The sequence below is a fragment of the Bradyrhizobium sp. AC87j1 genome (assembly GCF_002936975.1).
Taxonomy (GTDB): domain Bacteria; phylum Pseudomonadota; class Alphaproteobacteria; order Rhizobiales; family Xanthobacteraceae; genus Bradyrhizobium; species Bradyrhizobium shewense.
Genome location: NZ_PTFE01000006.1, coordinates 1 through 56,614, shown reverse-complemented (window position 1 = coordinate 56,614; position 56,614 = coordinate 1). Strand labels below are relative to the sequence as shown.

General features: G+C 64.3%; 53 protein-coding genes and 1 pseudogene. 42 read left to right on the top strand and 12 right to left on the bottom strand.

Translation table 11 applies throughout. The annotated features are described in order from the left end of the window. Positions 1–196 precede the first annotated feature (196 nt). Positions 197–1,165, top strand: a complete 969-nt coding sequence (locus tag CV770_RS05830) for a catechol 2,3-dioxygenase (protein ID WP_104461630.1) — start codon at positions 197–199, stop codon at positions 1,163–1,165. Here the strand turns inward: CV770_RS05830 and CV770_RS05825 are convergent. Beyond that, positions 1,162–4,686 (bottom strand): molybdopterin cofactor-binding domain-containing protein, encoded by a 3,525-nt coding sequence (locus CV770_RS05825; RefSeq protein WP_104461629.1) that lies wholly within the window; start codon positions 4,684–4,686, stop codon positions 1,162–1,164. The genes CV770_RS05830 and CV770_RS05825 overlap by 4 nt on opposite strands. Then, complete coding sequence (locus CV770_RS05820; protein WP_091954113.1) at positions 4,686–5,168, bottom strand: (2Fe-2S)-binding protein; 483 nt, start codon at positions 5,166–5,168, stop codon at positions 4,686–4,688. The genes CV770_RS05825 and CV770_RS05820 overlap by 1 nt, the downstream gene beginning before the upstream one ends. A 250-nt stretch (positions 5,169–5,418) precedes the next feature. On the opposite strand from CV770_RS05820, the gene CV770_RS05815 reads away from it, so the two are divergent. The 9 genes from CV770_RS05815 (at position 5,419) to CV770_RS05775 (ending at position 14,248) form a co-directional block, all read left to right on the top strand. Continuing rightward, on the top strand, positions 5,419–6,876 hold the full coding sequence (locus CV770_RS05815; RefSeq protein ID WP_091954116.1) for a 6-hydroxynicotinate reductase: 1,458 nt from the start codon (positions 5,419–5,421) through the stop codon (positions 6,874–6,876). Continuing rightward, positions 6,873–7,769: a UPF0280 family protein gene (locus tag CV770_RS05810; RefSeq protein ID WP_091954119.1), complete on the top strand. Its 897-nt coding sequence runs from the start codon at positions 6,873–6,875 to the stop codon at positions 7,767–7,769. The genes CV770_RS05815 and CV770_RS05810 overlap by 4 nt, the downstream gene beginning before the upstream one ends. Before the next feature lie 15 nt (positions 7,770–7,784). Then, entirely contained in the window at positions 7,785–8,369 is a 585-nt protein-coding gene (locus tag CV770_RS05805; RefSeq protein ID WP_018320970.1) for an amino acid synthesis family protein, read from the top strand. A gap of 79 nt (positions 8,370–8,448) precedes the next feature. Then, positions 8,449–9,651 (top strand): ABC transporter substrate-binding protein, encoded by a 1,203-nt coding sequence (locus CV770_RS05800; protein WP_091954121.1) that lies wholly within the window; start codon positions 8,449–8,451, stop codon positions 9,649–9,651. A gap of 187 nt (positions 9,652–9,838) precedes the next feature. Continuing rightward, positions 9,839–11,728 (top strand): ABC transporter permease, encoded by a 1,890-nt coding sequence (locus CV770_RS05795; protein ID WP_091954124.1) that lies wholly within the window; start codon positions 9,839–9,841, stop codon positions 11,726–11,728. Next, entirely contained in the window at positions 11,725–12,516 is a 792-nt protein-coding gene (locus CV770_RS05790) for an ABC transporter ATP-binding protein (protein ID WP_104461628.1), read from the top strand. The genes CV770_RS05795 and CV770_RS05790 overlap by 4 nt, the downstream gene beginning before the upstream one ends. Beyond that, a complete protein-coding gene (locus CV770_RS05785; RefSeq protein WP_063195464.1) occupies positions 12,513–13,217 on the top strand; it encodes an ABC transporter ATP-binding protein in 705 nt (234 codons plus the stop codon). Before CV770_RS05790 ends, CV770_RS05785 begins: the two co-directional genes overlap by 4 nt. Positions 13,218–13,231: 14 nt before the next feature. After that, entirely contained in the window at positions 13,232–13,687 is a 456-nt protein-coding gene (locus CV770_RS05780; protein WP_104461627.1) for a MarR family winged helix-turn-helix transcriptional regulator, read from the top strand. A gap of 174 nt (positions 13,688–13,861) precedes the next feature. Continuing rightward, complete coding sequence (locus tag CV770_RS05775; protein ID WP_104461626.1) at positions 13,862–14,248, top strand: hypothetical protein; 387 nt, start codon at positions 13,862–13,864, stop codon at positions 14,246–14,248. A gap of 10 nt (positions 14,249–14,258) precedes the next feature. Here CV770_RS05775 and CV770_RS05770 read toward each other — a convergent pair whose 3' ends face one another. After that, complete coding sequence (locus CV770_RS05770) at positions 14,259–14,948, bottom strand: hypothetical protein (protein WP_104461625.1); 690 nt, start codon at positions 14,946–14,948, stop codon at positions 14,259–14,261. Between the two features lie 124 nt (positions 14,949–15,072). Continuing rightward, positions 15,073–16,269, bottom strand: a complete 1,197-nt coding sequence (locus tag CV770_RS05765; protein WP_104461624.1) for an amidohydrolase family protein — start codon at positions 16,267–16,269, stop codon at positions 15,073–15,075. A 157-nt stretch (positions 16,270–16,426) separates the two neighbouring features. Here CV770_RS05765 and CV770_RS05760 point away from each other — a divergent pair, with 157 nt between their 5' ends. From CV770_RS05760 to CV770_RS05735, 6 genes are all read left to right on the top strand, one after another. After that, positions 16,427–17,200 (top strand): ferredoxin--NADP reductase, encoded by a 774-nt coding sequence (locus CV770_RS05760; RefSeq protein WP_018320979.1) that lies wholly within the window; start codon positions 16,427–16,429, stop codon positions 17,198–17,200. Positions 17,201–17,305: 105 nt separating this feature from the next. Further along, positions 17,306–17,632, top strand: a complete 327-nt coding sequence (locus CV770_RS05755; RefSeq protein ID WP_018320980.1) for a hypothetical protein — start codon at positions 17,306–17,308, stop codon at positions 17,630–17,632. Between the two features lie 90 nt (positions 17,633–17,722). Beyond that, positions 17,723–18,991: a cytochrome P450 gene (locus CV770_RS05750; protein ID WP_104461623.1), complete on the top strand. Its 1,269-nt coding sequence runs from the start codon at positions 17,723–17,725 to the stop codon at positions 18,989–18,991. 141 nt (positions 18,992–19,132) lie between these two features. Further along, complete coding sequence (locus tag CV770_RS05745; protein WP_018320982.1) at positions 19,133–19,318, top strand: hypothetical protein; 186 nt, start codon at positions 19,133–19,135, stop codon at positions 19,316–19,318. A 13-nt stretch (positions 19,319–19,331) separates the two neighbouring features. After that, on the top strand, positions 19,332–19,532 hold the full coding sequence (locus CV770_RS05740; RefSeq protein ID WP_018320983.1) for a hypothetical protein: 201 nt from the start codon (positions 19,332–19,334) through the stop codon (positions 19,530–19,532). A gap of 63 nt (positions 19,533–19,595) precedes the next feature. Beyond that, complete coding sequence (locus tag CV770_RS05735; protein WP_091954157.1) at positions 19,596–19,838, top strand: hypothetical protein; 243 nt, start codon at positions 19,596–19,598, stop codon at positions 19,836–19,838. A 37-nt stretch (positions 19,839–19,875) separates the two neighbouring features. On the opposite strand, the gene CV770_RS05730 is transcribed toward CV770_RS05735, so the two are convergent. Then, positions 19,876–21,126, bottom strand: coding sequence for a DUF763 domain-containing protein (locus CV770_RS05730; protein ID WP_104461622.1), 1,251 nt, complete (start codon positions 21,124–21,126; stop codon positions 19,876–19,878). Between the two features lie 127 nt (positions 21,127–21,253). Here CV770_RS05730 and CV770_RS05725 point away from each other — a divergent pair, with 127 nt between their 5' ends. Continuing rightward, on the top strand, positions 21,254–22,396 hold the full coding sequence (locus tag CV770_RS05725; RefSeq protein WP_104461621.1) for a mechanosensitive ion channel family protein: 1,143 nt from the start codon (positions 21,254–21,256) through the stop codon (positions 22,394–22,396). Positions 22,397–22,525: 129 nt separating this feature from the next. On the opposite strand, the gene CV770_RS05720 is transcribed toward CV770_RS05725, so the two are convergent. Then, on the bottom strand, positions 22,526–23,506 hold the full coding sequence (locus CV770_RS05720; RefSeq protein WP_104461620.1) for a tripartite tricarboxylate transporter substrate binding protein: 981 nt from the start codon (positions 23,504–23,506) through the stop codon (positions 22,526–22,528). 115 nt (positions 23,507–23,621) lie between these two features. Between CV770_RS05720 and CV770_RS05715 the strand changes: the two genes are divergently transcribed. The 7 genes from CV770_RS05715 (at position 23,622) to CV770_RS05685 (ending at position 29,811) form a co-directional block, all read left to right on the top strand. Further along, positions 23,622–24,332 carry a TetR/AcrR family transcriptional regulator gene (locus CV770_RS05715; protein ID WP_104461619.1) on the top strand — a complete coding sequence of 237 codons (711 nt, stop codon included), beginning with the start codon at positions 23,622–23,624 and terminating at the stop codon, positions 24,330–24,332. A gap of 30 nt (positions 24,333–24,362) precedes the next feature. Beyond that, positions 24,363–25,247: an amidohydrolase family protein gene (locus CV770_RS05710; protein WP_104461618.1), complete on the top strand. Its 885-nt coding sequence runs from the start codon at positions 24,363–24,365 to the stop codon at positions 25,245–25,247. Continuing rightward, positions 25,244–26,545: a C4-dicarboxylate transporter DctA gene (dctA, locus tag CV770_RS05705; RefSeq protein ID WP_091954174.1), complete on the top strand. Its 1,302-nt coding sequence runs from the start codon at positions 25,244–25,246 to the stop codon at positions 26,543–26,545. The genes CV770_RS05710 and dctA overlap by 4 nt, the downstream gene beginning before the upstream one ends. A 67-nt stretch (positions 26,546–26,612) precedes the next feature. Further along, complete coding sequence (locus tag CV770_RS05700) at positions 26,613–27,326, top strand: PIG-L deacetylase family protein (RefSeq protein ID WP_011086622.1); 714 nt, start codon at positions 26,613–26,615, stop codon at positions 27,324–27,326. Then, a complete protein-coding gene (locus CV770_RS05695; RefSeq protein WP_091954177.1) occupies positions 27,323–28,006 on the top strand; it encodes a 4-carboxy-4-hydroxy-2-oxoadipate aldolase/oxaloacetate decarboxylase in 684 nt (227 codons plus the stop codon). The genes CV770_RS05700 and CV770_RS05695 overlap by 4 nt, the downstream gene beginning before the upstream one ends. A 21-nt stretch (positions 28,007–28,027) precedes the next feature. After that, complete coding sequence (locus tag CV770_RS05690) at positions 28,028–28,897, top strand: substrate-binding domain-containing protein (protein WP_104461617.1); 870 nt, start codon at positions 28,028–28,030, stop codon at positions 28,895–28,897. Further along, positions 28,897–29,811: a DUF1932 domain-containing protein gene (locus tag CV770_RS05685; RefSeq protein WP_104461616.1), complete on the top strand. Its 915-nt coding sequence runs from the start codon at positions 28,897–28,899 to the stop codon at positions 29,809–29,811. Before CV770_RS05690 ends, CV770_RS05685 begins: the two co-directional genes overlap by 1 nt. Here the strand turns inward: CV770_RS05685 and CV770_RS05680 are convergent. Together CV770_RS05680 and CV770_RS05675 are read right to left on the bottom strand one after the other, a co-directional pair. Next, positions 29,801–30,148 carry a hypothetical protein gene (locus CV770_RS05680; protein WP_201759710.1) on the bottom strand — a complete coding sequence of 116 codons (348 nt, stop codon included), beginning with the start codon at positions 30,146–30,148 and terminating at the stop codon, positions 29,801–29,803. The two genes, CV770_RS05685 and CV770_RS05680, sit on opposite strands and share 11 nt — an antisense overlap. Before the next feature lie 205 nt (positions 30,149–30,353). Then, a complete protein-coding gene (locus tag CV770_RS05675) occupies positions 30,354–31,595 on the bottom strand; it encodes an amidohydrolase family protein (protein WP_104461614.1) in 1,242 nt (413 codons plus the stop codon). A 143-nt stretch (positions 31,596–31,738) separates the two neighbouring features. Between CV770_RS05675 and CV770_RS05670 the strand changes: the two genes are divergently transcribed. Next, a complete protein-coding gene (locus CV770_RS05670; RefSeq protein WP_091954191.1) occupies positions 31,739–32,158 on the top strand; it encodes a nuclear transport factor 2 family protein in 420 nt (139 codons plus the stop codon). 160 nt (positions 32,159–32,318) lie between these two features. After that, the gene (locus CV770_RS05665) at positions 32,319–33,227 is read left to right on the top strand and encodes an amino acid ABC transporter substrate-binding protein (RefSeq protein WP_104461613.1); all 909 of its coding nucleotides are present in this window, start codon (positions 32,319–32,321) and stop codon (positions 33,225–33,227) included. A gap of 208 nt (positions 33,228–33,435) precedes the next feature. Here CV770_RS05665 and CV770_RS05655 read toward each other — a convergent pair whose 3' ends face one another. Further along, positions 33,436–34,647 carry an acyl-CoA dehydrogenase family protein gene (locus tag CV770_RS05655; protein WP_091954197.1) on the bottom strand — a complete coding sequence of 404 codons (1,212 nt, stop codon included), beginning with the start codon at positions 34,645–34,647 and terminating at the stop codon, positions 33,436–33,438. 57 nt (positions 34,648–34,704) lie between these two features. Further along, positions 34,705–36,327 (bottom strand): annotated as a pseudogene (locus CV770_RS05650) (long-chain fatty acid--CoA ligase); the annotation flags it as partial. A 176-nt stretch (positions 36,328–36,503) separates the two neighbouring features. Here CV770_RS05650 and CV770_RS05645 point away from each other — a divergent pair. The 16 genes from CV770_RS05645 (at position 36,504) to CV770_RS05570 (ending at position 51,993) form a co-directional block, all read left to right on the top strand. Continuing rightward, positions 36,504–38,363 (top strand): flavin-containing monooxygenase, encoded by a 1,860-nt coding sequence (locus CV770_RS05645; protein ID WP_104461611.1) that lies wholly within the window; start codon positions 36,504–36,506, stop codon positions 38,361–38,363. 5 nt (positions 38,364–38,368) lie between these two features. After that, positions 38,369–39,175, top strand: a complete 807-nt coding sequence (locus CV770_RS05640) for a shikimate dehydrogenase family protein (RefSeq protein WP_104461610.1) — start codon at positions 38,369–38,371, stop codon at positions 39,173–39,175. Between the two features lie 113 nt (positions 39,176–39,288). Next, complete coding sequence (locus CV770_RS05635; RefSeq protein ID WP_018319782.1) at positions 39,289–40,107, top strand: lytic murein transglycosylase; 819 nt, start codon at positions 39,289–39,291, stop codon at positions 40,105–40,107. A 141-nt stretch (positions 40,108–40,248) separates the two neighbouring features. Next, positions 40,249–40,470, top strand: coding sequence for a hypothetical protein (locus CV770_RS05630; RefSeq protein ID WP_018319783.1), 222 nt, complete (start codon positions 40,249–40,251; stop codon positions 40,468–40,470). A 12-nt stretch (positions 40,471–40,482) separates the two neighbouring features. Next, positions 40,483–40,905: a hypothetical protein gene (locus tag CV770_RS05625; RefSeq protein WP_018319784.1), complete on the top strand. Its 423-nt coding sequence runs from the start codon at positions 40,483–40,485 to the stop codon at positions 40,903–40,905. Positions 40,906–41,294: 389 nt separating this feature from the next. Beyond that, positions 41,295–41,741: a MaoC family dehydratase gene (locus CV770_RS05620; RefSeq protein ID WP_091954211.1), complete on the top strand. Its 447-nt coding sequence runs from the start codon at positions 41,295–41,297 to the stop codon at positions 41,739–41,741. Positions 41,742–41,831: 90 nt separating this feature from the next. Further along, complete coding sequence (locus tag CV770_RS05615) at positions 41,832–42,332, top strand: hypothetical protein (RefSeq protein WP_091954214.1); 501 nt, start codon at positions 41,832–41,834, stop codon at positions 42,330–42,332. A gap of 304 nt (positions 42,333–42,636) precedes the next feature. Next, complete coding sequence (locus CV770_RS05610; RefSeq protein ID WP_104461609.1) at positions 42,637–43,788, top strand: helix-turn-helix transcriptional regulator; 1,152 nt, start codon at positions 42,637–42,639, stop codon at positions 43,786–43,788. Positions 43,789–44,026: 238 nt separating this feature from the next. Continuing rightward, positions 44,027–44,992, top strand: coding sequence for a helix-turn-helix transcriptional regulator (locus CV770_RS05605; RefSeq protein ID WP_201759715.1), 966 nt, complete (start codon positions 44,027–44,029; stop codon positions 44,990–44,992). Positions 44,993–45,114: 122 nt separating this feature from the next. Next, a complete protein-coding gene (locus CV770_RS05600; RefSeq protein ID WP_104461607.1) occupies positions 45,115–45,363 on the top strand; it encodes a DUF6894 family protein in 249 nt (82 codons plus the stop codon). Positions 45,364–45,587: 224 nt separating this feature from the next. Beyond that, the gene (locus CV770_RS05595) at positions 45,588–48,101 is read left to right on the top strand and encodes an autotransporter family protein (RefSeq protein WP_104461606.1); all 2,514 of its coding nucleotides are present in this window, start codon (positions 45,588–45,590) and stop codon (positions 48,099–48,101) included. A gap of 144 nt (positions 48,102–48,245) precedes the next feature. Then, entirely contained in the window at positions 48,246–49,364 is a 1,119-nt protein-coding gene (locus tag CV770_RS05590; protein ID WP_104461605.1) for a helix-turn-helix transcriptional regulator, read from the top strand. A gap of 106 nt (positions 49,365–49,470) precedes the next feature. Further along, the gene (locus tag CV770_RS05585) at positions 49,471–50,589 is read left to right on the top strand and encodes a helix-turn-helix transcriptional regulator (RefSeq protein WP_104461604.1); all 1,119 of its coding nucleotides are present in this window, start codon (positions 49,471–49,473) and stop codon (positions 50,587–50,589) included. A 252-nt stretch (positions 50,590–50,841) separates the two neighbouring features. Next, the gene (locus CV770_RS05580) at positions 50,842–51,078 is read left to right on the top strand and encodes a hypothetical protein (protein ID WP_245453680.1); all 237 of its coding nucleotides are present in this window, start codon (positions 50,842–50,844) and stop codon (positions 51,076–51,078) included. Then, complete coding sequence (locus CV770_RS05575; protein ID WP_201759709.1) at positions 51,017–51,250, top strand: hypothetical protein; 234 nt, start codon at positions 51,017–51,019, stop codon at positions 51,248–51,250. Before CV770_RS05580 ends, CV770_RS05575 begins: the two co-directional genes overlap by 62 nt. A 14-nt stretch (positions 51,251–51,264) precedes the next feature. Then, positions 51,265–51,993: a sulfite exporter TauE/SafE family protein gene (locus tag CV770_RS05570; RefSeq protein ID WP_038970940.1), complete on the top strand. Its 729-nt coding sequence runs from the start codon at positions 51,265–51,267 to the stop codon at positions 51,991–51,993. Here CV770_RS05570 and CV770_RS05565 read toward each other — a convergent pair. Together CV770_RS05565 and CV770_RS05560 are read right to left on the bottom strand one after the other, a co-directional pair. Next, a complete protein-coding gene (locus tag CV770_RS05565) occupies positions 51,990–55,190 on the bottom strand; it encodes an efflux RND transporter permease subunit (protein ID WP_104461601.1) in 3,201 nt (1,066 codons plus the stop codon). The two genes, CV770_RS05570 and CV770_RS05565, sit on opposite strands and share 4 nt — an antisense overlap. A 166-nt stretch (positions 55,191–55,356) precedes the next feature. Then, on the bottom strand, positions 55,357–56,598 hold the full coding sequence (locus CV770_RS05560) for an efflux RND transporter periplasmic adaptor subunit (RefSeq protein WP_091954238.1): 1,242 nt from the start codon (positions 56,596–56,598) through the stop codon (positions 55,357–55,359). Positions 56,599–56,614: the final 16 nt, after the last annotated feature.

Sequence of the window (56,614 nt, the reverse complement as noted above, 5' to 3'; positions counted from 1 at the left end):
TCAGTTCCACCGTTCGGGGGACGTCTTCCTTCCACCCAGGGGGTGTTTGATTTGTTGACGGGACCTAATCATTTGTACATTAGTACAAATAGGCTGGCGGGCATCGTGACCGTCTCCGGGCGCTGAGCGCGTTGCAGCCTTGCGCCCGATGACGCGATCCGGTCGGCGGATCGCCAGCTGTGCCCTGGAGGAAAGCATGCAGCCCGAACCGATCCTCGATCTCGCTCATCTCGGCCATATGGAGCTGCTGACGCCCAAGCCGGATGAGAGCCTGAAATTCTTCGTCGACGTCATGGGCATGACTGTCAGCGGCCAGAAGGGCGAGTCGGTTTACTTACGCGGCTGGGACGATTACGAGCGCTATTCGCTCAAGCTCACGGCGTCCAAGACTTCGGGCATGGAGCACATGGCGCTGCGCGCGCGCAGCCAGCAGGCGCTCGACCGCCGCGTCGCCGCGCTAAAAGGCTCCGGCTTCGACATCGGCTGGATCGACGGCGACATGGGGCAGGGGCCGACCTTCCGCTGCCGCGACCCTGACGGCCACATCGTCGAGCTCTATTACGAGACCGAATGGTATCAGGCGCCGCCCGAGCTGAAGCCGGCGCTGAAGAACCAGGCGCAGCGGTTTCCCGCGCGCGGCGTCAATGTCCGCCGCCTCGATCATCTCAACTGCCTCGCCGTCGACATCAAGGCCAACCGTGAGTTCTTCGAGAATTACCTCGGCTGCCGCCTCACCGAGCAGATCGTGCTCAACGACGGCCGGGAAGCAGCGATGTGGCTGACGATGTCGAACAAGAGCTACGATTTCGCCTATTCGCTCGACCATTCAGGCGTGCCGGGTCGCTTCCACCACGTCACCTACGCGCTCGACAGCCGCGAGGAAATTCTGCGCGCTGCCGACATCTTCCTGGAGAACGGCATCCACATCGAGACCGGCCCGCACAAGCACGCGATCCAGCAGACCTTCTTCCTCTACGTCTACGAGCCCGGCGGCAACCGCGTCGAAGTCGCCAATGCCGGCGCCCGCCTGATCCTCGCGCCGGACTGGAAGCCGATCGTGTGGACCGAGGAGGAGCGCAAGAAGGGCCAGGCGTGGGGGCTGAAGACGATCGAGTCCTTCCACACCCACGGCACGCCGCCGGTGGACGTGAAGAAGCAAGCTTAGTGGATTGAATTGCGCACCCGCGCAATCGTCTCGCGCACGCCGGTCCACGCCGGCTTGTCCGGCGCGAACTGGCCGCGCAGGAAGCTGACGAGCTCCTCCACCTGCGCGTCGCTCATGCTGTTCCTGAATGCGGGCATGTAGCCGAAGTCGCTCGACACCGGCTCGGCGATACCGTGCAGGATCACCTGCACGAGATTGTCCGATGTCGCGCTGTGCAGATTGCTGTTGAGCGCGAGCGAGGGACGGCTGCCGAACAGCGGCAGGCCGCCGACCTCGTGGCAGACGGCGCAGGCGCCCTGATAGAGCCGCGCGCCGGTGGACGAGGCGACGGTGACTTGCGTTGCGCCCTCGAGTTTTACCGCGAGCGCAGGCGCATCGGCCGCAGTGTCGTTGAACGAGTTGAGATAGACCGCCATCGCGCGGATATCCTGATCGGGCAGGGCCTTGAGGTCCCTGACAACAGGCGCCATCGGGCCGGCGGCCACGCCGTGATAGCGTGAATGTCCCGTTCGCAAGTAAGCGTAAAGCTCGTCCTCGCTCCATGGGATCGGCGCGTGTGAGCGCGAAGTCAGCGGCGGCGCTTCCCAGCCTTCGGCGAAGCCACCGGCGAGATAGGCATTGCGCTGCTCGGCGCCGAGCGCGTTGCGCGGCGTGTGGCAGCCGCTGCAATGGCCGAGGCCCTCGACGAGATAGGCGCCGCGATTCCAGGCCTCGGACTTGGTGGGATCGGGCTTGAATTCCTTTGCCTGGTGGAAGAGCGCATTCCAACCCGCGAGCAGCGGGCGCAGGTTGAACGGGAAGGCGAGCGTGTTCGCCGGCGCCGTCGCGCGCACTGCAGGCTGCGCCATCAGATAGGCATAGAGCGCCTGAAGGTCGGCTTCGCTTGTCTTGGAGAAGTGTGTGTAGGGAAATGTAGGATAGAGCTGCCGGCCGTCGCGATGCAAGCCGTCGCGCATTGCGCGCTCGAAGGCGGGATAGGACCAGGCGCCGATGCCGGTCTCGACGTCGGAGGTGATGTTGGTTGAATAGATCGTGCCGAATGGCGTCTCCAATACGCGGCCGCCGGCATTGAGTACGCCGCCGATATTGGTGTGGCACTCCGCGCAATTGCCGAGCGCAGCAAGCTGCTCTCCCCGTGCGATCGTCGCGGCTGAATAGACCGATGCGTCGGGTCGCGCGATCGGCGCAATCGCGCGCCCCGGCAGCAGCGCCGCGCCGATGCCGATCGCGGCAGTGCAGACGGCGGCAATCGCCGCGAAGAGGCTGGCGCGTTTGGCGAAGGGATTCTGCCAGATGCGCGACGGCGGCGGCGGCGCGGCGGGCGCGGGCAGGGCCTGCGGCACGGGCGATGTTTCACCGTGCAATCCCCTCAGGATGCGTTCGGGCGTAAAGGGCGGCTCGCGAAAGCGCACGCCGGTGGCATCGAAGATCGCATTCGCTATCGCCGCCGCGCTCGGGACCGACGCGGATTCGCCGACGCCGAGCGGTGGCTGGTCCTGACGCGGCAGCATCAGCACGTCGATCTTGGGCACGTCGGGGAAAGGGATGATCGGATAGGCGCCCCATTCGCGCGCCGCCACCGCGCCGCGCTCGAACGAGACTTCCTCCATCAGCGCGCGGCTGGTGGACTGGATGACGTTGCCGTGGATCTGGTGGCGGACGCCGTCCGGATTGATCATCAATCCGGAATCCTGTCCCGCAACCACGCGCGTCACGCTGACATCGCCGGTCGATTTGTTCACCGCGACGTCGGCAATCCAGGCCGACCACGCCGCGCCGTAGCCGGGAAACTTGCTGTGGACGTAGAGCGCATAGGCAAAGCCGCGCCCGTGCACGATCTCGCCGTCCTTCTTTTCGCGCACCGGCCGCGGCGTCCAGCCCGCGCGCTCGGCCACGGCATTGACGAGATCGACGGCGCGCTGGTCCTTGAGGTAGCGCAGGCGGTATTCGATCGGATCGACGCCGGCCTCGGTCGCGGCTTCGTCGATGTAGGATTCGTGCGCAAAGGTGTTCGGCAGCGCGGAGACACCGCGGAACCAGGAGGCGCGGACGATCGGCGGCATGTCATGGGCGACGACGCGCATGTGGTCGTAATCGTAGGGCGGGATCGCCGTGCGGTCGCCCATCTGCAGCACGGCAGGCTCGGATGGAATGCGACCGGTGAGCAGCAGCGCCAGCGTCGGCGCAGCGTTCGAGGGATAACGCGTGGCGAGATCATACGCTGCGATACCGCCGTCCGCATCCAGACCGCCATTGACGTCGATGAGCTGCGCGGTGCCCTTGGGCTCCCAGGCGTGCTCCTGCTCGCGTGTCAGCTGCACGCGCACCGGCCGCCCGACGGCGCGCGACAGCAGCAAGGCATCGGCAGTGACATCGTCAGCGCAGTTGCGCCCGTAGCAGCCGGCGGCTTCCAGCCGGATCACCTCGACCTCGCTCTCGGGACGCTCGACCAACAATGCGAGGTCGCTGCGCAGCACGTGCGGATTTTGCGTGCCCGACCAGACCCGGATATTGCCGTCCTGAAAATCCGCGACGGCGCAGGACGGGCCGATCGAGGCGTGCATCTGATACGGCCACACGTAAGTGCGCTGCATCGGCTTGGCTGCGCCTGATATCGCCGCATCGACGTCGCCCTTGTCGATCAGCGTGCGCGGCGTCGATGGATTGGCGCGCAGCGCGGTCTCGACGTCGGAAAGATCGGTCAACGCCGGCGTCGGCTTCCAGCTGACTGCAAGCTGCTCGGCCGCACGGATCGCATTTTCCTCACGCTCGGCGACGATTCCGACGAAGTCGCCGATGCGCACCACGGCGACAAGCCCGTGAATGTCGCGCACCGAGGATTCATCGACCGCGATCAGGCTGGTGCCGACGAACGGACCGGCATCGACGCCGGCATAGGGCGGGCGCACCACGCGGCCGTGCAGCATGCCGGGGACACGGATATCGTGGACGAAGGTCAATTCGCCCGTGGCCTTGGCGGGCAGGTCGACGCGCGGCATCGACTGGCCGACGATGGCATAATCGCCGACCGCCTTGACGGTGACGTCGTCGGCCAGCTCCAGGCGGATCGTCTCGTCGCCGATCAATTCGCCGTAGCTGACGCTGCGATTGTCGTGCCCGCGCACGAGGCCGTCCTCGATCCTGAGATCGGCCGCCGACAGTTCCAGCCGCTCGGCCGCGCGCGCGATCAGGAAGTGGCGCGCTTGCGCCGCGGCCTTGCGCAGGGGAACAGCGGTGATCTGGATGGTCTCGCTCGCGATCGTCGCGCCCTGGTTCGGCACCACCGCAGTGTCGCCGAGCACCACGACGACGCGCGCAAAGGACACATCCAGCTCCTCGGCGACGATCTGGCCGAGCGCGGTACGGATGCCGGTGCCGAGATCGACATGGCCGTTATAGGCGCTGACCGAGCCATCCGCAGTGATGCGGATGAACGTCTCGGATGTGAGCTCGTCCACGGTGCGGGCAACGACGAGCGAGCCGGATTGGCGCTCAGCTCCATCAGGGGCAGGGGAGGCCATCAATCAACGGCCTCGGTGAGCTGGCCGGAAGCGCGCATCACGGCGCGCAGGATTTCGACATGTGTGCCGCAGCGGCAGAGATTGTAGCGCAGCGCCGCCAGCGCCTCCTGTTCGGTCGGCCGCGGGTTGATCGCGAGCAGCGCCTTGGTGGTCATGATCATGCCGTTGAGGCAATAGCCGCATTGCGCAGCCTGTTCATCGATGAAGGCCTGCTGCACCACGTCAGGCTTGTCGCGCGTGCCGAGCCCTTCGAGCGTCACGATGTCGCGGCCGGCGCAGCCGCTGATGGGAATCACGCAGGCGCGGGCCGCGGCCCCATCGATCAGGACAGCACAGGTGCCGCATTCGCCGAGGCCGCAACCATATTTCGGTCCGTTGAGCGCGAGGTCGTTGCGCAGCACGTAGAGCAGCGGCGTCTCCGGCGCTGCAGCGACCTCGTGGATCCTCCCGTTCACGGTGAGGCGGATCGGTGTCTGCGTCATCCTCGTTTCCAAGCGCTCGGCCAAGTCATGGCGAAAATCTCCATCGCGACGATACCGTTTGTACACAAACGTGCAAGCCATGCATGCCGCACTGCAGCGCGACTGCCTTCTTTGTGGACAGAGCGGATAGGCAAATGAGGTTTTATGCAGCAGCGGCATCTTTTGCGCTGCACCGCCGCTTGACAGCTATCCGGGGCGCGCGCACCATCGTTCGTATACGAATGATAACCGCGGTCTCGCTGGCTCTGACATGGTGATGGAAACGACGAGCACTGCTATCGACAAGATCCGCTGCGATGCCTGTCCGGTGATGTGCTACATCAAGCCGGGGGCGGCGGGCGCCTGCGATCGCTACGCCAACCACGACGGCAAGCTCGTCCGCGTCGATCCGCATGTGATCCTGGAGCGCACGGTCTCGCATGGCGGCAAGCTGGTCCCGTTCAGCCGCACCGAAGATTGGGACGGCAAGATCGTCCATGAACCTTCCACCTTTGTGACTGCGATCGGTGCGGGCACGACCTATCCCGACTACAAGCCGGCGCCGTTCATCGTCTCTGCGGAGGTCGACGGCGTCGACATGGTGACTGTGGTCACCGAGGGCATCTTCTCCTATTGCGGCATCAAGGTGAAGATCGACACCGATCGCTATCTCGGGCCGGAGACCGCGACCGTGCGCGCGCAGGGCGAGGCGGTCGGCCACGTCACCACCAGCGAATACGGCTCGCAGATGCTGTCGCTGGGCGGCGTGCATCATCTCACCGGCGGCTCCAAGAAGGAGGGCCGCATCACCTGCGACACGCTGATGGACCTCGCCAATTGCAAGGCGGTGGAGCTGACCATCGACGGCGGCGCGAGCGTCGTGGTGCAGGCCGGCCAACCGCCGATCGTCAACGGCATGAAAGAAGAGCGCATGCGCGTCGGCTGCGGCTCGGCGACGATCGGCATGTTCGCCAAGCAATGGCACGGCAAGGTCGACGAGGTCGTCGTGGTCGACGACCACATCACTGGCGTGCTCTCGGAGCATCAGGCCGGCAAGCTGCTCGACATCGCCGACACCGGCATCAAGATGAAGGGCCGCCGCTCGACGCCCGGCCGCTATTTCCAGGTCGCCGATCCCGGCACGGGGTGGGGCGGGACCAACATCTCTGATCCGCTCGCGATCCTCGGGCCGTTCGACGCCAAGGAAGCAAAACCGGGTCTCTCGATGCTGATGGTCTCCACGACCGGCGAGCATTCGTCTTACTATGTGCTCGACGAGGGCCTGAAGCCGGTTGAGACCGAGATGCCTGACGACCTGAAATTCTCGGTCGAGCGCATCCAGGAGAATTGCGAGCCGGCGCTGTGCACGGTGCTGTTCATGGCCGGTGCCGGCGGCTCGCTGCGCGCCGGTGTCACTGACAATCCGGTGCGGCTGACGCGCTCGGTGAAGGATGCGCTGACGCGCGTCACCAGTGGCGGCGCGCCGGTCTATGTCTGGCCTGGCGGCGGCATCACCTACATGGTCGACGTGACGCAGATGCCGGCGGGCGCGTTCGGCTACGTGCCGACGCCGGCGCTGGTTGCGCCGATCGAGTTCACGATGAAGCTGTCCGACTATGCCGCGCTCGGCGGGCACATGGATTACGTGAAGCCGCTCTCAGAGGTCCAGAACGGCGACGATGTCCGCCAGCTGCCCTGGCAGAACCCGATCCCAGGGCCTCGGGCATGACAAGGCTCCCGCAAATCGCATTGCTGTCTGATGGCCGGCGGCTGCATTTGCAGGATGGACCGATTGATCTGGTCATTGAGGCGAGGGGGCGCACGGACGATGTGCGTGCGGCCTATGAGGCGGCCGCGCGCCGCTTCACCGGACTGCTCGACGAACTCTGCGCGGAGCTGCCGGAGCTGCGGACGGCCGCCGGGAAGCGGACTGCGTTGACGGGCGTGGTGGCGCGCCGGATGCACGCCGCGGTCGCGCCTTACGCCGCCAACTGCTTCATCACGCAGATGGCGGCTGTTGCCGGTAGCGTGGCGGAGGAAATTTTGGGCGCCATGCTGGGCGCTGCGATGCTCGATCAGGCCTATGTCAATAACGGTGGCGACATCGCGCTCCATCTCGGCAAGGGCGAGCATTTTTCGATCGGCCTGATGGACCGACCCGATCGCGCTGGCGTGATGCGAACGATGAGGGTGGCTGCGGATGACCCCGTGCGCGGCATCGCGACCAGCGGACGCCACGGCCGCAGCTTTTCGCTCGGCATTGCCGACGCGGTGACGGTGCTGGCGGCAACGGCGTCGCAGGCCGATGCGGCTGCCACGGTCATAGCCAACGCCGTCGATCTGCCCGGGCATCCCGCCATCATCCGGACGCCCGCAAACGAGCTTCAGCCCGACAGCGATCTCGGCTCGCGCCTCGTCACCCGCGACGTCGGCGAGTTGTCGCAGGACGAGATCGCGACGGCGCTCGAATCTGGCGCGGAATGTGCACGCCAATTGTTCGATCGCGGATTGATCGAGGGTGCCGTGGTGCGGCTTTGTGGTGATATGCTTGTCATCGGACCTAAGGATATAGAAGAGCAACGAACGCGCCCGCTTGCGCTGGAGAACGCGGTCTGTGCCTGAACAGGGAAGCGAAACATGAGCGCGATCATCCGCAAGATCGTCACCGTCGTCGAAGAGACGCAGATGGAGATGGGCCGCCAGGTCTCGCCGCCGACCCGGCGCGCGGCTGCGATCGCCGTCATCGAAAATCCCTTTGCCGGACAATATGTCGAGGATCTCTCCCCGCTGATCGCGATCGGCGAGGAGCTCGGCGAGCTCTTGTCGAAGCGCGCCGTGGCGGCGCTCGGCATCGATGGCGCGAAGGCGCAGAGCTACGGCAAGGCTGCCGCTGTCGGCGAGAACGGCGAACTGGAGCATGCCGCCGCGATCCTCCACCCCAAGATGGGCGCGCCGGTGCGCAAGGTGCTGAGCAAGGGCGCGGCCCTGATCCCGTCGTCGAAGAAGCGCAGCGGTCCGGGCACGACGCTCGACATCCCACTTGGGCACAAGGACGCCGCCTTCGTGCGCAGCCATTTCGACGGCATGGAAGTGCAGATCAACGACGCGCCGCGTGCCAACGAGATCATGGTCGCGGTCGCCGTCACCGATAGCGGCCGTCCTTTGCCGCGCGTCGGCGGGCTCACGGTTGCGGAAGTAAAGGGCGAGGACGGTCTGAGATAGGGCATGATCCGGAGATGCGGGCACAGCCTCTCCGGCAAGATCGTGATCGAGACATAGAACTCAAAAACTGGAGGTTGGGATGCGAGCAAGAAATTACATCGTCGGCGCGGCCTTTGCGCTTCTGGCGGGCGGCATGGCTCATTCGGCCTTGGCGCAGGACATCAAGATCGGCGAGATCAACAGCTATTCGCTGCTGCCGGCTTTCACCGAGCCCTATCGCAAGGGCTGGCAGCTCGCGGTCGAAGAGATCAACGCGGCCGGCGGCATCAACGGCAAGAAGCTCGTTGTGATCTCGAAGGACGACGGCGGCAAGCCGGCGGACGCGCAGACCGCAGCCAACGAGCTGGTGTCGAGCGAGGGCGTCGCGATGCTGACGGGTACGTTCCTGTCGAACATCGGCCTTGCCGTCAGCGACTTCGCCAACCAGAAGAAGGTGTTTTTCCTCGCGGCCGAGCCGCTGACGGACGCCGTCACCTGGTCGAAGGGCAACAAGTACACCTTCCGCCTGCGTCCTTCCAACTACATGCAGGCGGCGATGCTGGTGGAAGCAGCCGCAAAGCTGCCCGCCAAGCGCTGGGCGACGATCGCGCCGAACTACGAATACGGTCAGTCCGCAGTTGCCGTGTTCAAGAAGCTGATGTCGGAGAAGCGTCCGGACATCCAGTGGGTCGACGAGCAGTGGCCGCCGCAGGGCAAGATCGACGCGGGCCCGGTGGTGCAGGCGGTTGCCGCCGCCAATCCGGAAGCGATCCTCAACGTCACCTTCGGTGCCGACCTCGTCAAGCTGGTGCGCGAAGGCAACACCCGCGGCCTGTTCAAGGGGCGCGAGGTCGTCTCGTTCCTGACCGGCGAGCCGGAATATCTCGATCCGCTCAAGGATGAGACGCCCGAGGGCTGGATCGTCACCGGTTACCCCTGGTACTCGATCAAGACGCCCGAGCATGACGCGTTCCTGAAGGCGTACCAGGCCAAGTACAACGACTATCCGCGCCTCGGCTCGATCGTCGGCTACCAGACCATCAAGGCGGCCGCCGCGATCCTGGCGAAGGCGGGCTCGACCGATCCGGAGAAGCTGATCACCGCGGCGGAGGGACTGTCGATGCCCTCGCCATTCGGCGAGATCACCTTCCGCAAGATCGACCATCAGTCGACGCTCGGTGCCTTTGTCGGCAAGACCGCGCTGAAGGACGGCAAGGGCGTGATGGTGGATTCGTCCTACAAGAAGGGCTCGGACTATCTGCCCAGCGATGCCGAAGTCGAGAAGCTGCGTCCGAAGGATTGATCCCCGCTGCCGCCGTAGGGTGGGTTAGCCGAAGGCGTAACCCACCACGGTCTGCATCTGCAGAACGAGAAGAGGTGGGTTACGCCGAGGCAACTGCGCTTCGCGCAGTCGCTGGGCTAACCCACCCTACGAAGCTCGCCCTTTCCGCGTGGGGAGGGATGAGACCCAACACCAACCCGGACCGCCGATGGCCTTTTACGTCGTACAGTTTCTGACCGGTCTCGCCAGCGCGGCGTCGCTGTTCCTGGTGGCCTCGGGCCTGTCGATCATCTTCGGCGTGACGCGGATCGTGAATTTCGCGCATGGCGCCTTCTACATGATCGGCGCCTACATTGCCTTCACGCTGACGGAGCGCCTGTCGGGCGCGTTCGGCTTCTGGGGCAGTATCGTGCTGGCCGCGATTGCCGTGGCGCTGATCGGCGTGCTGGTCGAGATGGTGCTGCTTCGCCGCATCTATCACGCGCCGGAGCTGTTCCAGCTGCTCGCGACTTTCGGCCTGACCTTGATGGTCGAGGATCTCGTGGTGCTGATCTGGGGACCCGACGATCTCGTCGGCCGCCGTGCGCCCGGCTTCAGGGGCGCCATCGATTTCTTTGGCCAGAACATCCCGAGCTACGATCTGTTCCTGATCGTGCTCAGTCCCGTCGTGCTCGGCATTCTCTGGCTGCTATTTCAGCGCACGCGCTGGGGCGTCCTGGTGCGCGCGGCGACGCAGGACCGTGACATGGTCGCAGCGCTCGGCGTCAATCAGAAATGGCTGTTTACGTCGGTGTTCGCGGTCGGCGTCTTCCTGGCCGCGCTGGGCGGCGCGCTTCAGATCCCGCGGGATGCCGTGCATCACGCGATGGATCTGCGCATCATCGTCGAGGTCTTCGTCGTGGTCGTGATCGGCGGCCTCGGCAGCATCGTCGGCGCGTTCGTCGCGGCGGTGCTGGTCTCCGAGCTCAATGCCTTCGGCATCCTGATCTTCCCCAAGATTTCCATCATCCTGGTCTTCCTGGTGATGGCGGTGGTGCTGATCGTCCGGCCGTGGGGTCTGTTCGGCAAACCGGAGGCGCCCGCACGCAAGACGCCGGGGCTCACCGTCAATCCCTGGCGGCCGCTGACGTCGAACGAACGGCTGATGGCGCTTGCAGCGCTCGTGGTCGCAGCGACGCTGCCGCTGTTCGCCGGCAATTACGCGCTGACCGTCGGCTCGGAGATCGCGATCTTCGTCATCTTCGCAGTCAGCCTGCACTTCCTGATGTCGGTCGGCGGGCTCGCGTCCTTCGGCCATGCTGCTTATTTCGGCCTCGGTGCCTACGGCGTCGCCTTCCTCGCCAAGATGGCGGGGCTGCCGATGATCGTGTGCCTGCTGCTCGGGCCGCTGCTCGGCTGCATGGGCGCCGCCGTGTTCGGCTTCTTTGCCGTGCAGCTCTCTGGCGTCTACTTCGCGATGCTGACGCTCGCTTTCGCACAGATCGTCTGGTCGATCGCGTTCCAATGGGTGAGCGTCACCGGCGGCGACAACGGCATATTGGGCGTCTGGCCGGAAAGATGGGCAGCGAGCCCGTCGCACTTCTACTGGTTGGCGCTCGGCGTTGCGGCGCTGGTGACCGTCGCACTGCGGGCGATGGTGTTCTCGCCATTCGGTTACGCGCTGAGGGCGACGCGCGACTCGCTCCTGCGCACCGAGGCGATCGGCATCAATGCCAAGCGCATCCAGTGGACCGCCTTCGTGATCGCAGGGACGACCGCCGGCATCGGCGGCGCGCTGTTCGCTTACCTCAAGGGCAGCGTCTTCCCGGACAATCTCGGCATCTCGCTCTCGGTCGATGCGCTGGTGATGGTGCTGCTCGGCGGTGTCGAGACGGTGTCCGGCGCGGTGATCGGCGCCATCGTCTACAAGGCCTTGAACATCTGGCTGGTCAGCCAGACCGATTTGTCGAAACTCGTGCTCGGCGGCTTCATCGTGCTGATTGTCGTCGTCTTCCCAAAGGGCATTGTCGGCATGCTGGAGATGCTGGCGCAGCGTCGCAGGAAGGCATCGCCGCCGGGATCACCTTTGCTCGCCAAGCCGATCGAGTCTGCCGAATGAGTGTTGCACCCCCACTTCTTGCGGTCGAAGGTCTGACCAAATCCTATGGCGGCATTCACGCCGTGCGTGGCGTGTCGTTCTCGCTGCGCGCCGGCGAGATTTTGGCGCTGATCGGGCCGAACGGCGCGGGAAAAAGCACCTGCTTCGACATGCTCAACGGCCAGAACAAGCCTGATACCGGCCATGTTCGCCTGCTCGGTGAAGAGATCACGGGCAGGAAGCCGCGCGAGATCTGGCGTCTCGGGGTCGGGCGCACCTTCCAGATCACCGCGACCTTCGCCACCATGACCGTGCGCGAGAACGTGCAGGTCGCGCTGATCTCGCACGGGAAGCAGCTGTTCAATCTGTTCGGCTCGGCGCCGAAGTTCGACCGCGGCGAGGCTGGCCGTCTGCTCGAACTGGTCGGCATGGGCGGCTATGCCGATCGGCCCTGCGGCGAGCTTGCCTATGGCGATCTCAAGCGGCTCGAGCTTGCGGTGGCGCTCGCCAACCAGCCCAAGCTGCTGTTGATGGACGAGCCCACCGCCGGCATGGCGCCGCGCGAGCGGGTCGATCTGATGCGGCTGACCGCGCAGATCGCGCGGGAGAAGTCGATCGGCGTGCTCTTCACCGAGCACGACATGGACGTGGTGTTCGAGCACGCCGACCGCATCATCGTGCTGAATCGAGGGACGCTGATCGCCGAGGGCACGCCGGCCGAGGTGCGCGGCAATCCGCAGGTGCAGGCGGTCTATCTCGGCGAGGGCCTGGTCTACGATGCCCGCCACCGCGAGGGAGCATCAATATGAAGCTCACCGTCGAGGGCCTCAACAGCCATTATGGCCCGGCGCATATCCTGTTCGACATCGGCTTCGAGGTCGGCGAGGGCGAGGTCGTTGCGCTGCTCGGACGCAACGGCGCCGGCAAGTCGACGACGTTCCGCTCGATCGTCGGCCTCGTCGCGCAGCGTTCCGGCCGCATCATGTTCGAGGGCAAGGATGTCTCGGCCAAGCCGACCCACGAGATCGTGCGCGAGGGGCTCGGCTATGTGCCGGAGGAGCGCCGGATATTCACCGACCTGACCGTGGAGGAAAATCTCGAAGTCGGCAAGCAGCCCAAGCGTCCGAACGCGCCATACTGGACGCGCGAAAAGCTGTTCGCGCTGTTTCCAAATCTCGGCGAGATGAAGAACCGCCCGGGCGGCCGCATGAGCGGCGGCGAGCAGCAGATGCTGACCATCGCTCGCACGCTGATGGGCAATCCGTCGCTGGTGCTGCTGGACGAGCCCTCGGAGGGCCTGTCGCCGAAGATCGTGGAGCAGATGGTCGACGCCATCCTGACCATGAAGAAGGAGGGCGTCAGCATCGTCGTCTCCGAGCAGAATCTGCATTTCGCGCGGTTGATCTCCGATCGCGCCTACATCATCGAGCGCGGCCGCATCTGCTTCGGCGGCACCATGGCCGAGCTCGATGCGCGTCCGGATATCCGCGACGCGCATCTGTCGTTGTGAGAGGCGGGGGACGGATGGCGAGAAGTGTCGCGGTGAAAAAGGGCGTCAAACCGGCAAAACCGCCTTACGTGCTCGACGAGCAGGTCGGTTTCATCCTGCGCCAGGTCTGGCAGCGCCACAGCTCCATCTTCTCCCGCGATATCGGCACCAATCTGACGCCGACGCAGTGGGCGGCATTGTCGAAACTCGCCGAGACCGGGCCGTGCTCGCAGAACCAGCTCGGCCGGCTGACGGCGATGGACGTCGCGACCATCAAGGGCGTGATCGATCGGCTCACGGCGCGCGGGTTGACCGAAACAAGTCAGGATCCCGAGGACGGTCGGCGGCTCCTGGTCAGCCTGACGCGCGCCGGTCAGCAGCTTTCGGAGAAGGTCGCGCCGAACGCGCTCGCCATCACCCGCGAGACGCTGGCGCCGCTCGAGCCCAAGGAGCGCGAGATGCTGATGGCGCTGTTGAACAAGCTGCGGTGAGAGTGCCATAGACGGTCTCGTAGGGTGGGCAAAGCGAAGCGTGCCCACCATCTTGCTCAATCAGGAAAAGATCGTGGGCACGGCGCTTCGCGCCTTTGCCCACCCTACGGCAGTTGAACAAGGTGCGAGGACTGGCGACTAATCTCGATGAAGGGTCTGTCGAGGTCTTTATTCATGAGAGTCGTCACGAAATTTGTGATGCTCCTCACTCTAGGTGCGGCGCTGGCGGGCAGCGCGCCTGCCTTTGCCGCGCAGCCCTACGAGGGCTTCTGGGCGTCCACCAAAAAAGACTGCCGCGATGACGACAGCCCCAACCGCATGAGCATCGAAGGCGGCAACCGCCTCTACTGGTACGAGACGCGGTGTCGCGCCAGCGAGATCACCGGCGACGGAAAGCTCGGCTGGAAAATGAAGCTCGCTTGCGAAGGCGAGGGCGAGAAGTTTCGCTCCAATCCCCGGGTCTCCATCGCAACGGACGGCAAGCTGGTGATGGACAACGGACCGGTCGGACAGGCCAAGCGCCAGACCTATGTGCGATGTGAGATCGCGAAGAAGCGCTGATGTTGAACGCTTACGTCTTGCCCGGCCATTTGGCGCGGTAGCGGATTTCGCTGCCGTCTGCGAGTCGCCGCCAGGTCCCGAACTCCGGCGTATGCGGCGCCCGGGCCGTCAAGTCGATCGGATAGATTCGGCTCGGCTGGCCCTCGATATTGACGGCGAGCTGCCGGTGCGAGGTTCGAAACGCGAGCTCGACTTCGCCTGCGATGACGGGCTGGTCGCCGTCACGATAGAAGGCGGCCGGCGTCACTTCGCCCGGCATCGTGTTGAGGTCGGTCTGCAATTCGATGGTGATGCCCTGGGCTGATGTCGGCACCGTGACCTCCGCCGGAAAACGGACCTCAAATACGAGCAGGGGATTGCCGCCGTTCCGGTTGAGCCAGGGCGTCGCCGTCGCATAGGCGTAGGCGGTGTAGATGCCGATCCCGGCGACGCAGAGCAGGACGACGATTCCGAGAGACTTCAGGCTGTTGCGCGCGACGCTGCCCTTGCCTGCGTCCTCGCCCGAACGCGTCACCAGCCAGTTGGCAAACACCGCGCCGGTGATCGCGCCGATGGGGGAGTAGACGAACAGTCCCAACAGACCCGAGGTAATCGGGTCCGCGCGGTTGCCGAAATCGAACAGGGAAAACAGCACAAAGATCGCGACATAGCCCGCCACCGCGCCAGCAACGCCGACGGCTATTCGCGATGAGTTCTTCATGTTTCCCTCGATGGTCCAGCAATGAAATGCCGCCACCGAGGGCTGCCTGCGTTAGACGCTGCAGGTCGCAGACTTGTTCAACGCCATCGAGGGAGGTGTGCAGCGGTGTGCCGCTCCGGCTGCGTCACTTCGCCACCACCTCCGGCACCCGGCCGGCCGGCGGCGTGTTGCGGCTGCGTTGCGTCCGCACGATGCCGTCGATGATGGTCATGCCGATGCCCGGGAGGTCGCCGAGCTGGACGCTCTCCAGGATGTTCTTGCCGGGCGAGTGCTGGGCCTTGTCCATGATGACGAAGTCAGCGGATCGCCCCACTTCAATGAGGCCGCAATCGAGTTCGCGCATCCGGGCGGTGTTGCCGGTGGCGAGACAAAACGCGATCTCGGCCGGCAGCTCGCCGAGCGAGGACAGCATCGAGACCATGCGCAGAATGCCGAGCGGCTGCACGCCGGAGCCGGCGGGCGCGTCGGTGCCGAGGATGACCCGGTGCAGATCGCCCATCTCGCGCGCGGTGCGCAGCGTGTACAGAGCGGAGCGCTCATTGCCGTTATGCACCAGCTCGAGACCGCGCTTGCAGCCCTCGCAGATACAGCGGATCTGGTCGTCGGGGAGGGCAGTGTGGCCGCCATTGATGTGGCCGACCACGTCGGTGTCGGCCTCCAGCACGACGTCCTTGTCGATCAGGCCGGAGCCGGGGATCGAGGGGCCGCCGGTGTGGATGGTGCTCTGGATGCCGTATTTGCGTGCCCAGCCGACCATCTTGCGCGCGGTCGGGCCGTCCTTGACGCCGCCGAGGCCGACCTCGCCGAGCAGCTTGACGCCGGCGGCGGCCAATTCCTTGAAATCCTCCTCGACCATCTCGCATTCGATCACGGGCGCACCGGCGTGAACCTTCACGCCGCCGGGGCGCAAATTCCAAAATGCGCGCTGCGCAAAGATCGCCATCGCCTTCAGCCCGACGACGTCGCGGGGGCGGCCGGGCATGTGCACCTCGCCGGCGGAGATCATGGTGGTAACGCCGCCGTGGAGGTTGCTGTCGATCCAACCGATCTGGTTCTGCCGCGGCGTCCAGTCGCCCGCAACGGGGTGGACGTGGCTGTCGATCAGGCCCGGCGCCACCGTGGTCCCGTTGGCCTCGACGATGGTGGTCGCGCCTTCGATGTCGACGTCCTTGAAGCGGCCGATCGCGGTGATCTTGCCGTTCTCGGCGACGATCGTGTCGCCATCCAGGATCGGCTTTTCCAGGGCGCCGGACAGGATCAGGCCGATATTCCGGATCACGAGCTTCGAGGGTCCGGTGGCCTGGGGTGCGTCATGCGCCATGGAAGGGGCTCCTTATTCCTAACTGCAACGCTTTCGATCTTGGGCAGCCTTGACCGCGGGATCAAGCAGGATTATTCATTAGTATACGAATGATCGTGTACAAACGACGCATAGCTGCCCGCCTCGGAACCGCATTGGAAGCGACAGGGAAGGTGAGATGAGCAATTTCAATCAGGAAAGCGTTTTGAGCGTCCACCACTGGACCGATACGCTGTTCTCCTTCAAGACCACCCGCAGCCCGACCTTCCGCTTCCGCAACGGCGAATTCACCATGATCGGGCTCAAGGTCGGCGAGAAGCCGCTGCTGCGAGCCTATAGCGTCGCCAGCGCCAATTACGAGGACACACTGGAGTTCTTCTCGATCAAGGTGCCGGACGGTCCGCTGACCTCGCGGCTCCAGCATTTGAGGGAAGGCGACGAGATCATCGTCAGCCGCAAGGCCACCGGCACGCTGGTGATCGACAATTTGGAGGAGGGGCGCAACCTCTACCTCATCGGCACCGGCACCGGCCTTGCGCCGTTCCTGAGCGTGATCAAGGACCCCGAAACCTACGAGCGGTTCGAGAAGGTCGTGCTGCTGCACGGCTGCCGGCACGTCAAGGAGCTCGCCTATGGCGAGATGATCACCGAGACGCTGCCGAAGGACGAGCTGATCGGCGAGTACATTCAGAATCAGCTGATCTACTATCCGACCGTGACGCGCGATCCCTTCCGCAACCGCGGCCGCATCACCGACCTCATCACCACAGGCAAGCTGTTCGCCGATATTGGCCTGCCGGCGCTGGAGGCCGCCCACGACCGCGTCATGATTTGCGGCAGCCCGGCACTGGTCGCTGATACCCGCGTGCTCCTGGGAGAGCGCGGCTTTGTCGAGGGCAATCACGGCGAGCCGGCCCAATTCGTGGTCGAAAAGGCCTTTGCCGAGCGCTAACGCGCAATTCTTGCTTGAGAAGACCGCATTTTCGCCGCGCGGGGCCCGTTGCGGCGCCGATTCGGCGCTTGATACACTGTGGGAACGAATCAGCGGAGTTCCCACATGGTTGCGGACAGCGACAGCAACATCGCCTGGCACCGGGTCCAGTTGAAGAAGAACCGCGCCGAGTTGAAGGCGCTGGAGACCGCGCGCTTTACGATGGGCGAGATCGCCTCGTCGAAGCGGAACGGCCAGACCCAGAAGGCGATCGCGGAACTCAAGCGCAAGATCGCCCAGTCCGAGCGCGTGATCGCCGATCACGACAAGCGCACGCGCCGTCCGCTCGGCACCGACATGCAGAGCCTCAGCAATGGCAGCTGGAGCCATTGGGACGCCTATACCAACCAGCAGCAGCGCAAGACCGGCCAGCGCTCGCCGGGGCGTGGATAGATCGTCGTCTCCTCGCGCCAGTTCCGACCCTTGCGCGTTGGCCCGCCCATACCATTTGGGTGAGACGCCAGCAATCACTCCGGTGATCCCATGACAGCGCGCCTCGATTTCACAAGCGAGGCCTTCTTTCGCGATCCGCCCAAGGCGATCGCGGCGTTGCGCATGTCCGGTCCGCTCGTCGCGACGCGATTTCCTCTGGTCGGCGATGTCTGGATCACCACGACCCATGACGCGACGGCACAGGTGCTGAAGGACGGCGCTACCTTCACGCTGCGCAAGGAGGATGGCGACGTCGCGGGTCTGCGCTGGTGGATGCCGAGCTTCGTCAGAACCATCGCCAACAACATGCTGACGATGGACGAGCCGGATCACACCAGGCTCCGCAGCATCGTGGACGAGGCCTTTCGCCGTCGTGCCATCGTCGCGATGGAGCCGCGCATCCGTGCCATTGCCGACGGCCTGGCCGACGAGCTGTTCGCGGAGGGACGGCCAGCCGATCTGGTCCAGCGCTACGCGCGCATCCTGCCGCTCGCAGTGATCTCCGAGCTTCTGGGATTGCCTCTGGCCGACCGGCCCAAATTCATCGCCTGGGGCAACGCGATGTCCTCGCTGACCAATGTCGTCAGCTTCTTCCGCTTGCTGTGGGCGTTCCGAAAGATGCGGGGCTACCTGGAGCAGCAATTGCAGGCCGCGCGCGTGCAGGGCGGTGAAGGCCTGATCGCCGAACTGGTCCAGGTCGAGCGCGAGGGTGCCCAGATCACGCCGGATGAAATGGTCTCGATGGTGTTTCTGCTGCTTGCAGCCGGCTCCGAGACGACCACGCATCTCATCAGCGGTTCGGCCTACGAGCTGCTCAGAAGTCCTGGGCTCCGCGACTGGCTGGAGCAGGATAGGAGCCGCGTCGGGCTTGCGGTGGAGGAGTTTCTTCGCTTCGTGTCACCGGTGCAGTTCTCCAAGCCGCGCTATGTGCGGCGGGACGTCGAGGTCGAAGGCGTGCGTTTGAAGAAGGGCGACCGTGTCATGGTGATGCTCGCTGCCGCAAACATGGATCCGGCGATGCATGATCGTCCCGAAAGCCTCGATCTCGAGCGCAAGCCGAACCGTCACCTCTCGTTCGGGACAGGAATCCATTTCTGCCTCGGCCATCAGCTTGCGCGGATCGAGGCGGCCTGCGCGCTGGAAGCGCTGTTCGTGCGCTGGCCGAAACTTGGTCTGGCCGTCGATCCCTCGCAGATCCATTGGCGCAAGCGGCCGGGGATTCGCATGATTGCGAAGCTTCCCGTCACGGCCGAGGTCCACGGAACATTTGCCGCTGCGACGCCGGCGGTGGCTGATCGTTCTCCCGTGCGGGCGGAGTGAAGCTCTCTCCTTCGGCAAATCGTCGCTGACCATGATCTGCTCGGAACGGCCTGCGGCGCTTGCTGTTGTCCACCGGGACCTGAGGGCATGCGAAGGAACAGTTCCGTGTCCAGGATTCCCATCTTTCAAAGAGGTTGGATCATGACCAGCAAAATGCCGAATGTTCCGCCGGCCAATCAGAGCCGGAAGGGAACTGGCGACACCAAGCAAACGTCGGCCGATCAGACTCCGCGCGGCCAGCAGCGCGCGGAAAATCCGGACCAACAGGGGCAACAAGGCAACATCAAGCAGAACACGACCAATCAGGGATACCAGCAAGACCGTTGAGGAGGCGACATTCATGTCGACATCCACCAAGACACCCAACAGCATTCGCCAGGGTGGCCCCGGCGCATCGCATGAGAACGCGAAGGCGCCGCTGGAGGTGAAGAAGCCGCCTGCGGACGATGAGCAGCGAAGCCATAGCCGCGTTTCCGGTGGCGGAGGCGAGCAGGATTCCCATCACCGCCACGATGCGGCCGGCAAGGGCGGCGGCAGATAGACCACAGCAGCCGCCGCGACCAATACCGGTACAACGGACGTACCGAGCCAAGAGGAGAGACTGATGCCAAGTGGGCACGGCAGCAAGACGCACTTCAGATCCGGCATGCATGGCAAGGGCGACGGCACCGGTGCATTGACCGAAGTGCCCAAGGACAAGATCGGCGATAACATGGTCCTGTCCAACCGCGACAAGGCCCAGCATTCGGACATTCGCGGCATGGACGGCAAGTCCATTCAGACCGATCAGTATCAGGATCATGCAGCCAACCGGCTCGACGAGACGCCGGAGACTGACGAGACCTGACAGGGACATTCCTCCCGCTGAACTCGCGGACCGGTGTTCAGCCGGTCCGCTTTTTTGTCGGCACGAGGTCGCGCTCCCAGCCGAACACGGAGCGGCCGTCGAGATCGGGTGACGCCGCGCGCTCGCCGGCGATATAGGTCTCGACCGACGGGCCGTGCGCGGTGCGTTCCAGCCGCCGTGCCTGGTCGTCGAGGCGCCGGATCGCCTGGATCTCTTCGTCACGTCCGAGCTTCGCGCTCTGGATCGCATCCTTGAGGACACGGATGGTCTCGTCATAGACCTTGATCGGGACAGGGTAGGGATGCCGGTCCTTGCCGCCATGGGCGAGCGAGAAGCGCGCGGGATCCGTGAAGCGATAGGGCGCGCCGTGCACGACCTCGGCGACCATGGCCAGCGAGCGCACGGTGCGCGCGCCGACGCCGGGCGTCAGCAGCAGCTCCGGGAAATCGACCGGGCCGCGTTCGGCGGCTGCGGCGAGGGTGCCGTGTAGGCGCCGCGCGAACACATCCTTCGGCCGCACGTCGTGATGGGCGGGCATGATCAGATGCGGCAGCATGGCCTGCGCAGGCTCGGGCGCAGTGCCGGTGAGCCGCTCGAATTCGGTGAGGATGCGATCGGGGCCGAGATCGCTGAGGAGCTCGAGCTGCGCGTTGCGCGAGATATCGGCGCGGTGGTCGGTGAGATTGACGATCTCGCCCTGCTGCGGGCCGTCGATTGCGCTGTGCGGCGTATCGACGAAGCTCTTCAGCGTCTCGGAATGCCAGTGATAGCGGCGGGCCTGGCGCTTGTCGCCGTTCATGCCCTGCTGCACCACCGTCCATTTGCCGTCGGCGGTCACGAAGAAGCCGTGGAGATAGAGGTCGAAGCCGTCTTGCACGGCCGCGCTGTCGACCTTCGCCACCAGGCGGCTGGCGCGGGTGAGCCTTGCGCCGTCGAAGCCGACGCGATCGCCGAGCTGCATCAGCTCGTCCGGCGTCTTGCGCGAATGCTGGCCGCGGCCGCCGCAGACATAAATGCCGAGCTCATCCTGGAGCGGCCCGAGCCCGCGCTTCAGCGCGCCGATCACTGATGTCGTGATGCCGGAGGAGTGCCAGTCCATTCCCATCACGGCGCCGAACGACTGGAACCAGAACGGATGCGACAGCCGCTGGAGGAACGCGTCCCGGCCGTAATGATGCACGATCGCCTGCGTGACGATCGATCCGAGCGAAGCCATCCGGCTCGCAAGCCACGGCGGAACCCGTCCGGTGTGCAAGGGAAGATCGGCGCTGCCGGTACGTCTGGTCATGAGTCCTAAAGCTAGCGCAATTGGGCGACGGTTGCATCTGCGGAATGCTGCGTTGCACGAGAGAGGGGAGCCAAGCCGGCCGGGAGGCGTTGAGCGGGCGACGCGAATGCAATGACGGGGACAATCGATGAATTTGGAGGCCCTGATGGCCGACATCGACGGGATGTTCGGCTGGATACCGTCGTGGTTTGTCGGCCTCGGCCTGGTTGTCGGCGCGATCTTGCTTGCGCTGTTCGTCTACCGGGTCGCCGTATGGCTGCTCGCGCGCGCCTTCGGAACCCGCCTTCCGCTCCTGAGCGTATTCATCGATCGCACCGCAGGTCCGGCCCAGCTGGCGCTTTGCCTGGCGGCCGTCGCATTGGTCCTGCCGCTTGCGCCGCTCGACGACATGATCCGCACGCCGCTGATGCGCCTGTTCGTCGTGGCCGTCATCGCCCTGATCGGCTGGATCTCGATCCGGGTCGTGGACATGAGCGCGGCGCGGTACTTGCAGAATTTCCGCGATGTCACCGAGAATTTCGTCGCGCGCAAGCACGTCACGCAAGTTCGCGTGTTCAAGCGCGTCACTGATACTATCATCGTCGTCATCACGGTGTCCACCGCGCTGATGACGTTCGATTCGGTGAGGCAATACGGCGTCAGCCTGTTCGCCTCCGCCGGCGCAGCCGGCATCATCGTCGGCCTTGCCGCGCGGCCGCTGCTCAGCAACCTGATCGCGGGCTTGCAGATCGCGATCACCCAGCCGATCCGCATCGAGGATGCCGTGATCATCGAGAACGAATGGGGCTGGGTCGAGGACATCGCCTCGACCTATGTCGTGATCCGGCTGTGGGATTGGCGCCGGATGGTGGTGCCGCTGTCCTATTTCATCGAGAAGCCGTTCCAGAACTGGACCCGCGACACCGCCTCGCTGATCGGCGTGATCGCGCTCCACGTCGATTATCGTGCCGACGTGCCGCGCATCCGACGTTGGCTGGAGGACGCCGTGAAGCAGTCCAAGCTCTGGGATGGCGCGGTGGTCAATCTCCAGGTGATCGACGCGGACTCGCGGACCATCGAGCTCCGCGCGCTGGTCAGCGCGCGAAACGCGCCGCAATCCTGGGACCTGCGCTGCGAGATCAGGGAAAAGCTCGTCGCCTTCATTCGCGACGAGATGCCGGAGGCGCTGCCGCGCGAGCGCGCGATCCTGATCCCGTCGGCCGACGATGATGCCGATTTCCTGCGGCCCGTCGCGCGGCCGGAGAAGATGCGGGCGAGCGCGCGCAATTGAGCAGCCGCGGGGCCATGCGGTGCCGACAACGGCCGCCTGCACGTGCGCGGCCGCCGCTTGCGCAATGTTCGCCATGCCTGTGAGCAGAAGGAACACGCAACAATTCCAAACGATATCCTCATGCGCGCCTCACTGCGCGCGGATGTTGGCCGCCTTCAGCACCGGCTCCCATTTGGTTGCCTCGGCGCGCATGTAGGCGTCAAATTCCTTGGCGGAGGAGCCGACCGGAGCGGCGCCGATCTTGCCCAGCGTCGACAGCACGTTCGGGTCTTGCAACGCCGCCTTCAGATCGGTTTCGAGCTTCGCCACGATCTCCGGCGGCATTTTTGCCGGACCAAGCACGCCCCACCAGACCGAGACGTCATAGCCGGATACGCCGGACTCGGCGACGGTCGGAACGTTGGGTAGCGCCTTGGAGCGTTCGGCCGAGGTCACGGCGAGTGCGCGCACCGGACCGCCTTCGAGCTGACCGATCGCTTCCGCGAGCGGATTGATGCTGAGCGGAATCTCGCCTGCGATCACAGCCGTCAGCGCCGGCGCGCCGCCCTTGTAGGGGATCGCGACAATCTTGCTGCCGGACATGTGCTTCAACAGTTCGCCGGCCAGATGAGCCGAGGTGCCGTTGCCGGACATGCCGTAAGAGAGCTTGTCCGGCTCTTTCTTCGCCGCAGTCAGGAGATCGCCGAGCGTCTTGTAGGGGCTGTCCTTGGCGACGACGATCGCGAGCGGTGAGGAGGCGACCTCGGTGATTGCGGTAAAATCCCTGAACGTGTCGTAGGGCACGCTCGGATAGATGAACTGGTTGAGCGGATGGCCGCTCGCGACCAGGATCAGCGTGTAGCCGTCGGGCGCGGCCTGTGTCAGCGCCTGCGAGGCGACGATACCGCCGGCGCCTGGACGATTGTCGACCACCGGCTGCTGCCCCCAGGTCTTGGCCAGCGCCTGGCTCAGCGTGCGCGCGAGCACGTCGACCGCGCCACCGGCCGCGTAAGGCACGAGGATGTGAACCGGCTTGCTCGGATAATTGTCGGCGGCCTGCGCCACGCTGCCCGCGAGCAGCAAACCGGCGCCCAGCACCAATCCGCCGATTGTCTTGTTCAAACCCGGCATTTTCCCAGCACTCCTTGCGAGCGTTCGCATCCTTGCATCGGTCTTCGAGCCGTCCGGATACCGCCCATGGTTTTTGTTGACGAGACCTGATCTTTTGTACGATAGTACAAATCCCATGGTACGCAAGCCCACCAGCAAGGAAACGGCCCGCAAGCCGAACATGCGCGAGGCGATTCTCGCCGCGGCCGAGGAGCTGTTCGCCACCAACGGCTTCAACGCCGTCTCGGTGCGCGACATCGCGCACGCTGCCGGAGCCAATCCCGGCAGCGTGACCTATCATTTCAAGACCAAGGACGGCCTGCTGCTGGAGATCTACCGGCGGCATTGTGGTCCCATGAATTTGCGCCGTTCGGAGCTGCTCGCCGCCGCCAGGCGGGTGCGCGATCTCCAGGACCGGCTGGAGGCGGTGGTGCGGGCCTATGTCGTGCCGGCTTTCACCTCGGGCAGCGATCTTGCCGGCGGCGGTGCGCGCTTCACGCGGCTGCGCGCGGTGATGTCGGCCGAAGGCAACGAGGTCGCGCGAAAAATCATCGCGCAGACATTTGACGACACCAGCCACGCCTTCATCGATGCGATCCACGAGAGCCTGCCGCACATTCCGCGCACCCACATCGTCTGGCGCAGTCACTTCCTGCTCGGTGCACTCTATTACTCGCTGGTGACGCCCGATCGCGTCTCGCGCCTGTCGCGCGGCGAAGCCGACGGCGGCGATGCCGCCAGCGCCATCGAGCAGTTGGTGCAGGCCGCGGTTGCCGCGTTCCAGGCGCCGCCGCTCGATCATGCCGCGCCGGCGCGGCGGCGGCCGGTCGTCGGCAGCAAGACTTGAAAGACGCGGTCTCGCCCGACGGTTGAAGTGATGACGATGATGTACACGCCCACCATTCCGCCGCCCGATCCGAACACGCGCGCGCCGAGTTTCAAGCTGCCGAAGCTGTCCTGCGACGCGCATTGCCACATCTTCGGGCCCGGTGCGAAATACCCTTACGCGCCGGACCGATCCTACACGCCGCCGGACGCGCCGCTGGAGGATTTTCGCATCCTGCATGCCAAGCTCGGTGTCGAGCGCGCCGTCATCGTCAATGCCAGCGTGCACGGTACCGACAACAGTGTGGCGCTCGATGCCATCGCGCAGAGTAACGGCGCCTACCGTGCCGTCGCCAATATCGACGACACCATCACCGAGCGCGGGCTTCGTGCGCTGCACGAGGGCGGTTTTCGCGGCTGCCGCTTCAATTTCGTTCGCCATCTCGGCGGCGTCCCTGACAAGGGCGTGTTCGATCGCGTCATCGCCATGGTCGCGCCGCTCGGCTGGCACATCGACCTGCATTTCGATGCGATCGACCTGCCTGATTATGCCGACATGCTGGCAAAGCTGCCGCTCAGCTACACCATCGACCACATGGGACGGGTGAAGGCCTCCGAAGGGCTCGACCAGCTGCCGTTCCGGATCCTGATCGAGCTGATGCAGCGCGACGAGAAATGCTGGGTCAAGATCTGCGGCTCGGAGCGGGTTTCCTCTAGCGGTCCGCCCTTTACCGATGCGGTGCCGTTCGCGCGAAAGATCGTCGAGACCGCGCCGGATCGCGTCATTTGGGGCACCGACTGGCCGCATCCCAACGTCAAGATGATGCCGAATGACGGCGACCTCGTCGATTTGATTCCGCTGTTCGCGCCCGAGCCCGAGTTCCAGCAGAAGATCCTTGTCGACAATCCGGCGCGCCTGTTCGAGTTCGACCGATGACGGTGCTTGCAATCGACAAGCCGCGCGGGCGGCCCTGGTGGAGGGAGCTCTGGATCCAGGTGCTCATCGCCATGGCCGCCGGCATCGCGCTTGGGATCGTCAGCCCCGAGGCGGGTGCCAAGATGCAGCCGCTGGGGGATGCCTTCATCAAGGCGATCCGGATGCTGATCGCGCCGATCATCTTCTGCACCGTCGTGCACGGCATCGCCCACATGGCCGACATGGCGCGGGTCGGGCGCGTCGCGGTGAAGGCGATCGTCTATTTCGAGATCATGACCACGATCGCGCTGATCATCGGTCTCATCGCGATCAACCTGCTCAAGCCCGGCGTCGGCATGAACATCGATCCCGCCAGCATCAATGCCAGCGCGATCGAGCCTTATGTCAAGCAGACCAGCGTCATTGGCTTCGTGCCGTTCCTGATGAACATCGTGCCCGCGACGTTCATCGGCGCCTTTGCCGAAGGCAACATCCTCCAGGTGCTGTTCATCTCCGTCCTTTGCGGCTTTGCGCTGGTGCAGCTCGGCGAACGGGCCGCGCCGCTGGTCCATCTGATCGACATCGCCGCCAAAATGGTGTTCGCCGTCGTCGGTTTCGTGATGTGGGCGGCGCCGATCGGTGCGTTCGGTGCCATCGCCTTTACGGTCGGCAAGTTCGGCGTGGGATCGCTGGCCTCGCTCGGCAAGCTACTCGGAGGCTTCTATCTCACCTGTATGGTCTTCATCGTCGTGGCGCTCGGCCCGGTGGCGCGGCTCTGCGGCTTCTCACTGCTCAAGCTGATCCGTTACATCTGGGAAGAACTGTTGATCTGCGTCGCCACGACGTCGTCGGAGACGGTGCTGCCGCGGATGCTGACCAAGCTGGAGAAGGCCGGCTGCGAGAAGAGCGTGGTCGGCCTCGTGATCCCGACCGGCTACTCCTTCAATCTCGACGGTACCTGCCTTTACCTTGCCGCCGCCTCGGTGTTCCTGGCGCAGGCGACCAACACGCCGTTCGGGCTGGCCGAGCAGATCGAACTGCTCTTGATCCTGCTCGTGACCTCCAAGGGCGCGGCGGGGATCGCGGGCGCCGCCTTCGTCGTGCTGGCGGCAACGCTGTCGGCGACCGGCACCATCCCGGTGACGAGCGTGGCACTGGTGCTCGGCATCCACCGCCTGATGTCGCAGGGGCTGACGCCGACCAATCTGATCGGAAACGCAGTCGCGACCATCGCGATTGCCAAATGGGAAGGCGCGCTCGACGGCGAGCGCCTGAGGCGCGTGCTCGACGGCGAGGAACAAGCGGCCGCCGCAATCTGATGAATTGGCTTCCAGCGTAACGCTGGCGGCCTATGATGGTTACGAACAAGAGAGGGGAGTTTCTCCCATGAAGACAGGTCTCGTCGTCACCGCCCATCCCGGCGATTTCGTCTGGCGCGCCGGCGGCGCGATCGCGCTGCATGCGAAGAAGGGCTATCGCATGAAGATCGTCTGCATGTCCTTTGGCGAGCGCGGCGAAAGCCAATTCGCCTGGAAAGAGAAGGGCGCGACGCTGGAATCGGTCAAAGCCGGCCGCAAGGACGAGGCGGAGCGGGCGGCAAAGCTGCTCGGTGCCGAGATCGAGTTCTTCGATTGCGGCGATTATCCTCTCAAGCTCACCGAGGCGCATTTCGACCGCATGGTCGACATCTACCGCGAGCTCAATCCCAGCTTCGTGCTGACCCACGCGCTGGAAGACCCCTATAATTTCGACCATCCCAACGCGGCGCATTTCGCGCAGGAGACCCGCGTCGTCGCGCAGGCGATGGGTCACAAGCCCGGCGCGCAGTACAAATATTCGGCGCCGCCGGTGTTCCTGTTCGAGCCGCATCAGCCAGAGCAGTGCAATTACAAGCCGGATCTGCTCCTCAAGATCGACGAGGTCTGGAAGGAGAAGTACGAGGCATTCCAGATCCTCGCCGCACAAAAACATCTCTGGGGCTATTACGAGCGCGTCGCGCTCAACCGCGGCATTCAGGGCAGCCGCAACACCGGCGTGCCCATGACTTATGGCGAGGCCTATCAGCGCCTGTTCCCGACGGTTGCGGAGGAGCTGGCATGAAGCCGGTCGTCGTTCGCAACATTGAGCGAGCCGATCCTGCCGGCATGGCGGAGTACGGTGTCTCGACCGTGCACGAGGCTTACGGGCGCTTCGGCCTGATGAAGCCTTATTTGCGGCCGGTCTGGCCGGGGGCGGCGATTGCCGGCCCCGCGGTCACCGTGCTGGCGCAGCCCGGCGACAACTGGATGATCCATGTTGCCGTCGAGCAGTGCAAAAAGGGCGACATCCTTGTTGTCGGCTGCACCACCGACAATACCGACGGCATGTTCGGGGAGCTGCTCGCGACCTCGCTGCAGGCACGCGGCGTGCAGGGGCTGATCATCGATGCAGGCTGCCGCGACGTCAAAGCGCTGCAAGAGATGAAGTTTCCGGTGTGGTCGCGCGCGGTCTCGGCCAAGGGCACAGTCAAGGCGACGCTCGGCTCGGTCAACATTCCCGTGGTCTGTGCCGGCGTCAATGTCGATCCCGGCGATATCGTCGTGGCCGATGACGATGGCGTCGTGGTAGTCCCGAAGCGCTACGCCGCCGAGGTCGCCGAGAAGGCGAGGAAGCGCAACGCGGACGAAGGCGGCAAGCGCAAGCGCCTTGCCTCGGGCGAGCTGGGTCTCGACATTTACAGCATGCGCGAGGCGCTGGCGAAGGCCGGGCTCGTCTATGTCGACAATCCCGAGGACGTCTAGAGCAACGGCGGGAGCGGGTGGATGGAACGTCTCAAGCTGAAGGCCGTGCTCGGTAGTCACCCCCACGTCCAGGCAGTGAAGAGCGGCGAACTCCGCTCCGATCTTTTCAATTTCGACTTCGTCGCGTACACGCCGACCAACACCGCGTTCAAGCCGATGGTGCGGGAACAGGCGTTCGACGTCTGCGAGATGGCGATCGTGACCTATTTGATGGCGAAGGCGCATGGCAAGCCGCTGGTGCTGCTGCCGGCGACCATGCTCGGGCGCTTCCAGCATTCCTATGCTCTGTACAATCCCGCATTGGGAATGCTGGGGCCGTCCGATCTCGAAGGCAAGCGCGTCGGCATCCGCTCGTTCACGACGACGACCGGTGCCTGGATCAGGGGCATCCTTGCCAACGACTACGGTGTCAATCTCGACAAGATCCGCTGGATCACCTTCGAGGATCCGCACGTCGCCGAATATGTCGATACCACCGAGCGCGCCCCGAAGGACAAGAAGATCCTGCAGATGCTGCTCGACGGTGAGCTCGACGCTGTCCTCGGCGAGACCTCCGATAATCCCAAGCTGAAGCCTCTATTCACGGATCCGGCCGCGGAAGCCGCCAGGTGGTACGCCCGGCGCGGCGTCGTGCCGGTCAATCATCTGGTTGTCGTGACCGAGCAACTCGCGAGAACGCGTCCCGAGATCGTTGCGGGCGTCTATGATCTCCTCAAGCAGAACAAGGCCCAGGTGGGTCCCGCGACAACACCCGACCTCGTTCCGTTCGGGATCGAGGCCAACCGGAAGCCGCTGGAGCTGATCGTCGACTACGCATTCCAGCAGGCGCTGATCCCGCGCCGCTATGCGGTCGAGGAACTGTTCGACGAGACGACACGAGGATTGAACTGATGGTGGATCCGAAACGATGGCAGATCGGGCTGGTCGGCTACGGCGAAGTCGGCAGGATCTTGGCTGAGGATTTGCGTCAGCAGGACATCAAGGTCTCGGCCTACGACATCAAGCTCGGGGGCGAGCAGGGCGCGCCGCTGCAGGAGCATGCGGCGAAACACGGTGTGACGCTGGCAGCATCTCATGCTGAGCTGACGGCGAAATCTGACTTCATCATTTCCGCCGTCACCGCCAGCCAGGCCGTGCCGGTCGCAGAGGCCTGTGCCGCTGCGATCAACCAGGGTACCTGGTTCCTTGATTTCAATTCGGCCTCTCCGGGCGCCAAGCAGCGCGCCGCTGCGCTGATCGACGGCGGAGGCGGCCGCTATGTCGAGGGTGCGGTGATGACCTCGGTGCCGCCGTATCGCATCAAGGTGCCGCTGCTGCTCGGCGGCCCCGGCGCGAGAGAGATCGAGCCGCTTCTGAACGCGATCGGCTTTGCCGCCAAGGTTGCCAGCGACAAGCTCGGCGTGTCCTCCGCGGTGAAGATGTGCCGCAGCATCATGATCAAGGGCCTGGAGGCCATGGTCATCGAGAGCTTTACGACCGCGCGGGCCTATGGCGTCGAGGATGCGGTGCTCGCTTCGCTCGCGGAGACGTTCCCCGGCATCAACTGGGAGAAGCAGGGCGCCTATTTCTTCCAGCGCGTCATCGAGCACGGTCGCCGGCGCGCCGAGGAGGTGCGTGAGGTCGCCGAGACCGTGCGTGAGGCGGGACTGACACCATGGTCCGCGCAGGGCACGGCAGAGCGGCAGGCCTGGGTGGCTGACCTTGCCGATGAAGGGCTGTTCGGCGTCAGGGGCACGGCGGAGTTCGCGCGCAGCACTGATTGGCGTATTGAGGCAGATCGAATCCTGAGCAAGATCAAACGCTGACGCCGAACGCGTAGGTTGAGCTCAAAACCCTGCCGCTGTCGCGATAGTTCGAGATTTCGTCACGGGCGAGCTCGATCAGGTCGACCAGGCGCTTGGCCTCGCGGACGACTTGCTCCTTGGCGGGCGCGGTGCGGAACTCGGTGAGAATCATGCGGATGCACTTGTCGGCGGTATCCAGCGTCCAGAGCGCGCGGGTCATGTCGTCCTGCGTGTGGATCGCCGAGATATCGAGGCCAGATAGGACTTCGCCGATTCCATTCAGTCGCTTGACGGCGGTTTCCGCCGGCGTGCTGGCCTGAATGGAGCGATAATCGATGCTGCTGAATGCGCTGAACATATACATACTTCCCCACTGAACAGGTCGTTCAGGGCGTCCCCTTAGTATGATCCGGGCGGCCTGTTGTGCAATGCGCACAGCTACGGTCCGGGATTCTACCGGGCTCGGATCTGGGGACGGATCGGCCGTGAATCGGTACGAAACGGTCCGACGATCAGCCGTGTTCCCGACGATTTTACCGTTGGAGATTCGACCGGAAACGCGTTCAGGCCTCAGGCCGGAACAGAGCGGGCCGCTGCCGTGCAAACGTCTGTCGGCCCTCCTTGAAGCCCATCATGAGGTCGGGCAGCTCGGCGATGGCGAAGCGGCTGTCTTGCGTATCAAGCACGATGAGATCGGCGGGATTGCCGACCTTGATGCCGTAATCGTCGAGGTTCATCAGCCGCGCCGGCAGCTCGGTCACGAGATCGAGGCAGGTGTCGAAATCCCTCACCGAGGCGTGCGCGACATTGGCGTAGAAGTTCGCCATCCGCAGCAGCGAGGCGTCGCCGAACGGCGTGAAGGGATTGAGCACATTGTTGGTGGCGACCGAGCAAACCACGCCGTCGCCCGCGAGCTTGTGGGCGAGGGTCAGCCCGCGAGGCGCATTGTGGGTGGCTTCGCGCCCCATCAGATAGAGATCTGTCGCGGGCAGCACGGTGACGGCGATGCCGGCTTTCGCCAGTTGCGCGGTGGCAGCCTTCATCCGCTCCGGCGGCAGGGCCGAGAGCTTTGTCGCATGGCCGATCGCGACGCGGCCGTGATAGTTGCGCAGCTCGGTCTGGCGGCAGACCTCGTCAAGATGCCACCAGGAGGGATCGAGATCGAAATCCAGATGGAGGTCGACGTCGACGTCGAATTCCTGAGCGAGGTCGAAGATGCGCGCGAGATGCGCGGTCGGATCGGTGTCGGTATAGGGACAGCCGCCGATCGTCTCGCCGCCGTTGCGCAGCGCCTCGACCAGCAACTCGTCGCTGCCGGGATCGTTGGTCAGGCCCTCCTGCGGGAAGACGCAGAGTGACAGATCGAGCGCCCACGCATAGTCGCGTTTCAGCGCCTTCACCGCCTCGAAGCTGCGCAGGCCGATCCGCGGATCAATTTCCACATGCGTGCGCATGCGCGTCGTGCCGTTCACGATCGCACGTTCGAGCACCTTGGCGCCGCGCACGTAGACATCCTCGACGGTGAAGTCACGTTTCATGGCCGACACGGCCCGAATGGCGTCACCGAGACTGTCGTGATCGTGGCCGCAGCGGTCGAGCAGGCAGGCCTTGTCGAGATGGATGTGGGTGTCGACGAAGCCGGGTAGGGCGAGGTGCCCGCCGATATCGACCTCGACGGCTTCGCAGGCGAGCTTCGGCTCGATCGCGGCGATCCGGCCGCCCTTCATGCCGATGTCGACAGGCGCGGCGGATGATCGCAACAACGCGTTACGGAAGATCAGGTCGAAGGCGGGCTGGGTGATCATGGCTCTTGCGGACGGAACTTAGAGCAATCGGCGGGGATCGGCGGCTCCAGATTGTCGGCAGTGTAGCGAGGCAAATGTTCAAAATATATGCATGGATTCCGCGACAGTGGCGGTAATATTCCGCGAACCCGGGAGAGCCTGCCATGTCCGTTGCCGCCAGAGCTGAAACTGCTCATTTGTCCGACGCCGCGATCGTGGAGGCCTATCTCACGGCATCGATGATCCCCGATCCCGACGCTGCGGCGGCCTATATGGCGCCGGGCACCGTGATCACGTTCACCGGCGGGCGCGAGTTCGATCATCCGCGCGGCCCGACCGGCTTCAACGCCAAGCGCTACCGCTGGGTCAAGAAGAAGATGGACCGGTTCGACGTCTGCCCCGGCGACGGCGAGACCGTGGTTTACAGCGTCGGTACGCTCTACGGCGAATGGAAAGATGGGACCCCGTTCGAGGGCAACCGTTACGTCGACCGCTTCGTGGTGCGCAATGGCAAGATCACCAAGATGGATGTCTGGAACGACAGCGCCGAGCGCATCCTGGTCCAGCGCGGCATCGACGCGTAAGGTCCGTCTCGGCACGGGCGGAGCCGAACGGCCGCTCGTCATATCGAAAGCTGCGATAGCTGATAGGCGCGAGCCCGTCTGGCGGCTGGCCTGCGCCTGCGCTATCAAGTCCCGCGATTGCGCCCGGCTTGGAGGCGCGAGCCCCCTTTAGGAGCAGCCGATGCGTCTACCCACCGTTATCCTGGCCCTGACATGTCTTGCCGGCGCAGCTTCAGCCGAAGATTTGTCGGGCACGCTCCAGAAGGTCAAGGAGACCAAAAAGATCACCCTGGGCTATCAGGAGGCCTCGGTCCCGTTCAGCTATCTCGACGGCAATCAGAAGCCGGTCGGCTTTGCCATGGACATCTGCCTTAGGATCGTCGATGCCGTGAAGAAGCAGCTGGGCATGCCCGACATCGCCGTCGACACGCTCGCCGTGACGTCGTCGAACCGCATTCCGCTGATGGTCAACGGGACCCTCGACCTGCATTGCTCGGCGACCACCAACAACGCCGATCGCCAGAAGCAGGTCGCCTTCACCAACACGCACTTCCTCAGCGCGACGCGGTTCGCGGCGAAGAAAGCCGCAAAGATCAACACCATCGACGATCTCAAGGGCAAGGCGGTCACTGCGGTGGCGGGCTCGGTCAACCTGACCCAGCTCGCCAAGGTCAACACCGAGCGCAATCTCGGCATCAATGTAATGCCGGCCAAGGACCAGGCCGAGGCGTTCCTGTTGCTGGAAACTGACCGCGCCCAGGCCTACGCACTCGACGACGTGCAGCTCGCGGTCGCGATCGCGCGCTCGAAGGAGCCCCAAGCCTTCATGATCAGCGAGGAGGCGTTCTCCAAGCCGGAGCCTTACGGCATCATGCTGCGGCGGGAGGATGCGCCGTTCAAGGCGCTCGCCGACCGCGCGACTGCGGAGCTCTATGCAAGCCCGGAGATCGAGGTGCTCTACAAGAAATGGCTGCAGTCCCCGACGCCGCCGAACGGCCTCAACTACAACGTCCCGATGTCGCCCGCCCTGCGCAACGCTTTCAAGAAGCCGAGCTGGAGCGCTGATCCTGATGTCTACGTGGTGAACTGAGGCTGAGACGTTGCGCATTATTGTGCCCTCTCCCCTTGTGGGAGAGGGCAGCTCCGCTCGTAGACAAAAGCTCACTTGGGTGAGGGGTATGTAATCTCCAGATTCGTGTGTGCGGATAGGTACCCCTCATCCGGCGCTTCGCGCCACCTTCTCCCACAAGGGGAGAAGGAAGAAAGAGTGCGTCACTCGGTGAGCTAGCCGCCTTCTTTCAAGCGTTCGAATATTTCTTCAGCTCGAATCGTGCGATCTGATTCCTGTGAACTTCGTCGGGGCCATCGGCAAGTCGTAGCAATCGCGCGGTCGCATAGGCCTGGGTCAGTCCGAAATCGTTCGAGGTGCCGCCACCGCCATGGGCCTGGATCGCCCAGTCGATGATCTGGCAGGCCATGTTGGGCACGGCGACCTTGATCATCGCGATCTCGGCCTTCGCGACCTTGTTGCCGACCGTGTCCATCGCGTAGGCCGCATTCAGCGTGAGGAGGCGGGCCTGCTCGATCATGATGCGGGATTCCGCGATGCGCTCTTGCGTCACGGTCTGCTCGGAGACCGGCTTGCCGAAGGCGACGCGGCTGCGCACGCGGCGGCACATCTTCTCCAGCGTACGCTCGGCAAGGCCGATCAGCCGCATGCAATGGTGGATGCGGCCCGGGCCGAGCCGGCCCTGCGCGATTTCGAAGCCGCGGCCTTCGCCGAGCAGCATGTTCTCCTTGGGGACCCGCACATTGGTGAAGACGACTTCGGACGCCCGGTCAGGCACGCCGTAGAAGCCGAACACGGGCAGGGGGCGTTTCACCTCGATGCCTGCAGTCTCCATCGGTACCAGGATCATCGATTGCTGCTTGTGGCGGTCCGGATTGTCAGGATCGGTCTTGCCCATGAAGATGCAGATCTTGCAGCGTGGGTCGGTCGCATTGGTCGTGTACCATTTGCGGCCGTTGATGACGTAATGGTCGCCATCGCGCACGATCGAGCTTTCGATGTTGGTCGCATCGGATGAGGCGACCGCAGGCTCCGTCATGGCGAAGCAGGAGCGGATTTCGCCTGCAAGCAGCGGCTTCAGCCAGCGCTCCTTGTCCTTCTCCGAGCCGTAGCGCTCCAGCACCTCCATGTTGCCGGTATCGGGCGCCGAGCAATTGAACACCTCCGGGGCCAGATGCGAGCGGCCCATCACCTCGCAGAGCGGGGCATATTCGAGATTGGTCAGGCCTGCGCCATGGCCGGACTCCGGCAGGAACAGATTCCAGAGACCTTCCGCACGCGCGAGCGGCTTCAACTCCTCGACGACGGGATAGACCTTCCAGGGTCCCAGCTCTTCCGCCTCGCGATAGAAGCGCTCCTCGTTCGGATAGATGTGCCGGTCCATGAAGCTCTCGAGCTTGCGCTTGAGCTCGACGACTTTTGGCGACATCGGGTAAAGCATCTGTGGTCTCCTTGATCCATCGGCGGTGCCGACTTCAGCGCGCTCGCGTGACGTTCGCGCGACGCGATACTCTCTGAACTTCTCGCGCAGAGCCGATTTCAACACCTTGCCGGTCCCCGTCATCGGGAATTCGTCCAGGAATTCGACGGCGTCCGGCATCCACCAGCTCGCGACCTTCGGGCGCATGTGGTCGAGCAGCGTCTTGCCGTCGACCGTCGCGCCCTTCTTGCGGACGACGAGGAGCAGGGGACGCTCCTGCCATTTCTCATGGTTGATCGCGACCACGGCTGCCTGAAGCACATCGGGATGCGACAAGGCGACGTCCTCGAGCTGGATCGAGGAGATCCATTCGCCGCCGGACTTGATCACGTCCTTGGAGCGGTCGGTCAGCGTGACGTGGCCCTGTGGGTCGATCACGGCCATGTCGCCGGTAATCAGCCAGCCGTCGCGGTCGAGACCTTCCTCTAACTTCATGTATCCGGAGGCGACCCAGGGGCCACGGGCGCGCAAATGGCCGACGGACTTGCCGTCGCGTGGCAGCTCGACGCCGCTGTCGTCGACGATGCGCAAGCTCGTGCCGAAGCAGGCGCGGCCCGAGACCTGGCGCCGGTCGAACCTCTCCTTGTCGCCGAGATGCTCCGAGCCGGGCCTTAAGCCCGGCATCGAGCAGCCGAGCGCCTCGGTCATGCCCCAGGCCTGGGTGTAGTCGATACTGTAGTCACGCTTCAGTTTCTCGACCATCGCGCGCGGCGGCGCCGAGCCCGATGACAGCGTTGCGCGTAGGGTGGAGAATTTGTTGCCGGTGCGGCCCAGCCAGTCGAGCAGGATCAGCCAGAAGCTCGGCACGCCCGCCGACAGCGTCACCTTCTCGCCTTCGAGCAATTCGTAGAGCTTGTCGGGCTCGTAGTTGCGGCCCGGCAGCACCAGCTTCGAGCCGGTAAAGGGGGCGGTGAACGGCATGTTCCAGCCATTGCCGTGGAAGAGCGGCGCCATCGGCATCATCACTTCGCGCACGCCTTCGACATGTCCCGGCAGGAAGTCGAAATTGCAGCAGGTCATGGTCTGCAGGATCGCGGCGCGGTGCGAATAGATCACGCCCTTGGGATTGCCGGTCGTGCCCGACGTGTAGCAGATGGTAGAGGCGGACTTTTCGTCGAACTCCGGCCAGACGAAGCCGGCGTCGTTCTCTTCTTCCAGAAGCTCCTCGTAGCAATGCACGTTGGCGAGCTTGGTCTCGGGCATCCGTTCGCGCGACGACATCACGACATAGGCTTCGATCGTCTTGAGCTGCGGCGCAATCGCCTCGACGATCGGCAGCGTGGCGCGGTCGATGAACAGCAGGCGGTCTTCGGCGTGGTTGATGATGTAGACGAGCTGCTCGGGAAACAGCCGCGGGTTGACGGTGTGCAGCACATAGCTCATGCCCGGCGCGGCATAGAACATCTCGAAATGACGATGCGTGTTCCAGGCCAGCGTGCCGACGCGATCGCCGGGATTCATGCCGAGCCGCTTCAGCGCCAGCGCCATGCGCTTGATGCGCGGATGGGCGTCGGCATAAGTGTAGCGATGAATGTCGCCCTCGATCTCGCGCGCGACGATCTCGGCTTCGCCGTGATAGTCCGCGGCATACTGGATCAGGCCGCTGATCAGAAGCGGCATGTCCATCATCAATCCCTGCATGGTCTCCTCCACGGCCACGTCGTTGCGTGGCGTTGCGCTTGTGATTTGCGCGTGAGGTTAGCGGAACGTCACGCGGCGTTCACGCAAAAAACAAGGGACGCGATTGCATGCGTCACTTTTTCAGGGCTAACTGATCCGAGCTGCCGGCGAAGCAGCGTTCTCCGTGGAGGAAATGCATGTCAGCGGAAAGACACAAGACCGGTGCAGCCGGCGAACCTACCGTCGATATTGCAGCCCTCCGCGCGCGCTACCGCGACGAGCGCGACCGCCGTTTGCGTGCCGAGGGCAAGGCCCAGTATGTCGAGGTAACAGGGGAATTCGGCCGCTACCTCGACGACCCCTGGGCCGATCCCGGATTTGCGCGCGCACCTGTCAGTGAAGAGACTGAAGTGCTCGTCGTCGGCGGCGGCTTTGGCGGGCTTCTCTGTGCCGCGCGTCTGCGCGAGGCCGGCATCGATGATTTCCGCATCGTGGAAAAGGCTGCGGACTTCGGCGGCACCTGGTACTGGAATCGCTATCCCGGCGCCGCCTGCGATACCGAGAGCTACATCTACCTGCCGCTGCTGGAAGAGACCGGCTACATGCCGGTGCGCAAATACGCGCGGGCGCCGGAGATCTACGAGCACTCCCGCCGGATCGGCCGTCATTTCGGCCTCTACGATCGCGCGCTGTTTCAGACCGTCATCTCGCGGATGGCATGGCAGGAGCAGGAGGCGCGTTGGCTGGTCGAGACCGACCGGGGCGATCGCATCCGTGCACGCTTCGTCATTCTCGCCGGAGGTCCGCTCAGCCGACCGAAGCTGCCGGGCATTCCCGGCATCGATACCTTTAGGGGACACAGCTTCCACACCAGTCGATGGGACTATGGCTACACCGGTGGCAATGCGGATGGTGGTCTGACCGGACTTGCCGACAAGCGCGTTGGAATCATCGGCACCGGCGCCACCGCCGTGCAATGTGTGCCGCATCTCGGCCGCGCTGCGAAGGAGCTCTATGTCTTCCAGCGCACGCCGTCAGCGATTGGCGTGCGTGACGACCGGTCGACGGATCAAGACTGGGCGCAGAGCCTCAAGCCCGGCTGGCAGCGCGAGCGCATGGACAATTTTACCGCCGTGATCTCCGGCGAGCCCGTCGAACGGGACCTGGTGCAGGATGGCTGGACCGGCCTGCTCGGCGAGATCCTGCTGGCGCCGCGTCGTCAGCCGCAGCCGGTGACCTCGATGGAAGAGGCGCTGAAGGTCATCGAACAGGCCGACTACCGCAAGATGGAGGAGATCCGCGCCCGCGTCGATGCGGTGGTCAAGGACTCGGCGACCGCGGACGGCCTCAAGCCCTGGTACAAGGCGTTCTGCAAGCGGCCGTGCTTCCACGACGAATATCTCGATGTCTTCAATCGTCCCAACGTGCATCTCGTCGACACCAAAGGGCAGGGCGTCGAGCGCATCACCGAGAACGCCGTCATGGCTGGCGGCAAGGCTTACGAACTCGACTGCCTGATCTATGCCAGCGGCTTCGAGGTCGGCACCGATTACGCCCGCCGCATGGGCTTCGAGGTCCATGGCCGCGACGGCATGAGCCTGACCGAGCGCTGGCAGGGCGGCGTCAAGACGATGCATGGCTTCTACAGCCGCGGCTTTCCAAACTGCTTCCTGATCGTCACGGTGCAGGCCGGCCAGAGCGCCAACTTCCCGCACATCATCGACGAGCAGTCGCAGCACATCGCCTATGTGATCGCCGAAGCGCGCAAGCGCAAAGCCCGAACGCTGGAGCCGACGCTGGCCGCGGAAAACGCCTGGGTCGAGGAGGTCGTCAAGGCCGCGCTCGGCCGCCAGACCTATCTCGCCGAATGCACGCCCGGTTACTACAACAACGAGGGCGTGTTCGATCCGATCGCGGCAAGAAACAGCCAATATTGGCGCGGGCCGGTGGCGTTCCTGCGGCTGCTCGACAAATGGCGGAAGGAAGGCAATCTGGACGGACTGGAGTTGAGCTATGGGACCGCGGCGGAGGCAGGCGGCTCTCCGTTGTCGGCTTGAGCGGCATGATCCCGCCACCCACCGGCGCCACGCGCCTCTATGTCATCGTCGGCGATCCCATCGCCCAGGTGCGCTCGCCCGCAGGCGTGACCGCAGCCTTCGCGGCCCGCGGCCATGACGGCATTCTCGTTCCGGTTCAGGTCTCGGTCGCGGATCTGCCGGATTTCCTCTCATTGGCACCGCGCCTGAAGAATCTCGACGGCCTCGTCGTGACCATCCCGCACAAATTCGCCTGCTACCAGGCTTGTACGAGTGCGACGGAGCGCGCTCACTTCCTGCGCAGCGTCAACCTCATGCGCCGACGCGCCGATGGCGCATGGCATGGCGACATGGTCGACGGCCTTGGCTTCGTCGGTGCCGCGCGGGCAAAAGGGGTCAACCCTGCGGGCCTGCGGGCGCTGCTCCTCGGCGCTGGCGGCGCGGGCTCGGCCATCGCGCTCGCGCTGGTGGAGGCCGGCGTGAGCGAGCTCGCTATTCACGATAGCGCGACTGAGCGCCGCGACGCGTTGATCGGCCAACTCAGCGGGCTCGGCAAGTCGACAGTGCGGGCCGGCAGCACGGATCCCACCGGTTTTGAATTTGTCGCCAATGCGACACCGGCAGGGATGAAAGAAGGCGATCCGCTGCCGGTCGATGTCGCTCGGCTTGCGCCCTCGGCCTATTGCGGCTGTGTCATCACCAAGCCCGAAATCTCGCCCTTCATCGCGGCGGCCCAAAAGGGCGGCTGCGTGACGGGGACGGGCACGGACATGTACGAGCAGCACCAGGGGATCATGGTGGACTTCCTGCTTGGCCGTGGCGAAGGGCGGTAAATCGCCCGGTGTCAAGGCGCCCGTTGCGCTCCGCAGGGCTTGAGCGATCAAAGCCGACGTAGGATCATGCGCTCGCGCGAGCCGGTCGCGTATTTGAGGAGAGGATAAGAGGAATGACCAAGGGCAGGACCGTTGCGACGGCCATGATCGGCGCCACAGCGCTGGTGCTCTCTCTGGCGCCCCGCGCCGAGGCCGCCACCTGCGGCAACGGGCCGGGCGGGTTCGAGGCCTGGAAACGAGAGTTCAGCGCAGAGGCGCAGGGCAAGGGCATCGGCCAGACCGCGCTCTCGGCGCTGATGCAGACCAACTACGCCAGTGCCACCATCGCGGCCGACCGCGGCCAGCGCAGCTTTTCGCTGACGCTCGACCAGTTTCTCGCCAAGCGCGGCGCCACCACTATCGTCGCCAAGGGGCGCCAGCTCAAGCAGTCGCAGGCTGCCTTGTTCGCCTCCATCCAGCAGCGCTATGGCGTCCCGCCCGGCCCGCTGATCGCGATCTGGGGCATGGAGACCGGTTTCGGCAGCCAGCGCGGCAACCAGAACATGCTGTCGTCGATCGCAACCCTGGCCTATGACTGCCGTCGTCCTGAGTTCTTTACCGACCAGCTCTACGCGGCCTTGAAGCTGGTCGACCGCGGCACGCTGTCCGGGGCGACCCGCGGCTCCATGCATGGCGAGGTCGGCCAGACCCAGTTCATGCCCAAGAACATCCTGGCCTATGGCACCGGCAACCTCGAGGTGGCCGCCAACGCGCTGAATTCGACAGCGAATTTCCTCAAAGGTCATGGCTGGAAAGCAGGAGCCGGTTACCAGCCGGGCGAGCCGAATTTCGCCGCCATCGAGGCCTGGAATGCGGCCGGTGTTTATCAGAAGGCGATCGCGCTGATGGGCCGGCAGATCGACGAGGGCGGCGGAGCGGCGGCCTCGCGCTGACGAAAACCCGTCCACTTCGCTCGAAAACGCTCCTGCTCAGCAAGGCGTGATGCGCCGACATGAGAAAGTTGTTGCCATCAGGAACCGAGGGCACGAGGTTTGCTTTGATCAGATTCAGGGCTGGGCATGAGGAGACTCAACATGGCAACCCAGATCGTGATGGACCAGACTGGCGATACGCGCCACGAGTTTGATCCTGGCAATGCCGAAGCGCTGGCGCGAGCCGAACGGCGCTTTCGGGAGCTGACCGGAGCCGGCTTCACCGCGGCCCTTCGCAACGGACCCGGCGAAGTCACTCGGATCAGATCGTTCGACCCGACCGCGCAGGAAACGCTGTTCTATCCCCGCCTGGTCGGCGGTTGATCTGAGCTGCTCATGATTACGGCGGTTTGGCTCCGCGCGCCGGCGCGTGCGCGTCTGCATGCGCTGCGTGAACTTTATCGGCGCTTCTTCGGCGAGAACACGCCGGACGCCCGTGGCCGCCGGCTGCTCTTCGATTGGCTCTCGCCCGCACAGCGCGCCCAATTCGAAGAGCACCGGTATTTCGACGTCATCGGATGCGACACCGGCAAGACCTACCGCATTCACTACGGCACCGCCGCCAATGTCCACGAAATCGACGGCGAAGGCCGCGCCACGATGGGATGGTGCTTCGTCCCGTCAGGCTTCCTGGTGCCGGGCGACGTCATGCTGGCGCAGAAGATCGCGCTCGAGACCGACGAGACAGGCGCGCTCTCTCTCGCCAACCGGTTTCCGCCGGCAACGCATTCGGAGCACTTCTACCGGCGGCCTTTCTAGCGGCTGAAACGGCGAAGCGGTCAGTGGTTAGTGATGTGTGGTGCGGTAGGCGTCCAACGCGTGCGCCGCGAAGACACCGGCGCTGCAAAGGGCGAGCAGGCCCGAGATCAGCTCGATCATAGCTCGTCCTCCCGTAGTGAATGGGCAACGAGGTTGCGGCAGCAGGAATAGTCGTAGATCAGGTCGAGAAGGAATTGCATGGTAGCCGTCCCTGTATTTATTTTGACAACGACTTAAGCGGCCATCTGTTTCAGCGATGTTTCGTCACCTCGGGAAAGGGGTTTCGCGGGGAACCTCGGGGCTGGTTTTGTGCGCTGCGGTCCCGCTATTGCTGGAGCCCTTTGGCCGCCTCTTCGGCGGGGCGGCGCACGACATTGCGAGGCAAAATCATGGCGCAGGTCGAATGGTTCGACGATCTGGCGATCGGAATGCGGTTTAGGTCCCCCGAGGTCGAGGTCACCGAGGCCGACATCAAGCGCTTCGCGGCCGAGTTCGATCCGCAGCCGATGCATCTCGACCACGAGGCGGCCAAGGCGACCCTGTTCAAGGGCCTTGCGGCATCGGGATGGCACACCGCGGCGATTGCCATGAACCTCGCGATCCAGACCCGCCCGTTCGGCCCGCATCCGCTGATCGGCGCCGGCGTCGACGGCCTGCGCTGGACGATGCCGGTACGGCCCAATGACCGCCTGCATCTGGTCGGGGAGGTGATGAGCCTGACGCCCTCGAAGTCGAAGCCGCAGGGTATCGCGCTGGTGAAATGGACCATGTTCAACCAGAGCGGCGAGGAGGTTTACACCTTCACCCCCATCGCGATCGTGCCGCGGCAGGGATAGGCACAGGCGCCTCCGTTCTGCCGGGGTAAGCCCTTGCGGCCCTCCCGCGGAGGTGGTCATCTCGGCCCGGGGAACGCGCTGGAGGCTGACATGAAACGATTCCTTCTTGCCGCTTTGCTGATCGCGACGGGCGCCTTAAGCGCCGGGCCGGCGCTTGCGCAACAATCCAAGGTTGCCGACTGGACCATCGAAAAGCGCACGCAGGACACGCATTGCAATGCGAGCCGTGGCTACAAGGACAAGGATGACGAGAACCGCGACTACGTCATCGTGATCACCTATTCCGAGAAGGCGATCGTGATCGTGATGATCTACGATGGCTGGGAATGGGAGAAGGTCGGCGAGATCCTTCGGGCCGATGTCGGCACTGATGACGCGGACATCATGAAGAAGGCGAAGTGGGAGGTCATGGACAAGACCACCGTGCGCGGCATCTTCGAGTACGACCAGTCGATGATGGACCGCCTGTCGAAGGCGAGGCGCCTGACGCTCGATTTCGAGGACGATGACGACGACAGTATCGAGATGCAGGTACCGCGTGCCGGCGAAGCGCTAGCGGCGTTGAAGTTCTGCGAGGAGAACCGGAAATAAGTGGTCGCTGCCGGCCGTGAAGCCGTCAGAACGTCGGCAACGAAGTGGGTGGCAGCGAACCGGCGCGTGACTCATCGCACACAGTCCGCGCGCTGTTCGCATTTATCCTAGTCTTTGGCGAAACAGTCCAAGCCGCACCCTGCGGTTGACGTTACGCAAGGACGATGTTCGATATTCCAGCATCTGGCTGCAACGTTTTTTCCTCGTCGAAGGCGGCAATTGACCGGCCCGACGTCTCCGTCAGTTCCCGGATCGCGAGCTCTCCGTCTCGGACGGGCCGCATGCAGATCGCGTCGCCCGTCCGATGACGACCCATCAGGCAAGCCGGTTCTCGTCTCTCATCGGCGAGATCTACGACGCGGCGGTTGACCCCGCCTTGCGCAGCGGCGCGTTGGAACAGGTTTCGCAGTTCGTCGGTGGTTGCGCCGCGATGATCCTGTCCAGGGATTCGGCACGGCTTTCGATCGAGATTCACCAGCATTTTGGAACCGACGCCCGCTTCCGACAGCTTTATCGCGACCGGTATGTGGAGCTCGATCCTCTGCTCGACCGTCATCTCACCTTCGCGCCCGAACAGACGATCGGCGTGACCGACATCATGTCCCATGCTGATTTTCTCGAGACGAGCTTCCATCGCGAGTGGGTGGAACCGCAGGGGGCCATAGACCTTGCGACCGTCGCGCTCGAGAAGACGGCCGCGCGCACCACGATCCTGCAGGTGTTGCGCCATCGCTCCCGCGGAACCGTCGACGAGGCGATGCGCGAGCGCATGCGGCTGCTCGCTCCGCACATCCATCGGTCGCAGATCATGGGCCGGCAGATCAGGGCGCGCTCGCATACGGTGGACGACCTTGCCGACGTCCTCGACGGATTGAACACGGCGATCTGCCTGCTCGACGCGGATGGCCGCGTCGTTCATGCCAACGCGGCATGCCGCCAGTTGTTCGCCGATGCCAATCTGCTTGCGATCGTCGGTGACCGGATCGTGGCCCGCAACACCCAGACTGACAAAATATTCCGCGGCCTGTGCGAATTCGATGAAGGCACACATTCCGCCGCTCGTCGTCAGATCGAACTTGCGACGTCGGCCGATGGGCAGCATTATCTGCTCCATGCTTTTCCGCTGAAGCGGGATCGCAGCCTGCCGCGGGACATTGCGGCCACGATGCTCTTCGTTCAAAGAGCTTCCATGCTGCCGCTGCTCGCAACCGATGCGATCGCAGCAGCCTTCAGGCTGACGCCGTCTGAATTGCGCGTGTTGATGGCGATTATCGAGATCGGCGGTGTTCCCGACATCGCCGCAAAACTCGGTATCGCCGAGACGACGGTGAAGACGCATCTCGGTCGCCTGTTCGAGAAGACAGGCGCCGGCAGGCAGGCTGATCTGGTGAAGATCGCCGCCGGCTTTGCCGTGCCGTTCGCGCGGCGAACGAACGGCGATGACAGCGTCGCGTGATTCATTGCGCATGCCTCGTGCTACGTGCCGCATTCTCAATCCATTGTGATGATCCGCGCTCGCGGGTCATCCGAATGCAGGACGCGAGTCATTCGAGACTTTCGTATATCGCGCTTCTGATAATTGAAGAGCAGCGAGCGCCGCGAAGCTTGCCACAACGGCATCGAACGCGCGTGTGGAGGAAACGACAGCGCGTGGCGGGGTCTGCTCGTCGGCTGGAGAGATTGCAGTGAGCAGCATGGTTGATTTTTCCGTTCTCAATGTTTCAACGAACGAAATTCCCGAAAACGAGCGCATCCCGTTGCTTCGCGATTTCTATTGCCGCGGGGTGCTGAAGGCGGAGGTCGAGGCAAGGGATGGAAAGCCGGCCGCGGCGAGCTTCACCTCTCATGTCCTGCCGGAAGCCCAGTTGTTGATCGGGGGCCTGTGCGGAGCGCGGGTCATTCGCACCAAGCAACTGGTGGCCGATGGCGACGACAGCCTCGCCCTGATCGTGAACAGGTCCGGCGTTCTCGGCATATCCGAGCGGGGGCACGATCTGAGGCTTCATGCAGGAGAGGCGGTGCTGACGAGCGCGGAGGACGTCACGACGTTCGAGCGGCTGTCGCTGGGAAGCTGCTTCTCGCTACGCGTGCCGAGGCGCGTGCTGGCGCCGATGATCGTGGACGTCGACGATGCCGTGATGCGCGTCATGCTGGAAAGCTCCGCCGGACTGAGGCTGCTGGTCGACTACGCGGTAACGCTGGTGCGGGAGAAGGCGTTCGCGACGCCCGTGCTGCGGCAGCTCGGGGTCGGGCATCTCCACGATCTGCTGGCGCTCGTCCTCGGTGCTACCGGTGAAGCGCGGGAGCTGGCCGGCCGGCGTGGCATCAAGGCGGCGCGGCTCCAGAAGGCGAAAGTCTCCATCGCCAACAATTGCTGGCGGCAGGAACTGTCGGTGGCCTCGGTTGCCCAGGAGCTCGGCGTGACGCCGCGCTATCTCCAGCGCCTGTTCGAGGCCGACGGCAAGACGTTCTCGTCATTCCTGATCGAGCAACGCGTCAAGCGCGCGCATCGCATGCTGCGGGAGCCCGGATACGCCGGGCGAACGGTGAGCTCGATCGCCTACGATGTCGGCTTCGGCGATCTCTCTTATTTCAACCGCTGCTTCCGGCGGACCTATAACGCGACGCCGAGCGACATCAGGAGCGGCGAGATGCCGTGACCGTGCGCCACTGAATTTCTGCCAACTGCCGATTTCAGCCAGCAGACAGGGATCCGGCGTGATCCCTGATTGCGAAGCCATGACCCAATCGTTGCGTGCGGCATCCGCAGCCGGAGTATTGAATGCGCCGTTTCTTTTTCGACCTCCTAGTCGGCAATATCGTGAAGATCGACCCGGGCGGCATGGTGTTCGAATGTGCGGAAGCGACATTCGTGGTGGCCAACGAGATGGCAAACCATCTGTTCGTCTGGCGCGACGATCTGCGCGATCGCGACGCCTGGATCCGCGTCAGAGACAACAGCGGCCGCAAAATCTATCGCGCACCGGTCTGGTCGGAGTGCGCCGAGAAGCAGGGTTGGGACCAGGCGTGAGTGCCGCTTCGGTGTAGCAACTCTGCACCAGTGCGGAACGAAGCGCTTTCGGTTCGTTCTCGGCTGAAGCGCGGTCGTTTCCGTCCAAGTCGGGCCATTGGCGTCCTTCTACCTTAGCGTTCAGCGAATCCAGGGTTCGCTGCCGAGCACCTTCCAATGGAGGAGTCCGGCATCAACATGCCTGCGCTGCCATCAAGCGCAAGGTTTTCTGGGGAACGAAGACGATGAATGTGACGGCTCTTGGTGACTTCGCGCAGCGGCATTTGGTGTGGCGATCGATGCGCCTTCTGGTGTTCGCTGCGCCGCTGTTGGCCGTCGATCAAGCCGAGGCTGCGTGCACGCCGGCGGCACCGGTCAGCAATGCGACCATCGTTTGCTCGGGTGATGTCAACGCTCAGCAGGCCCCCAACAACGGATATGGGACAAGCCAGGACGACAACAATATCTATCGGATCGAGACCGGGGCCAAGGTGCACGGAAGCGCCTTCGGCATCCAGAGCGGCGATGGCAACGTCATCATCAATGGCGGCATCATTGATGGCGCGCTAGCGTCGGGTCTCAGCGGCTTCGGTTTGACGGTGTCGAATCTCAGCGGCGCCACGATCACCGGCTTTCATGCGGTTCTGGCGTCGACACTCACGCTCGACAATGCGGGCATGATTGCGAGCGAAGCCGGGGGAAGGGGGAGCGGGGTCGAAGCCGCGACGGCCACCGTGCGAAATTCTGGCACGATCGCCGGCGTCGGGCCCGATACGATCGGGATCAATGGCGCCACGGTCAACGTGGTCTCGAACACCGGAACGATCTCGGGAGATGCCCGCGGCATCAAGGGTACGACCCTCAACATCACCAATGATGCCTCAGGTATCATCTCGCAATTTGCAGCGACCGGAGGCGCGATCGAGGCCTCCGGTGTGGCGACGGTGGCAAACGCAGGCAACATCGCCGGTCACGCGTTCGGCGTATCCGGCAAGAACGTTGACGTGTCCAATTTCGCCTCCGGCGCCATTGGTGCCGACGGCGGTACTAGCAACGCCATTCGCGCGGACCTCACTGCAAGCGTGACGAACAGCGGCACGATATCGAGCGTATCGAGCGCAATCTTTGGTACGAGCGTCAATGTGACCAACACAGGGCTGATTGCGTCGATACTCGGCTCCGGCATGAGCGCCAGCACCGTGAACCTGGACAATATCGGAAAAGTCACGGCAGATCGCGGCGTCAACGCACTCGTCGGCAACGTCAACAATTCCGGATCCATCATTGCGGACAGCGCAGCCGTCAGCGCCAACGTCGCCAATGTGACGAACACCGGCTTTCTCCAGGCCTCGACCCTCAGTGGCACCGGAATCTCGGCGACCCAAGCCAACGTCATCAATTCCGGCACCATTATCGCCAGAACTGGCATTTCTTCCAGCGACGGGTCGAACATCACGAATTCCGGTACGATCACCGGCACCAGCGGGACGGCGATTAAATTATCGAGCAAGGCCGACACGCTGACGCTGCTGCCGGGCTCGAAGATCAATGGCGTGGTCGATTTCGGCTTCGGCAATGACGTCGTCAACGTCAACTTCATTCCGCTGAGCAGCCGGGTGGCGTCGCTGACGAGCATCCAGCTCCCGACCTTCGTCAACTTCAATGGCACCATCAACACCAACAGCGGGGGCTTCGATGGCCCGAAGGTCTTTGCCGGCGGCACGCTCGCAACGCTCGATCCCACCGCGCTGGCACAGACCGACCGCACGCTGATGGATTTCACCGGTGGTGTCTCTTCCCTGGTGCAGGCACGCCTGAGCGGGGGCGCTGGGCCGGCCGGCAGCAACATGATGGCAATGGCCTATGCGCCGGAGACCGGTCCCTTCACAAAGGCGCCTCGCAGCCTCTGGTCTGATCCCGCGCCGATCACGGTCTGGGCCAACAGCTTTGGCGGCCAGCGCATCCAGGACGAGACCACATCCACGCTGCGCGCGACCTCGACGGCGTGGGGCGGGGCCATCGGCATCGACCGCAAGGTGCAGCCGAACTGGCTGGTCGGCGCCTTCCTCGGTGGCGGGCAGGGCGGCCTCTCGGTCGATCTCAATTCGCAGTCGGTGGACACCAATTACGCCTTCGCCGGCGTCTACAGCCGGTTCGAATGGGCTTCGCAATTCTTCGACGTCACGATCCAGGGCGGCAACGCCGACAACAGGTCGCGCCGCCTGGTGTTGAACAACGCGGCCGTCGGCGGCATGGAGACGGCAACCGCGAACTACAGCGGATGGTACGTGAGTCCAGAGGTTGCTTACGGCTACAAACTCAATATCGGCAACGGCTACGTGCTGACGCCGACGGCGCGGCTGCGTTATGTCGCGGGCCGGTTCGACGGCTACAGCGAGACCGGTTCGGCGCAAGGGCTGTCGGTCGGCGGCCGTACGCTGCAGGATTTTGAGGAGCGGGGCGAGGTCGATCTCTCGCGGGTGACGAGCCTTGCCGGCGGCGAGCTCAAGGCCAACGTCCATGGCGGCGTCATCGCCCTCCAGCGCGTCGGCGACACCACCATCAACACCGTGCTGCTCGGACAGAATCTGTCCTTCGTGACGCCGGGCAGCCGCAGCACCGTCGGCGCGGTGGCCGGCCTCGGCTTCGACTACCGCAGCGGGGCCAATTTGTCCGTGTTTGGCGCGGTCGAGGGCATGATGATGTCCGACCAGAGCCGCACCGGCACGGCCAAGGGTGGCGTTCGCGTCGCGTTCTGAGCCGGCACCAGCCCTGGCGGCTCGAACACGATGCCGCCGGCCGGGCTCCATCCGCCCGGCCGGCGCCTCCTCCGATCGGAGGATGTCGCATGCTACGGTTGTGTTATGCTCCCCGGCATTGATCATTCAGTGCCATTTTGAGCCATGCACGGATCGCAAAAGCTGCCCGATCTCGTCGAGTCCATCTACGATGCCGGGCTCGATCCTTCGCTGTGGAATAACGCGGTGGCCGGCATCCGGGATTTCGTCGGCGGCCAGGCCTGCGGGCTGTTCTCGAAGGATTCGATCAGCAAATCCGGTGTCACGCATTACTATTGTGGAGCGGACCCGCACTACATCCAGCTCTATGCCGAGACCCATTCGAAGTTCGATCCGCTGACGGTCCTGCCGCCACACGGCCGGATTGTAAGCATTCCGGATCTCGTCAATTTCGATGAGTACCGGCGCGGGCGCTTCTACCAGGAATGGATGCAGCCGCAGGGCTGCAGCGATGCGGCCAATGTCGTGCTCGAGATGTCGAATGCGAGCTGCCCGGTGATGATGACCGTGCTGTCGGGCCGCCGCATGGTCGATCGGCGCATGAAGCGGCGCCTTTCGCTGCTGGTGCCGCACGCAAGCCGCGCGCTGCTGATTAACCGCGCCATGACCGCGCAACTGACGCTGGCGACGGCACTGGCGGACGTGCTCGACAGTTTGACGGTCGGGATCTTCCTGCTCGACGGCCTCTGCCGCCTGGTGCATGCGAATTCGGCCGGTCAGCTCCTGCTCGCGGCCGATGACGTGGTGCGGTCCGTTGCCGGGCAACTCGTGACCAGCAACGCTGAGGCCAATCGGAGCCTGCGCAAGGCGTTTGCGGACCATCGCGACGGTGCAGTGCTGGCCGCAGGCGGCGGTGCGATTCCGCTGTTGTCCGCCACCGGCGAGCGCTACGTCCCTCACATGCTGCCGTTGTCGTCCTTGCTGCGCAACGGCAGCGAGTGCGTGGTCGATGCCGCCGGTGCGCTGCTTGTGCGCAAGGTGTCGCTCGGTGGACAATCCTGTGGCGAATTGATCGCGCGAACGTTCGAGCTGACGCCAGCGGAGCTCCGCGTGTTCCTGTCGATCGTCGAGGTCGGCGGCGTCCCGGAGACGGCGGCTACACTCGGTATCGCGGAGACGACCGTGAAAACGCATCTGCATCGCGTCTTCGCCAAGACCGGCGTGTCCCGGCAGGCCGATCTCGTCAAGCTCGCGGCGGGATTTGCCAATCCGCTCGTCCACTGAAGATCGCCGTCGGCGTTGAACCTTTTTCGCCCGCGACAGACTCACAGGAGCCGCCGGGCACGAAGAACATTCCGCAAATCTCCGACTTTGACCATTGGCTCTTCCGATGCCCCGATCTCCGAGACATTCCGAGCTGATCGAGAGCATATATGATGCCGGACTCCACCCTGAGCTGTGGAGCGACGTCGTCGTCATGCTCAATGCGTTCATCGGCAGCCAGGCCTGCGGCCTGATCTCGAAGGATACGGTCAGCAAGTCCGGGGCGACCCATTATTATTGCGGAGTCGATCCGCACTACATCCAGCTCTATTCCGAAACCTACTCCCGGTACGATCCGCTCGCCCGGCTTCCTGGGTACGGCGAGGTGCGCAGCATTCCGGACCTCGTGAATTTCGACGAGTACCGCCGCGGGCGCTTCTATCAGGAATGGCTGCGCCCGCAGGGCTGCATCGACGTCGCCAACGTGGTGCTGGAACAGTCGAAGTCGCCGTGCCCGATGTTGCTGACCGTCATCCCGGGCAGGGAGATGCTCGATGCCGAGCAGCGCGCGCGAATGCAGTTCCTGGTTCCCCATGCGAGCCGGGCGCTGATGATCAACCGCGCGATCGAGCGGAAGCAGCAACGCGCGACCGCACTGGCCGACGTCGTGGACCGCCTGAATGCCGGCGTCATCCTGCTCGATGCAGCCTGCCAGATCGTCCATAGCAACCCGGCGGCCGAGACGATCCTGGCCGCGGACGATGTCCTGCGCTCGATCTCGGGCCGGCTGGTGACGAGATCCTCCGAGGCCAATCTGGCCCTGCGTAATATCTTCCGCGATCCGGGAGAGGTGGCTCTGGCTGCGGCCGACGGTCGAAAGATCCCTTTGACGTCGCACGACGGTTCGCACTACGTCGCGCACGTGATTGCGCTGCCCTCGCTGCTGCGCGATGGTGCGACCGAGCGCACGTCGGCCGTTGGGGCCTTGCTGATCTGGAAGGCGGAACTCGACAGCCGCTCATGTGCCGGCCTGATCGACCGCACGTTCGAGTTGACGCCTGCGGAACTGAGGGTTCTGCAATCGATCGTCGAGGTCGGCGGAGTGCCGGAGACCGCGGCCGCATTGGGGGTCGCCGAGACGACGGTGAAGACGCATCTGCACCGCGTCTTCGCCAAGACCGGCGTGTCCCGTCAGGCCGATCTGGTCAAGCTTGCGGCGGGATTCTCCAATCCGCTTCTGCACTGACACGAATGCGCGTCGCGGGCTCTTCGCTGCAGCACGCCGACAGGTTCAAAGAGAGATATCATTAGAAAGTTATCGCGCGTCATTCGATCGAATGACGCGATTTTTTGCGTTCTCTTCTACAGACACGTCACACGATTTCTTGTTCGACGTATCAGACTTCTTTGTGAAGCAACTCACATCAGACTGGGGTGAATCTCATCATTCTCTCGCACAGGTTGAGAGGAGGTCGTCATGCGAAGGACGTCACTTGCCATGGCCGACAAGTTCCGCGACATCGTCGCTCGCATCGGCGCCGTGTTCCGCGAGCAGCGCAAGATCGACGCGCAACGCGCATTGCAACGCTATCACCACTTGCTGGCCCAGCCCGGCGACACATTGCCTTTGAACGAAATCATTCCGGTCAGCAAGCAAGAGGATGTTTCAGGAAATGCCCACGGATCTGATGCGCGCGAGAGCGCCGCCGGCGAGCCCGCCTACGAGCGCGCGTAATTTCAACATCGTCGCGATTGCGCTGACCGGGGCGCTCGTCGCTCTTCAGCTGGTCGGGCTGGCGCTTCTGGAACGATCCCACGCCCATGCGATGCAAATGTCGTTTCCGCGCGAACCGGCGGCCTGCACAGACACCCCGGATGTTGCCGTTCCGCAGATCCCCTATGATTGACCGGAGGACGGTCCGTGCCTGATGTCACGACTCTGATTCTGCTTAGCGTTGCCGTATTCGCCGGCGCCTTCGTTTCGGGACTCTCGGGCTTCGCGTTTTCGGCCGTCGCGGGCACGATCCTGCTGCGGGTGTTTCAGCCGCTCGAAGCCGTGCCGCTGATGATGGCTTGCAGCATCGGCGTGCAGGCGACCAATCTGTGGGCGCTCCGGCGCAGTATCCGTTGGGAGGGCAGTCTGCTGCTGATCGTCGGCGGATTGATCGGCGTTCCCATCGCGGTGTCGCTGTTGCAGAGCGCGGATACGCATCTGCTCAGGCGCGGCTTCGGCATCATCGTCGCGCTCTATGCCGCGTATATGCTGCTGCGCCCGACGCTGGTGACCGCCGGCGAGGCGGTCGGCCGGCACTGGGTCGCGCTGATCGGGTTCGGAGGAGGGCTCGTCGGCGGGCTCACCGCGATGCCGGGCGCAATCCCGACGATCTGGTGCGACATGCGCGGCATGCCCAAGAGCGAGCAGCGCGGCCTGGTGCAGCCCTTCATCGCGGCTATGCAGCTGTTTGCCATCGCGCTGCTGGTCGGGCATCAGGACCTGTCGTCAAAGGTCTTCGTCGACCTTGCCGTCAGCCTGCCGGCGCTGTTCGCCGGCTCGGCGCTTGGCGTGATCGCATTCCACCGGGTCAACGAGACGGTCTTTCGCAAGACCGTGCTCGTTCTGTTGCTCGTGTCGGGGATTTCCCTGATCTAGTGTCCTTGGACTTCGTGAAGTCCTTGGACCGGTGCCGCGCTGATGTCGCTGCCGTGATGCACCAGCGGCTTGTTACCGGTTACGGTCCGCAGCAGCACATAGAACACCGGCGTCAGGAACAGGCCGAACACGGTGACGCCGATCATGCCGGAGAACACGGCAACGCCCATGGCTCGCCGCATCTCCGAGCCCGCGCCGGTCGAGAGCACCAGCGGCAGCACGCCCATGATGAAGGCCATCGACGTCATCAGGATCGGGCGAAGCCTTAAGCGGCTCGCCTCGATCGCGGCGCGGATCGGCGTGCGCCCGGCGAATTCGAGCTCACGCGCGAACTCGACGATCAGGATAGCGTTCTTGGCCGAGAGCCCCACGAGAACGATCAGGCCGATCTGGGTGAAGACGTTGTTGTCGCCCTTGGATATCCAGACGCCGAACATGGCGGCAAGCAGGCCCATCGGCACGATCATGATGATCGAGAGCGGCAGGGTCAGGCTCTCGTAGAGCGCGGCCAGCACCAGGAACACCAGCAGGATCGCCAGCGGAAACACCCAGAGGCCGGAATTGCCCGCGATGAACTCCTGATAGGTCAGGTCGGTCCACTCGAAGGCAAAGCCGGGCGGCAACGTCTCCGCGGCGATCCGGGTTGCCGCCTCCTGCGCCTGGCCCGACGAGAAGCCGGGCGCGGCGGCGGCGTTGATGTCGGACGACAGGAATCCGTTGTAGCGGATCGCACGCTCCGGTCCCGCGCTCTGGCGGATATTGAGCAGCGCCGACAACGGCACCATGTCGCCGGAGGACGAGCGCACCTTCAACTGCCTGATGTCGTCGGCACGTGCACGGAACGGCGCGTCGGCCTGCACATAAACCGAATAGGTGCGGCCGAATTTGTTGAAGTCATTGACGTAGTAGGAGCCCAGGTAGATCTGCAGCGTGTTGAAGACTTCAGTCACGGGCACGCCAAGCTGCAGCGCCTTGGTGCGGTCGATGTCGGCGAAGAGTTGGGGCACGTTGACCTGGAAGCTGGAGAACACGCCCGCGATCTCCGGCGCCTTCTGCATCGCAGCCATGAACGCGTTGGTCGCCTCGTTCAGCGCCTCGTAGCCGAGACCGGCGCGGTCCTCGATCTGCAGCTTGAAGCCGCCGATGGTGCCAAGGCCGTTGACCGGCGGCGGCGGGAACATGGCGATGAAGGCCTCCTGGATGCCGGCGTACTTCTTGTTCAGGTCGGCCGCGATGGCATTCCCGCTCAGGGCCGGGCCCTTGCGCTCGTCGAATGGCTTGAGCGTCGAGAACACGATGCCGGCATTGGACGAGTTGGTGAATCCGGAGATCGACAGACCGGGGAAGGCCACGGAGCTCTCCACACCGGGCTGGGTTAGCGCGACGTCGCTCATCTTGCGGATGACCTCTTCGCTACGGTCGAGCGTCGCGCCGTCGGGCAGGCGGGCAAAACCGACGAGATACTGCTTGTCCTGTCCGGGCACGAAGCCGCTCGGCACTTGCTGGAACAAGAAGGCGGTGAGGCCGACCAGGACCACGTAGAGCCCCATCACAGCGGCCTTGCCCGAGATCACCTTGGTGACGGTGCCGCTGTAATTATCCGAGGAGCGCGTGAAGGCCTTGTTGAAGCCGCGGAAGAACCAGCCAAGGCTCTTTTCCATGATGAGCGTCAGCCGGTCCTTCGGCTCGTTGTGTCCCTTGAGCAGCAGCGCCGACAGCGCCGGCGACAGCGTCAGTGAGTTAACCGCTGAGATCACGGTCGAGATCGCGATCGTCAGTGCGAACTGCTTGTAGAACTGCCCGGTGAGGCCGGAGATGAAGGCAAGGGGAACGAACACCGCGATCAGCACCATGGCGATGGCGATGATCGGGCCCGACACCTCGCGCATGGCCTGATAGGTGGCGTCGCGCGGCGACAGCCCGGCCTCGATGTTGCGCTCGACATTCTCGACCACGACGATGGCGTCGTCGACGACGATGCCGATGGCGAGCACGAGGCCGAACAGGCTGAGCGCGTTGATGGAGAAGCCGAACACGTGCATCACCGCGAATGTGCCGACGATCGACACCGGCACGGCCAGCAGCGGGATGATCGAGGCCCGCCAGGTCTGGAGGAACAGGATCACCACCAGCACCACCAGCGCGATCGCTTCCAGCAGCGTGTGGATGACGGCCTCGATCGAGGAGCGTACGAACTGGGTGGGGTCGTAGACGATCTGGTAGGACACGCCTTCCGGCATGTTCTTCTTGATCTCGGCCATGGTGGCGCGGACGTTATCTGAGATCTGCAGCGCGTTGGAACCCGGCGCCTGGAAGATCGGGATCGCCACCGCCTGCTTGTTGTCGAGCAGCGAGCGCAGGCCATATTGCGATGCGCCGAGCTCGATCCGCGCGACGTCGCGCAGCCGCACGACCTCGCCGCGCGTGCCGGTCTTGACCACGATGTCGCCGAACTGCTCTTCGCTGGACAGTCGGCCTTCCGCATTGACGGACAGCTGCAGGTCGATGCCCTGCACGTTCGGGGAGGAGCCGACGACGCCGGCGGCGGCCTCGACGTTCTGCGCCTGGATCGATTTGACGATGTCGCTCGCGGTCAGGCCGTGCTCGGCCGCCTTCTGCGGATCGACCCAGACCCGCATCGAATAGTCACCAGCGCCGTAGAGCTGCACGTCGCCGACGCCGTCGATCCGCGCCAGCCGGTCCTTGACGTTGAGCACCGCGTAGTTGCGCAAATACGTCATGTCGTAGCGGCCGTTCGGCGACAACAGATGCACGACCATGGTGAGGTCGGGCGAGGACTTCTTGGTGATGATGCCGAGCTGGCGCACCACTGCGGGCAGGCGCGGCTCGGCCTGTTGCACACGGTTCTGCACCAGCTGCGTCGCCTTGTCGGGGTCGGTGCCGAGCCGGAACGTCACCGTCAGCGTCATCGCGCCGTCGGTGGTCGCTTGGCTCGACATGTAGAGCATGTTCTCGACGCCGTTGATCTGCTCCTCGATCGGGGTCGCGACCGTCTCCGCGATCACCTTGGGATTGGCGCCGGGATAGGTGGCGCGCACCAGGACCGACGGCGGCACCACGTCCGGATATTCCGAGATCGGCATCGCGAACAGCGAGATCAGGCCGGCAAGGAAAATCAGGACCGACAGCACGCCGGCAAAAATCGGACGATCGATGAAGAATTTTGAGAGATTCATGGCTTTGCCCCTGGGCAATATCCTGCGTGTCTCCGCCAACTCACCCCGTCATTCCGGGGCGCGCGCTCAGCGCGCGAACCCGGAATCCTGAAGTGAGATGGATCGGAGTTTCCAAACTGCTGGATTCCGGGTTCGCGCTACGCGCGCCCCGGAATGACAGAGAACACTAGCGTTGCACGACGTCCTGGTTGCTGTGGTTCGAAGCTTGCTGCCCACGCGCGCCCATCGCTGCGACCTCCGTCTTGAGGAGGACGCCGGGACGCACGCGCTGCAGGCCGTTGACGACGATACGATCGCCGGACTTCAGGCCCGAGGTGACGATGCGAAGCCCGTCGACGGCGCTGCCGAGCGTGATCGGACGGTAGACCGCGCGGCTGTCGTCGCCGACCGCCATCACGAACTTCTTGTCCTGATCGGTCCCGATCGCGCGCTCATCGATCATCACCAGCGTCTGCTGCTTCGGCTGGCCCATGCGCACGCGGGCGAACTGGCCGGGGATCAGACGCCCGTCCTCGTTCCGGAACACCGCGCGCACCCGGATGGTGCCGCTCTGGCCGTTGACCTGGTTGTCGATGAGCTGGATGTGGCCTTTCGCCGAGAGGCCGCCGGAGGTCGCCATCTCCACGGGGATCTGGTCGAGCTTGCCGCGTCCGCCCTTGGCGTCCGCGATCGAGTTCAGCGCACGCAGCACGACCTCTTCGTCCGCATCGAAGGATGCATAGATCGGATTGATCGAGACCAGCGAGGTCAGCACCGGGGAGGCGGTGCCCGCGGCCACGAGATTGCCGACGGTGATCTCGATCTTGCCGACGCGGCCGTCCACGGGCGCGCGCACCTCGGTGTAGTCGAGATTGAGCTTTGCAGTCAGGAGCGTTGCCTCGGCCGCCTTCACGCTGGCGATCGCTTCGCGGTTGGCGTTCTCGCGCTGGTCGAAGTCGCGGCGCGTCACGACGGCGTTGCCGACCAGCTGTGCGCCGCGTTCGACCTCGCTGGTGGTGAACACCACGCGCGCCTTTGCGGCCTCGAGCTGGGCGTTGGCCTTGTCGACCTCGGCGGCGTAAGGCGCCGGATCGATCTTGAACAGCACGTCGCCAGCCTTCACCAGCGTGCCTTCGGTGAAGTTGGTGGAAAGGATCGCACCGGCAACGCGCGGGCGAAGCTCGACGCGGTTGATGGCTTCCAGCCGGCCGGAGAAATCGTCCCACAGCGCGGTCTGCCGCGGCTCGATCATGGCAACCGTGACGGACACCGCCTGTTCAGCCGCGGCGGCCGTTGCGGTTGCCTGAGCGGAACGAAGATAGTGGCCGGTCGCAATCGTACCGGCCACAGCAAGGGCGCCGACGATGGCGACGCCGCCAAGAAGGCGGCGAAGGCGGCCGGCACGGGAGGTATTTTGGGAGGGGGGCATTTGCGCGCTCCAGATA

Coding starts and splice junctions, on each gene's coding strand:
- CV770_RS05680 (WP_201759710.1), bottom strand. CDS start 30,148: ATGTTCAGCGCATTCAGCAGCATCGATTATCGCTCCATTCAGGCCAGC.
- CV770_RS05560 (WP_091954238.1), bottom strand. CDS start 56,598: ATGCCCCCCTCCCAAAATACCTCCCGTGCCGGCCGCCTTCGCCGCCTT.
- CV770_RS05575 (WP_201759709.1), top strand. CDS start 51,017: ATGCCCACGGATCTGATGCGCGCGAGAGCGCCGCCGGCGAGCCCGCCT.
- CV770_RS05790 (WP_104461628.1), top strand. CDS start 11,725: ATGAGTGTTGCACCCCCACTTCTTGCGGTCGAAGGTCTGACCAAATCC.
- CV770_RS05675 (WP_104461614.1), bottom strand. CDS start 31,595: ATGATCACCCAGCCCGCCTTCGACCTGATCTTCCGTAACGCGTTGTTG.
- CV770_RS05620 (WP_091954211.1), top strand. CDS start 41,295: ATGGCGCAGGTCGAATGGTTCGACGATCTGGCGATCGGAATGCGGTTT.
- CV770_RS05795 (WP_091954124.1), top strand. CDS start 9,839: ATGGCCTTTTACGTCGTACAGTTTCTGACCGGTCTCGCCAGCGCGGCG.
- CV770_RS05825 (WP_104461629.1), bottom strand. CDS start 4,686: ATGGCCTCCCCTGCCCCTGATGGAGCTGAGCGCCAATCCGGCTCGCTC.
- CV770_RS05745 (WP_018320982.1), top strand. CDS start 19,133: ATGACCAGCAAAATGCCGAATGTTCCGCCGGCCAATCAGAGCCGGAAG.
- CV770_RS05665 (WP_104461613.1), top strand. CDS start 32,319: ATGCGTCTACCCACCGTTATCCTGGCCCTGACATGTCTTGCCGGCGCA.
- CV770_RS05815 (WP_091954116.1), top strand. CDS start 5,419: ATGGTGATGGAAACGACGAGCACTGCTATCGACAAGATCCGCTGCGAT.
- CV770_RS05605 (WP_201759715.1), top strand. CDS start 44,027: ATGGTTGATTTTTCCGTTCTCAATGTTTCAACGAACGAAATTCCCGAA.
- CV770_RS05770 (WP_104461625.1), bottom strand. CDS start 14,948: ATGAAGAACTCATCGCGAATAGCCGTCGGCGTTGCTGGCGCGGTGGCG.
- CV770_RS05715 (WP_104461619.1), top strand. CDS start 23,622: ATGGTACGCAAGCCCACCAGCAAGGAAACGGCCCGCAAGCCGAACATG.
- CV770_RS05720 (WP_104461620.1), bottom strand. CDS start 23,506: ATGCCGGGTTTGAACAAGACAATCGGCGGATTGGTGCTGGGCGCCGGT.
- CV770_RS05780 (WP_104461627.1), top strand. CDS start 13,232: ATGGCGAGAAGTGTCGCGGTGAAAAAGGGCGTCAAACCGGCAAAACCG.
- CV770_RS05730 (WP_104461622.1), bottom strand. CDS start 21,126: ATGACCAGACGTACCGGCAGCGCCGATCTTCCCTTGCACACCGGACGG.
- CV770_RS05695 (WP_091954177.1), top strand. CDS start 27,323: ATGAAGCCGGTCGTCGTTCGCAACATTGAGCGAGCCGATCCTGCCGGC.
- CV770_RS05615 (WP_091954214.1), top strand. CDS start 41,832: ATGAAACGATTCCTTCTTGCCGCTTTGCTGATCGCGACGGGCGCCTTA.
- CV770_RS05830 (WP_104461630.1), top strand. CDS start 197: ATGCAGCCCGAACCGATCCTCGATCTCGCTCATCTCGGCCATATGGAG.
- CV770_RS05805 (WP_018320970.1), top strand. CDS start 7,785: ATGAGCGCGATCATCCGCAAGATCGTCACCGTCGTCGAAGAGACGCAG.
- CV770_RS05765 (WP_104461624.1), bottom strand. CDS start 16,269: ATGGCGCATGACGCACCCCAGGCCACCGGACCCTCGAAGCTCGTGATC.
- CV770_RS05785 (WP_063195464.1), top strand. CDS start 12,513: ATGAAGCTCACCGTCGAGGGCCTCAACAGCCATTATGGCCCGGCGCAT.
- CV770_RS05645 (WP_104461611.1), top strand. CDS start 36,504: ATGTCAGCGGAAAGACACAAGACCGGTGCAGCCGGCGAACCTACCGTC.
- CV770_RS05565 (WP_104461601.1), bottom strand. CDS start 55,190: ATGAATCTCTCAAAATTCTTCATCGATCGTCCGATTTTTGCCGGCGTG.
- CV770_RS05760 (WP_018320979.1), top strand. CDS start 16,427: ATGAGCAATTTCAATCAGGAAAGCGTTTTGAGCGTCCACCACTGGACC.
- CV770_RS05585 (WP_104461604.1), top strand. CDS start 49,471: ATGCCCCGATCTCCGAGACATTCCGAGCTGATCGAGAGCATATATGAT.
- CV770_RS05640 (WP_104461610.1), top strand. CDS start 38,369: ATGATCCCGCCACCCACCGGCGCCACGCGCCTCTATGTCATCGTCGGC.
- CV770_RS05775 (WP_104461626.1), top strand. CDS start 13,862: ATGAGAGTCGTCACGAAATTTGTGATGCTCCTCACTCTAGGTGCGGCG.
- CV770_RS05630 (WP_018319783.1), top strand. CDS start 40,249: ATGGCAACCCAGATCGTGATGGACCAGACTGGCGATACGCGCCACGAG.
- CV770_RS05670 (WP_091954191.1), top strand. CDS start 31,739: ATGTCCGTTGCCGCCAGAGCTGAAACTGCTCATTTGTCCGACGCCGCG.
- dctA (WP_091954174.1), top strand. CDS start 25,244: ATGACGGTGCTTGCAATCGACAAGCCGCGCGGGCGGCCCTGGTGGAGG.
- CV770_RS05590 (WP_104461605.1), top strand. CDS start 48,246: ATGCACGGATCGCAAAAGCTGCCCGATCTCGTCGAGTCCATCTACGAT.
- CV770_RS05700 (WP_011086622.1), top strand. CDS start 26,613: ATGAAGACAGGTCTCGTCGTCACCGCCCATCCCGGCGATTTCGTCTGG.
- CV770_RS05800 (WP_091954121.1), top strand. CDS start 8,449: ATGCGAGCAAGAAATTACATCGTCGGCGCGGCCTTTGCGCTTCTGGCG.
- CV770_RS05735 (WP_091954157.1), top strand. CDS start 19,596: ATGCCAAGTGGGCACGGCAGCAAGACGCACTTCAGATCCGGCATGCAT.
- CV770_RS05755 (WP_018320980.1), top strand. CDS start 17,306: ATGGTTGCGGACAGCGACAGCAACATCGCCTGGCACCGGGTCCAGTTG.
- CV770_RS05685 (WP_104461616.1), top strand. CDS start 28,897: ATGGTGGATCCGAAACGATGGCAGATCGGGCTGGTCGGCTACGGCGAA.
- CV770_RS05810 (WP_091954119.1), top strand. CDS start 6,873: ATGACAAGGCTCCCGCAAATCGCATTGCTGTCTGATGGCCGGCGGCTG.
- CV770_RS05635 (WP_018319782.1), top strand. CDS start 39,289: ATGACCAAGGGCAGGACCGTTGCGACGGCCATGATCGGCGCCACAGCG.
- CV770_RS05610 (WP_104461609.1), top strand. CDS start 42,637: ATGACGACCCATCAGGCAAGCCGGTTCTCGTCTCTCATCGGCGAGATC.
- CV770_RS05750 (WP_104461623.1), top strand. CDS start 17,723: ATGACAGCGCGCCTCGATTTCACAAGCGAGGCCTTCTTTCGCGATCCG.
- CV770_RS05820 (WP_091954113.1), bottom strand. CDS start 5,168: ATGACGCAGACACCGATCCGCCTCACCGTGAACGGGAGGATCCACGAG.
- CV770_RS05690 (WP_104461617.1), top strand. CDS start 28,028: ATGGAACGTCTCAAGCTGAAGGCCGTGCTCGGTAGTCACCCCCACGTC.
- CV770_RS05725 (WP_104461621.1), top strand. CDS start 21,254: ATGAATTTGGAGGCCCTGATGGCCGACATCGACGGGATGTTCGGCTGG.
- CV770_RS05625 (WP_018319784.1), top strand. CDS start 40,483: ATGATTACGGCGGTTTGGCTCCGCGCGCCGGCGCGTGCGCGTCTGCAT.
- CV770_RS05655 (WP_091954197.1), bottom strand. CDS start 34,647: ATGCTTTACCCGATGTCGCCAAAAGTCGTCGAGCTCAAGCGCAAGCTC.
- CV770_RS05580 (WP_245453680.1), top strand. CDS start 50,842: ATGGCCGACAAGTTCCGCGACATCGTCGCTCGCATCGGCGCCGTGTTC.
- CV770_RS05740 (WP_018320983.1), top strand. CDS start 19,332: ATGTCGACATCCACCAAGACACCCAACAGCATTCGCCAGGGTGGCCCC.
- CV770_RS05600 (WP_104461607.1), top strand. CDS start 45,115: ATGCGCCGTTTCTTTTTCGACCTCCTAGTCGGCAATATCGTGAAGATC.
- CV770_RS05595 (WP_104461606.1), top strand. CDS start 45,588: ATGAATGTGACGGCTCTTGGTGACTTCGCGCAGCGGCATTTGGTGTGG.
- CV770_RS05710 (WP_104461618.1), top strand. CDS start 24,363: ATGACGATGATGTACACGCCCACCATTCCGCCGCCCGATCCGAACACG.